Here is a 57,671-nt window from a genome sequence, read left to right on the forward strand (position 1 = left end):
TGCAGTTGCATCATCTGTGAGCAAAACAGCTTGAAGCGGAACTTCAATTTCCACATTTTTAGGAACATACAGGAATACTCCACCGTTCCAGAGAGCCGCATGCAGAGCGGCAAGGGAATGCTCATCTGCCTTCACAGCTGTGTTCAGGTAAGGTTTTACCAGATCGCCATGCTCGCGAACCGCAGTAGCCAGATCCGTGAAAATAACGCCTTTGGCTGCCAAATCAGCAGATACCTTGGAGTATACTGTGCCGGAATTGCGCTGGATAACCAGACTGCCTTCAGCTTGATCCTGAACGAGATCTTTAATCGAAGCAGGTACTTCTTCCAGAGAAGAAATAGCCTCACTTGCTTTATATGTGCCATATTCGCTGACATTCCAGCGTTCTATTTTTTGTTTTTCCAGTTTCGGAAGCGCAAGACCACTTGCAAGCTTAAGGGCTTCAAGCCGCTGCTCGGTCAACCAGCCGGGTTCGTTGTTACTTTCCGACAAGGCGCGAAGCGCTTCAGATTCAACCGGAAGAATTGTTTGTGTAGTCATCGATTATCCTCCTCCGTTTTGTCTTTACGCTTCTTGGCCTACAGTTTCATCCGTGATTCCCAGCTCTTCCTTAACCCAGTCATATCCCTCTGCTTCCAGACGGTGAGCCAGTTCAGGTCCGCCGGATTTCACGATACGACCTTGCATCATAACGTGCACATAATCAGGTGTAATGTAGTTCAACAAACGCTGATAATGAGTGATGATGAGGAATCCACGATCTTCGCTCTTCATTGCATTTACACCATTTGCTACAATTTTCAGAGCGTCGATATCCAGACCGGAGTCAATCTCATCAAGAACTACGATTTTTGGATCAAGCAGCATCATTTGCAGAATTTCGTTACGTTTTTTCTCACCACCGGAGAAACCTTCGTTCAGGTAACGGTGTGCAAACTCTGGATTCATGTCGAGTTCTTTCATTTTGCCTTCCATTTGACGAATGAACTTGATCAGGGAGATCTCATTACCTTCGCCGCGACGTGCGTTAATAGCACTGCGCAGGAAGTCGGAGTTTGTTACGCCTGCGATTTCGCTCGGATATTGCATAGCCAGGAATAGACCTGCACGCGCGCGCTCATCTACTGCCATGTCCAATACATCTTCACCATCAAGGGTTACTGTACCGTCAGTTACTTCATACTTAGGGTGACCCATCAGAGCCGATGCCAATGTGGACTTACCTGTTCCGTTCGGACCCATGATTGCGTGGATTTCTCCACCTTTCATTTCCAGATTGAATCCTTTTAAAATTTCTTTGCCCTCGATTACTGCTTTTAAATCTTTAATTTCCAGTTTTGTTGTCATCTCATTCAATCCCCTCTGTGTGTTCCTTGCACCACTCATGTTTTCAACAGACTTGAATACTATTTATCAACATCCCACTGGTCTTTAGAATACTTGTACAACTTCCTGGATATCTTCGATTTCATCTAAAATAGCACGTTCGATACCAGCTTTTAACGTAATCGTTGAACTCGGGCAACCACTACAAGCACCTAGAAATTTCAATTTAGCAATGCCATCTTCAACTTCTATCAATTCTGCATCACCACCATCACGTTGTAAGTATGGACGCAACTTCTCTAATACCTCTGATACCTCATTGAACAACGCCATGTTATCCTTCATTTAAGCCTCTCCTTCATTATCATTTTGTTTATTTTCTACTATTGGAATGTATGTTAGACCAACTGTGTTGAGCTTATTCGACAGTAGTTCTCTGTATCATTCTTTGCTCCAAGTCCTTAGCCATATCCTTATAGAACCTCTCAATAAAAGATAGCTCATCACTTGAGTAACGATCAAAAAATTGAAAGTATCTTTGTTCTTCCAGGTTATGGAGTCGCTCGTGTAACACATACAATTCTTGACTTTTATCTGTTAATCGAAAGTAGATTTCTTTCAGATTGTCGTTAAGACGTATCCGTTCAATAAATCCCTTTTCTAAGAGTTTAGAACTTATCTTGGTTATGCTCGCCTTAGACAATTGCATGATCTCTGCAATCGCGGTGTTATTAATGGGTTCGTTTTTTCCAATACAATCAATGACATGAATTGCTGTTATGTTCGCGGGATATTCAGAAATCCCCTGTTCTCTTAGCATTTGCAATAAAGCTTTAAACTCTGTACTTTCGTACTGCTCCCTTAAATGTGAAACTTTCCAAAACAGGTCGTAAATATGTTGCAACTCAGAGGTTTGTTTCATAAATACGAAAAGCTCCTTTCACTTATTGTTAACCGGTTAACAATATTATCATACCATTACTGAATATGATTATCAATATCAATTAATTCATTCTTTACACCAATAATAAAACCAAGTAAATGTACTACTTAGAGTACACAAAGTTTTACTCTACATTTGAAAGTCCTTTTTAACCGTTTCTCTTTCCTTAAAAAGATGAATATGATCGTACTTAGTGTTGCGCTGTACAGGAATTTTGCCAGCTTCACGTATTAGGCGCAAAATAAAATTGATGTTTACTTGGTAAGTCGTACCTGCTGCTGAAACGACATTTTCTTCCATCATGGTACTTCCTAAATCATTACATCCATAGTGAAGTGATTTTTTTCCTATCTCAGTTCCCATCGTCACCCACGAAGATTGGAAATTTGGAATATTATCGAGAAAAATACGTGAAATAGCAACATTTTTCAAATATTCACTAGGTTCAACCTTCTTGACTTTTAAATTTGTGTTTTCGGGTTGGAACGTCCATGAAATAAACGCTAGAAAACAATTTGTTTCATCCTGAGCATCACGTACGCGTAATAAATGCAGAGCTCGTTCTTCAAAGGTTTCTCCAAAACCAATTACCATTGTTGCAGTTGAATGTAAACCAACTTTCTTCGCTGTCTTCATAGTCTCTATCCATTCTACCCATGATCCTTTTAAGCGGCTGATCTTTTTTCGGGTACGATCATCTAGTATCTCTGCTCCAGCTCCTGGAAGAGAATCTAACCCTGCTTCTTTAAGCTTCCGTAATACCTCCTCTAAACTCAGACCCGATAATTCAACCATTTTCTGAATTTCTACGGAAGAAAACGAGTGCATTGTAATCTGAGGAAATCGTTGTTTTATATTTTTTAGTAAATTTATATAGTAGGAAAAAGGCAAGTTAGGGTTTGTCCCCCCTTGCATCAATATTTCTGTTCCTCCAACATCAATCGTCTCCTGAATCTTTCGCATGATAACTTCATCTTCCAATACATACCCTCCGCTTTTTCCCGGTGCACGGTAAAATGCACAAAACCGACAAAATGTATCACAAATGTTTGTGTAATTAATATTACGACCAATTACAAAAGTGGTGATTGGATCAGGGTGCCACCTTTTCATAATTGTATTTGCAACTTCACCCATTTTCTCGATTTCATCACTTCTATATAACGCTATTGCATCTTCTACAGTCAGACGTTCTTTATTCAGTGCTTTCTCCAAGATTTTATCTATACTCAATTGTCGCACCTCCATTATTATTTTTTATTTCAATCCATTCAATTTATGCTGTTTGGGAGAATGGATAAAAACTAGTGCTAAAACTGCACCTACAAATGCAACGATTCCACTCCAGAAAAATGCATGTTGATATCCCTCGTTTAAAACTGTTACAGAATTATCCCCAGTATTTAAGGCTGCTGCTATGGAAACCAAGATTGCTAAACCAACTGCTGACCCTACTTGATACGTCGTATTATATAAACCCGAGGCAAGCCCTGATTCTTCTGCTTTAGCCTCCGATATGGCTGCAGTAGTTGCTGGAAGATAAGCAAGACCGTTGCCAAGAGCTGCCAAGATTAAAGGTAAGAACACATCCCCCCAATAATCTCCGTCAACTTTATTTCCTGTTAACAACAACCCAGATACACCAAGTATTAAAAAGCCGATAAACATCGTAACCTTCAACCCTAATTTTGCCATTACCTTTTCAGCGATAGCAATCATAAAAATTGCCAGAAATATCGGGGCAGGGAATATACCCATCGCCGCAACAAAAGGTTCAAATTGAAGAACCTCCTGTAGATAAAGAATAAGGAAATAAAGGAGTGGAAACCATGATGCTGCTAACATTAAGAGTGAGATGTTTCCCGCCGCTAAGTTTGGCGTTTTAAAAATACTTAATGGAACTAGCGCTTCTTTTTTAAAAATTTGAATAAGAATAAAAATGATAAGGAAAGCAGTTCCTATTGATAGAGTTAAAATAGTTAAGAAATTATTCCATCCTTTTTGTTCTGCGGTTACAATACCGTACACAATAAGCATTAATGATGCCGTAACAGAAAATGCACCTGCATAATCGATGCGGATAATATTTTCATTTTTACTCTTCTGTTTGTTTATGAATTTTGGAGTCAATATCAAGACAATAATACTAATTGGCACATAGACCAATAACGTCCATCTCCAGCTTAATAATTGGGTAAGGACACCTCCGAGAACGATACCTATGGAACCGCCAGCTGCTCCAGATAGCCCCCAAAGTGCAAGTGCTTTACCCATCTCCTTTTTATTTGCACTAAATAAAATCATAATTATAGAAAGCGCCGAAGGTGCAATCAACGCAGAACCAGCACCTTGGATGGCCCGTGCAACGTTAAGTGATATTTCGTTCCATGCCAACCCCGCGAATAAAGACGCTAACGCTAGGATTAAAACTCCTAAAATAAAGATGCGCCGCTGACCAAACAAATCGGCTAGTCTTCCTCCCAAAAGCAGAAGTCCTCCAAACATAATCAGAAATGCGTTCATTACCCATTGTAAACTTGTCTCGGTATAGCCTAGTGAATCTTTGATAGTAGGTAAGGCCACCTGAATAATAGCGCTATCCATCATAACCAGGAAATTTGCGAAACCTAATAAAGCAAGAGCTTTCCAACGCTTAGGATCAGATTTTTCGATTGAATGGATTGACATAGTCTTCTTTCTCCTCTCCGTTAGAATTACAATATTAATCAACGACTTTGCTTACTAACCTAAGACTTTATCTCTCATCAGACTGGTTTGAAGCTATTTCTTTATTATGATTAATTGAGTCTCCCTTCTTTCCCAATGAAATATTGTTAACTGGTTAACTATTTATTTACGCAATTAGAGTATTCCTTTTTTTATAATTTGTCAATTAATCTTCATAGATTTGCTCTTAGTGAAGTGTTGTACAAGCGTTCTCATTGTAAAGACGAAGCTAAACAGAACATTCTTTCGTTGTGAACAGAATTAGTACGTATAGTAGTATAATTAATGAGAAACCCCGGAGCTAAACACAGCCAACATAAGGTTCTCGGCTGACTCTCCCAAATGACAATACTTTCTGCTAACAGGATTAGACCATCATAATGTAGTTGTTAATTCGTGAATATAGAAAAAAGCCGGTCATCAAAACCGACTTGTTAATTAATTTACTAATATCAAATTTTATTTAAAGAATTGTGGAAGGTAATCACGATGAGCTTCCAACATTTCATCTAATACAGCTTTTGCTGTATCGCCACTGGTTACCAAAGGATTTAAAATAAATGCCTGCAATGCGGTGGCATAATCCCCTGTAATAGCAGCCTCGACTGTGAGTTCTTCCATAGCCTTCATTATCTGAAGAAGCCCTCTTTGGGCTGGTGGAAATTTCCCAAACTGAACTGGCTCCGCTCCATGTGACGTGATAATACTGGTTACTTCGATAGCACTATCGTAAGGCAGGTCACTGATTGCTCCTCGATTTCGGGTATTGACCACCATTTTTGTCCCTTTATTGTTATAAATTGAGTTGATAATTTCACAGGCAGCGTCACTGTAATAAGCCCCTCCACGCTTCTCAAGTTCTTGAGGCTTGTAATTGAGATTTGGATCTTTATATAATTCAAATAAGCTCTCTTCCAGACGCTTAACAACCTCACCTCGTGTTCCTTCTTTTTGTGCTTCTTCTTGCTCCTCTCTTAACATGCTATCTGTCATGTAATAGTAACGGTGATAAGGGCAAGGAAGCATTTTCAATTGAGCAATTTGTTCTTGCAAGAAACGCATTTCTTTTATGTTCTCAACCAGTTTCTCCGGCTTAGCGTCTGGTCCGTATAGTTTATCTATAAGCACCTCAGTAAGGTCATCCCCAGTTTGTCCATAAACCCTATGCCAGTGGAGATGATTGATACCCGCAAATTTGAAAAATAGGGCTTCTTCGTCCATCTCAAGCACAGCTGCCTCGTTCTTAACTGCTATAATAGGAACATTGCATAATCCAATCACTTTTTCCCATTCCCCATAACGTAGTACAGCTTCCGTAACCATGCCTGCCGGGTTAGTAAAATTGATGAGCCAAGCCTGCGGGCAAAGTTCTTTCATATCTTCTACAATTTCAAGTACAACCGGAATGGTACGAAATGCCTTTAACATGCCACCCGCCCCGTTTGTCTCCTGCCCGATCATGTCATAGCGAAGAGGTATTGTCTCATCTTTAATACGTGCGTCTAGCTGCCCTACCCGGAATTGGGTTGTGACGAAATCTGCGTCAATTAGCGCCTCTCTTCGGTCTAATGTCAGACGGACTTCACAATCTATTCCAGCAGCCCTGATCATCCGCTTTGCCATAGCACCTACAATTTCAAGTTTCTCTTTGCCCACCTCTATATCTACTAGCCAAAGTTCGCTAACCGGAAGCTCATGATGTCTTTTAATAAACCCTTCAATTAATTCCGGTGTATAACTAGAACCACCGCCAATGGTTACTATCTTTACTCCTTTTTTCAATGTGAACGCCTCCCAGAAAGATTTCTTTGCTACACTTCTACCTTAAATTATGTAATGGATTACAGGTCAAGCTTCTTTTATAAATGAAAATTTGACTCTGAGTGTGCTATGCTAATTTAAGAGGTGAAAATCATGGCCAACATACAGGAAATAGCAAGACTCGCAGGTGTATCCACAGCTACGGTCTCGCGTGTTCTTAATCAACATCCTTATGTAAATGAAACCAAGCGCAAAAAAGTTCTTGAGATCATTGAAAATCTTGACTATGTACCTAATTCCAATGCGAAATCACTCAAAAAAGGGATGACTCGTATTATTGGTGTAATGACAGGAATTCACACAAATTTGTCTACATCATTTATTCAAGCTTTTAACATTAGTGCACAAAAACATGGTTTTCATGTAATGATGTTTTTCACAAACGGAGACTGCCAACAAGAACTTATCGCACTTGAAATGCTGCGAAGTAAGCAGCTCGACGCCTTAGTCTGTCTTTTTCGGACCAACGAATGGAAAGTGATTGAATCTTATGCTAAATACGGCCCTATTGTAACTTGGCAGCGACTTGTTAGCGACTCCATACCTTCAGTTTTTATGGATCAATATCAAGGCTATATGCTAGGCCTCGAGTATCTTTTTTCCAAAGGTTATCGCAAGATTGCCAATGTCTATTCATCAAAAGGTTTAAATACGCCTGAGCGCATAAGAGCCTACAAAGATTTTGTTGCCAAGCATCATTTAGAAGCAAATGAATTTCCAGATTTTCATGATAAGCTAACGATCTATGATGGTGAGGAGATTGCAAGATGGTGGATGAATCAAACAATAAGACCGGATGCCATCGCCTGTTCAAATGATTCTGTGGCAGCTGGTCTTCTCACTGAGCTGCGGCGAGCAGGTTACTCCAGTCCAACTGACATTGGCATTTTGGGATTTGACAACACCGAATTTGCCCACTTACTAGATCTTACGACAGTTCATTATCCAGCTAATAAACAAGCAGAAAATGCCCTCTTTATCATATTGGAAATGTTAGGTCAATCATCACCTAAATCTCATTCTTTAGCATTTGAATTAATTGAGAGACGTTCAACATAAACATTGATTTCCTTATTAGTTTCTCTTTCGGGAACAAGTATAAGAGGGCCTTACAAAAAACGACTGGGTGGCGGAGATCATAATCTTCTGTGGGAGCTAATAAAAGGAAAAAATTATAAATGAGGACGATTCATGTCCTGAATAAGGCCTTGTTCTAGTGCATAGCGAGTCAGTTGTACCCGATTCTGCAACTGTAACTTCTGTAATATATTTTTCATGTGATTCTTAACCGTGTATTCCGAAATCTCATATTGACTAGCAATCTCTTTATTTGTCCAACCGGACGCTACGCCGTACAGAATGTCCAACTCTCTTGTTGTCAGTTTAACTTCTGTTTGCTTATATTCTTTTACATTGACTTCTTTAAGGATTTGGTATGCTACATCACGAGATAGTGGTGCCTCTTCATTAATAATGGAATGTAAGTACTCCAGCCAAGTGGAAGGCTCCAAGTTCTTAAGCAAGTAACCTTGAGCGCCACGCTTAATAGCCTCCAGTAAATGTAGCATGTCGTCTGAAACTGTGATCATAACAATTTTGACATAAGGAAATATCTGCTTGATCCTACTTGTAGCCTCAAGTCCGTTCATGACCGGCATCTGAATATCCATTAAGATTAAGTCAGGTAACCACTTATCCATGAAATCAATAGCTTCTTGCCCGTTGGTGACGACCCCAATGACTTCGAAGCTTACATCCATACTTAATATTACTTCAATGGCTTCCCGAGCATGTTCATGATCATCTACAATAAGTACTCTAGTTTTGGTTACATTCATTTATAGACCTCCTTACAAATTTCGATAATTGTATGTTCTTCTTGTTGACTAATGTTCAACATCCATCCCATTTCTTTACAACGTTCCTTCATGATTTGAAGTCCAAACTTGTTCTTCTTTACAAATGGATCGCCCGTAAACCCTTTACCGTTATCTTTAATAACAACCTTCCAAGTATGGGTGCCTGTTCCGACGGCGAATATAGATCCTGCTGTTGCAGCAGCATGTTTATCCATATTCATAAGCGTCTCGCGTACACAGGCAAGCAGTTCTATCTTTTCTTTATCATCCAGCTGCTGATCATTCAACTCCCATTTAATTTCCATAGGAGTACGTATGTCTCGAGCCATAAAGTGAATTTGGTTTATCAAGGAAGAATCGTTCGTTTTCACCATAGAGATCTCCTCTTGCTCCAACCTTAAATTAGTAATCGCCTGTCTTACATAGCGGTTCACTTCATGTATCGTTTTTCGCAGAGAAAGCACGTTTTGCAGATGCTGTTCTGATGTATTGTCGCTATTTAGTTTTTCTGCTTTAACCGACAAGAGGAAAAGAGATTGCGCAATACCATCATGCAATTCTCGAGCCAAATTCTCTCGCGCTTCAAGAGTGACTTTAGCAGAACGCTCATGTTGCAATTCCTTCTGTATTCTTTCTAACATGCGAAACAATTTGGTCAATAACGTAATACTGACGAGATATACGAGGACGGGTGTAAGCCAATTTCCCAAGTTCATAGAGATATAGGGCAATAAAAACTGGTGCCTTACGTATTCCCACAAAGCAACTGTGATTGTTGGAATAAGCAAAATCATCCATTTTATTTGTTTATATGTCATATTCTATTCCTCACCATTCTCATTAAACTGAATTGCTCTTTAATTAAGGATTGCGAAACACGTAACCGTTTTACATGCGCATCCACCGTACGATGATTGTGTATCTCTGCCTGAGAATTATTCCATACTTTTGCAAGCAGCTCTTTTCTTGAAAATGCCTTCCCTTGATGTTTAGCCAGAAAATGAAATAAATCATATTCCTTCGGTGTTAGATGGATTTCTTTTTGCTTGACGTATACTTTATGAGTTGCAAATCGAATCAATATGTCAGAGATCAGTAGTTCACTACCAGGCCGCGCTTTGAAGTCAAAAGGAGCACTTTCTGTTACTCTGCGTAGTATGCTTTGAATACGAAGCACAAACTCTCTTGGGCTGAAAGGTTTTGTAACATAATCGTCTGCCCCTGCCTGAAATCCTTCAATAAGTCCTTTTTCTCCAGACTCCTCAGATAATATGATGACTGGGATCACATATTTGTTCTTCACACGCTTACATATTTCAATACCGTTGATGTCGGGCAGTATTCGATTTAGAATTAATACATCATATTTATGGTTTTTTTCTAATTTCCAAAGAACTTGCATTCCAGAGGTAGCTTCTTCAACAGTAAAATTTTCTTTTTCTAAAAATTCTTTAAATAGTATACGGATGCGGTCTTCACCATCCAGCAACAGTATTCGTTTCTGAAGTACACTATGCATTAGGATACCTCCACCTTACATTTAAGAAAATCAAATGATATGATTTATTCTCGAAAGCATAACTCTTATGATAAAAATAAAAAATGGCTCTGTAGGGCTATCCATAAAAGCAAAGTCTTTCAAATGTAAACAAATGATGAACACACTAAGTACCTCGCCAGCCTAATAGAATGCAACTAAAAGACCGCCATGTGAATGGCGGTCAATGGATTATGTGGTATTTGATAACTCCCTGTTACAATGCATTCAGCCACTTAGTTATAGACAACTCATCACTGAGTTCTCCCCATAGTATTCGATTGAAGTCGCCTTCCCGATCGATAATCATGGTTGCAGGAAGACCAGTCACATTATACATATTTGAAAGCTTGCCAGTGGCATCAACAACGATATCAAAGTCGAAATGATGCTCTTCTAGAAATTCCCGGATAGTTCCCTTAGATTCTCCTACATTGATGAAAATGGCTTGGACATCCTTGGCATACGTATGCGATATGTCGTTTAATAATGGCATTTCCCTCACGCACGGTGTACACCATGATGCCCAGAAATTAAGAAGAACGACTTTCCCCCTATACTGGTTGAGCGATACGGGATTACCTGTTAAATCTGTGGCATTAAACTCCGGTGCCAACCTTCCCTCTTCAATCTTCGTTCCCCGCTTTTGCTGAGGATCTGCTGATTGATGAAGGATGACTCCAATGCTTACCACGATCGCGGTGATAGCAATGAGTGCGGTAAGCCACTGCCGTAAGGTCAACTTCTGGAATGACATGTAAACGAAAACCTCACTTTATTCCCAAACTATAATGAAATGCATGGTACAAACTTCCGAATTGCTCCCTGAACTTTGCAGTCGGTCCAGTTCCTACATTCACTCCTTCATTCATGAACACAACTTCGTCAGCAATTTCCTCTGCAATTTCCAACTGATGCGTCGAAAATATGATCATTTGCCCATCACGTTTGAACTCTTTTAGAAGTTGAACGAGTTCACGCATCCAAAATGGATCAAGTCCATTGGTTGGTTCGTCCAGAACAAGTAAAGCAGGCTTGGCCAGCAGGGATTGTGCAAGAAGCAATCGTTGCCGCATGCCTTTAGAGAAGGTCGTGACGCGTTGTTTTCTATTGGTATCGAGCCCCACCGTGGCAAGAACGTCATCCACTCTACTAGATGATACTCTTTTCAGATCGGCCCAGAATTGTAGGGTTTCTTGTGCGGATAATCCCTGATTGAATTGGAAATCGTCCGGCATATAACCGATCTGTTCTGCAAATGTTCTTCGGTGGGTCCAGGTGCGAAGATCATTAACCACGATGTCTCCCGAAGTGGGACGCATAATGCCAACGATCATGCGAAGAACGGTACTTTTACCAGCACCGTTTCCTCCACATAAAGCGACAGTTTGCCCCGAGTGAATCTGAAAGGAGATGTCTTTAACAAGTTGTTTCCCCTTTATGGTTTTGGATACATCTGTCACTAGCGCAAACCCTGCTCTACAGTTCTCATCCACGATAACGCCTCCTTTCCCATATCCAGTGAATTACCAACAGGAATACGGTGATCCAAACGATGATAAGCGCCATTAAAATCCAAGTACCGACGGGCTGCTGAATCCATTGCACCCAGCGATAGTACTCTGGCCCAAGAACAGATCCGCCCCCGAGTTTAATAATGACGAATAACCGAACAATTTCTGCCGGATTCAACAATGTGAATATGGACACCATCGGCTGAATCCATGTGTAGGGAACAAAACTCAAGCCTGCAATTAGTAGAGTTGGCCAAGCAATGACTGAAAAAAACCAAACCGAAACTGAAATTGTGAGCGCTTGCCAGCGGTTTTTGCATACGGATCCTATGAATAAGGCAATGGTCAAGAACATGAACACAAGACCACATGAAAATAGAATAAACAGTCCATATGTCAACAAGCTAAACGAATTACCCATAAATCCACTAATAAGGCCCATCAGCCCGTACCCAAACGAGACAATCACAATCAAGACACACGATAATCCTAAGTATTTCCCGAGTATAAACGAGGATGTAGCCAGCGGGTATGTAGATAATAACTGCCAACTCCCATCCTCTTTCTCGGATGTCAGTGAGAATGAACCAATGAATAATGTCATTAGCGGCAATAGATATAAGATTAAATTGACCAGCGAACTTGTCGTTCCAGAATAGCCTTCAACCACATTGAGTGAATTAATGACTAGAAGACTTAAGCTAAATACGCAAAACAAAATCAGGAACGAATAAGACCACGGATTGCGAAATCCCAACTTCACTTCACGATTGGCTACATCGATCACATGGGGGATCATGTCATTTCACCAACTTCTGTATTAATGATGGCCTGTATGTCCCTGTATATTCTCAGACCCATGCGACTCTGCAGCGTCCTGTTCATGTTTATGACTGTGCCCCTCTTCCCCCATCATATCCATCCCCTCGGTATTCTGCTTCCAATCATGGGATTTCAGATCTGCGGCAGTCATAATTTCACCTACGCCCTGTTCCTGAATGAAGTTTTCGGCAGACTCTTTGTCTTTGAAGCTGACAAGTCCATAGGCCATTGGCGTCCGAATAGAGGCATCGTACACAAAAGTGGCTTTATTGAATTCGATCCATTCTTTGTCGTTATAGTCACGAACAAAATCCATACCGATCTGCTCGGTCCCATTTTTCTCTTTCCACTCGTTCATACATCCAATATCATCGAATTTGAAGGTTTGTCCATCTTTCGTAGTCAATTGTGTAGCATACGCATCATCCTTAACTTGCATGTTACAGATGACGCAAACATCAACGTCCTCATTAATAGGTATCGCTGTATATTTTGGTCCACACCCTTGCAATAGAAAGATCGACCAAAGCGTAATTAAGGCCATTTTCCAGTGTTTCATTTTTGTTTTCCTCCTAAATGGATCATACTGCAGGCAGATACAAGCATCAGCAAAGCACCCAACCACGGCACGATTCGATGGCTTGTTGACTTTCTTTCCATCATATTTGAATCTGAATCCAGCTTCATTAGAGGTGAGATGTCTGTTGTCCAGTCAGCTCGTCCTTCAGTATGCAACTCACTTAAAAACATCATGCCTGGTGATTTAAAAAAGAGCTGAAATGGTGCCCTTCGTCTAACCAGGTCTTGATAAAAAGGGTTTATAGTGTAAGCCATTTCACTTGCCCCATCCCGGTTCAGATCAAGGCCTTGAAAGGAATCCCAATAATTATTCTTGATGATGTTATATTGACTTTCAACTGCTTGTGCTTCAATTACGTTGGACACAAAATGGTTAGAATGTATCTCGTTTCGTTCTGCAGCGAGCAATTGCACGCCAATATAGTTCCGAACTACATCATTTAGGATAATTTCATTCTGAGACGATTCTTGAATATACAAACCCACACGGTTTCCTTCTAATGCATTATTTATAATTATTGAATCTTGGACATCATACATCGATATTCCTTGCGAGTGTACATTGTTATTTTGCATACGGAAGGAATTGTTCGAAACAGTAGCTTCTCGAACACCCATAATCATGGCACCGGTAATGTTAAGCTCACCTATGTTGTTAATAACCTTAGTACGGAGTAAATACATACAGTGAATAGCATATCGCGAACGCGTTATCGTATTATTTATAACTTCGGTATCCCAACTATTCTCCAAATAAATACCGTCTCGCATGCCACTGATCAGATTGTTTGTTATGCTTATATTTTGTGATGCATATAAATCAATTCCATTTCCTTTCTGAGCAATGGAAATCGTTTCGGTTCCTATCCAAACTACTTTATTATTTTGAATGATGACATCTAAAGCTTTTCTTAATATTATGCCGTAACCTTTAGTTTGAATGTTAAGATCGGTTATAGTAACTTTACTCCCTGAAACTTGAATTGCACCAAGTTCGTCCACAGACTTCTGCTCTACATTGAACCCCTTTAAGAAAACATTATCTGCATTGACTGAGATAGCGGGGGCTACCTCCTTATTGATTAACTTTGTCTCTAAATTTCCTTTGATAGTTATGCTTTTGTTAATCGTAACGGGACCTCGATATGTACCAGGTGGAAGAATAATAACTTCACCTTCCTGTGCCTGGTCAATTAAAGGCTGCAAGAGAACCAGAGAATTGTTTGGTTCAGAATAAGCATTATTATTAATAAAAAATAGGCTTAGAATACCGATACCGCAGAGACAAGTAATTAATTTCCATACAAACCGATCAAGTTCAGATTTATGAGTGTATTCATTCAAAATTCCAATACTATCCCCTCCTTTTCACAGATAGATTTTAATTTGATATGAAGCGTGACGATAGAAATTGTGATCCCACCTGATACTAGTGTACAAACATTCTAAAAAATTCTATATAGCTCAACCTGGCTAGAGGAGGAAGGGAGTTTGTCAAATTTGTGATGTGTTTCAATGAATTGCATCCTTTTTATAAGTTCCAGCTAAGCTTAACTACATTTATGAAATGTGATAAAATTCTTTTGAAATTCAATGATCATATGGTAGTTTAAACCGACATCTCCGTGGACCGAATGACAGGCGTCCTTAATGTTTAGGGAGAGCGTTTTTGTTCACTTACGATTAAATAGATAGTAAGGTGTATAAAAAAGGCAGTCGATCACGTCGATCAACTGCTTCTTTATACAATCATCATTCTCTTTAGATCAGCCCATTTAGAGTTTAGAGATTTTTATGTAGAGATCCTACTCACCTTATTCTCTTTAAAAGAGGAGAAGGTGAGTAGGATTACAGTGGCATGTGTTGATTCACTTTTTGTCTTCTAATAATTTTTGAACCAGTAGCAATTGCAATTAACCTGATCTATTATAGTCAGAAAATAAATAGTATTGCATATGCAGTTAAACAGAAAATGACTAGACAGAAACCTACCAGAATATATTGCTATATGGAGGGAAAATTAATTGCACTATATAAAGTACGATTGTATTTCAATCTATCTATTTGGTCGCAACCAGAATATTAATGGAACAAGCAGTAGCGCGAGAATACCACTTGTGTAAGATAAAACTGCGTAACTTGAGTTAGCAACAACCAATCCTGACAAAACGCCAGCTGATGCTCCTGCCAAAGCGATAAGTACGTCTACTGAACCCTGCATTTTTGCACGATTAGAGGCAGTTGTCGAATCAATTATTAATGCCGTTCCGCTTATTAATCCTAAGTTCCATCCTAATCCCAACAGTGAAAGCGCAATGACTAACATGACCATTGAGTCCTCCGGAGCAAGAGCAGCAACAACACCAGCTAATAGAAGTGTAATATTTGAAGCTATCGCCATAAAAATCCGTCCTAACTTATCCACTAATAATCCTGTGAACAGCGAAGGCAGATACATGGCGCCAATATGAAAGCCGATGACCAAACCGACTTCTCCTAGTCCATGGCCGTGATGCTTCATGTGTACGGGAGTCATGGTCATAATTGCCACCATTACAATTTGAGTTACAACCATAACTAGTGCTCCAAGTGTTATCCCCCTTTTCCCAGAAAGACCTACGTTACCCATTGTTGATTGAATATTTAATTTTTCTCTATGTTTTGCGATGGCATGGGCAACCAATAAAGGATCCGGACGTAAAAACAATAAAAGGACAATCCCAGCCGCTATGTATGCAGCTGCAGCCAGTAAAAACGGACCTGCCAAACTCGGAATGCCTATGATTAGAGCTACATTACCCATCACACCTACCAAGTTGGGTCCCGCAACAGCTCCAATGGTAGTAAAAACCATAGCCATACTTGCTGCAGTGGCTCTTTGCTTAGGGGTAGCTAAATCTGTGGCTGCATAACGCGCCTGCAAATTTGTTGCAGTACCTGCGCCATAAACTAAGAGTGCTATTAACAGTAACGTAATGCTATCTACTACAGAAGCTGCAATAATTCCTAGCGCGCCTATTCCTCCAATGATAAATCCGAATCCGAGTCCTATTCTTCTTCCTAGATTTTGTGAATATCTACCAATTAGGAGAGCGGCAAGGGCAGAACCGAGTGTAAATAATGCGGTAGGTACTCCACTGTACTTATCAGATCCCATCATATCCTGCGCAATTAATCCCCCTACTGTAATCCCAGCAGCAAGACCTGCTCCACCAAAGATCTGTGAGATGATCACTATACTGATTGTACGTCGATATAAATCTCTTTGTTTCTCAGGAGAATCAACATATGATTGTATATTCTCTTGCTTCTTCGAAGCAGCACTTAATAAAGACATGTTATTTTTCATCCTTCCAGTAAATGTGAACGCCTTTAACTATTTATCGGTCGGATCAAAAGCCGGTCCTTTATTAGCTAACTTTATTCTCCTATTCCTGACAAACATTTCAGACCGTCTTAACTTTTGAGAATTGATTCCATTCATGAACACTTTTATTCAAATAACTCGCCTGAAAACCGTTTGCCTTTAGCAGTTCAGTTGCTTGTATAGCTGACAGACAGTATTCCCCTCTGCAGTAGGCTACTATCATCGTGTTAACTGGCAATAGATTCAACTGTTCTGCCAGTTCCTCAATTGGAATGGAAATTGCACCCTGGATATGTCCTGAATCAAATTCATCAGATGGACGTACATCTAATAGAGTAACCTCCCTGCGTTCGATGCGTCCTGCCAATTCCTCCATTGTTACAGCTTCAATTCCCTTAAATTGTCCCGTAAACTGTTGTTTAATATGTTGAATTTCAATCAATTTTTTTTCAGACAACCCATATAATGAATCTAGAAATTCAAGTACCGCAGGATCAGAAAGTTGATAGACAACAAAATTCCCTCGCTTTTCATATTGAACTAACTTAGACTGATACAAAATTTGCAAATGTTGCGACACATTAGCAACTGACATCGATGTGATTTTAGCAAGATATTCTACGGATTTAGGTCCCTGTGTCAACACATCTAAAATCTCCAACCTCTTTGGACTTGACATGCTTTTTCCTATTCGAGCAAATTCATTGAACAGTTCTAGTCTGTAACGATGTTTTTCCATTTCCCACCCCAACTAGTCAATAGATTTATTGAATGCTTTAATGGTAAAGGTACCTTGGTATCTTGTCAATCATTTTGCTCAAGTGACTATCTGTTTTTACGAATACCACGCGATCCAAAACTCTAAGTATGCAACAATTCAATATAAGAGCAATTAACTTTATATATTTCCAGTTGTTATTCATCATTGAAATCCAGATTGACTGAATCTATTGCTTTAAACTTTGCTATAGAAAGAAAACTAACCTTGATTCACCTGAAATTCTAGTACTTTATGACAAAAAAAAAACTTGTCTCATGACAGGTTTTTTTAATAATATCTAGAGTTACCATTTCTCTTTTAGCTGGGTTAATACCGTAAATGGTAGCCACGCTCTAGGAAAGTTAGAGAAGCACAGTAAACCACGTAGACCTAACAGACAATACACCCAAGTTTCTTTCGATTAGTCTATGCTGACGCCATATATCGGAAAATGGTGAATCGAAATATCCATAGGTTTTTCATGTAAAGCAAGATATTTACCCTTCTCAAATCCCTTTAATCAATTGTTTTTAAGCTCCGTACTTTTTCCGGGGTTACATCATTTCCAAGTCGATCCATCACCTTTAATCCGAGAAATGTATTAAGGACTTGACCTCGTATTTGATTTAAATAATCTTCTCGGAGCAATTGCTGTTCGATTTTTTCTTCAACTGATAATCCTTTTTCACGCTGCTTTCTTGCTAACTCATTAATTCGCTGTAAAGAATTAATCATTAAATCCCGCCGTTCAGTTTAATATTGTCGTGTTATCTATTATTTTCAGTATTAAACGTCTCGTATATGACTTATCACTATACAGTGCTTTTTGTTGAAGCGGCTTTTGTATACTTCATACCAAGCTAGTAGCAGAATTTCAGCCATTTTGGATTTTGTATAAATACTAATAAGGATAGCTAAGCAATTAATCTTGCTCCTCTTAATATTTTGACCAAAACACTATATAGTCATATATCCAAATAATAATTCTATCCATGCATGAGTTCATTACTTTTAAGTAATAGGTTCTTTGCAAAGCCCACAAGTCGAACTGCCTCTTTTGTCCGGAGGAAACTAACTTCCAAAGCATCTTCACCTAGACGAAAACGATCCAATGCGTCTGCATCTTTGAAAATCTGATATAGCAAATCGACCCCTTCATTTGAACCGAAAGACATGTTAATCTCAGACAAACCAAGCGAATCATCTTGATCGTGGTAATAACTGACGTTATAAACTCGCTTATCAAAAGACAAGTTGTGCTTCAAACAAAATTCTTTGTAATACTCTGCTGCACGTCTACCATGTCCTTTATCAATTCCATCATCAAGACGCCGGGAATCATGAAAAACAGACACCATTTGTAGCACGCTCAGTTCTTCCTCACTGAGACCTTTTTGATATCCAATGAAGAGCGCTAGCAACATCACTCTTGCACAATGGGATTTCGTATGCCATTCGCTATCTGGGAGCCAAAAAACTATTTTTTCGTTCATAAATGTATATCCTTGTTCGTACAACTCTTGAATTGGTTGATACATAGAATCACTCAGAATACTCGGCAGGTTTATCATACAGATTCTCCTTCCTGCATTAACTCAAATGATCATTTCATTAAGACTAGTTGCTGTAAAATATCCGATATATCTCCGTCAATTCCAATAGATTTAGAAGAAATTGTATCAGGTATAAAGAGCTCGGTACCTTTATTAAAAGTAATATACGTTGCCTTTTCATGTAAAATTGTTAAATTCATTAATGGAGCTTTAATCAATTTATTTCTAGCACCTACGCCTAATTCCAGTAAGACCAGTTCATCTCCTTGAACATTATCAATAAAATTCTGATATCCCTGATAGCTTTCTTGCCAGGATTGACCTCTTAAGAAATTTCGATCGACTTCGACATGGACTTGCATTGGTCCACTACACACAGGACAGCAAGGAATAAGATCAAGTGGGACTTTTCCGTCTTCTTGGTGTTGGTTCATTTTGCTCAGTATTTCGTCGCCCGGATAAATTTGGTCATGGCAACTATTAGAGCATTGTAAGTTTGAGCAATTACCTTCAATTTCGAAAAGACGTTCTTTTGCAAATCCTGCTTGTCTAAAATGATCGTCTATGTTGGAAGTAATCACGAAGTAGTTTTTAACTTTAATCAGTTCATATAAATTTTTCATAACGGAACTAACTTGCTTATTGTATAAAAAGTAATTATACAAGCGACTGAAAAATGCCCACTTTTCTGGCTCGCTAGGAAATGGGTAAAAACATCCCTCTATAATGCTATGAAATCCATACTTTACACTTAAATCTCCAAAGTTTGTTTGAAAGTCTTTGTTATTTGCAAATATATGAACACCTTCTGAAATTGAAAGGCCATTACTAGCTCCAATGATAATTCCTTTAGCATCCTGTATCTTATTTATGATCTTTTGATATTTCTCATTCATATAATTCCACATCCTTATCCTTATTGAACTCGAATATAAAATAAAATATTCCGCATTCACAACTGTGGATCCAGCATAATGTTATACCGCATCTTGTTTTCTTTTTCGTTGTTCGTTCAATACATCCTGTAACACAGGAGCTATATTCTCATGCACTGCAAGACCCTTATCCTTCAGTTGATGCGGCAACAAAGCGTCCTTTGGATTAATAGTGATGTAATATGCATCTGACCAACTATAGGTCATGTTCCAGAAAGGCTCTTTAATAAACATGGGTGTCATTTGACCTACACCTAATTCCAAGAAAAGAACTTTCTTTTCGTGATTTTCCAGAAGAAACTCACGATATTTTCGATGTTCATCTCTAAATTTACTTCCTTCCAAAAATACAAAAGAGCGTACCCATAATTCCATTTTGCCACCACACACTGGACACTTTGGAACCAGGTTAGATGGGATCTTTGTACCTACTATATGGTTACATAAATCTTTTGCCTGTTCTGCATAAGGATAAATATCATCATGACAAGGACTCCCACACTGTAAATAAGTCCAGTTACCTTGTATTGCGCTGACTTTCTCTTCAGGGAACATTTGAAGGAATTGAGTGTCTTGATTTGTAGTGAGGATATAGTAATTCTTATCGTGTATAATTTCATACAGATCCTTATACGGCTGACCTATCGGAACATCAGCTACAAAGTTAATTAAAGTTGCAAGATATGCCCATCGTTCTTCTTCAGTACGGAATTTGTAATAAAAACCTCCAAAAATACTGTCAATTCCATATTCCTCAGCAAATGCACTAAAATACTTTTGGAAATTTGCATCATTTAGGTACCAGTTATACCCCGCGGCAGCTGACATCCCAGCAGCACCACCAACTATTATTGCATCAGCCTCTTCAATTTTTTGTAGTATATTGTCTATATTATCTAGATATTGTTCTGTTAACATATTGATCTGTCCTCCTAATTAATTGTCATTGTATTGAGAATCATTCACTGTTTATAACTCCCCTAGAGATGCATAACTTTTGTATCCTTAGGTGCCAATGTATTATATAGCCGGTATAAATAAACCGACAAGTATGCACTTTTTAGACATATACTATCCTGTAGGATAGTGTTAGCCTTTGAATATCCAATTTGTGTACAAAAAACTTGTTCAGCATAGTTCTGTTCTAAACGATCGCCTACTTCAATCATATCCTCGTAAGTACGATATTCATTGGTAGAATCACCCTAAACATTCAACGCTGAATTGCGTGAGTAGATCGCGATCGCCTCGTTTCCAAATCCGTCTGTATCGGAATTCCTTAGGATGCACCGTAATATTTAGGTCGATATCAATAGTAACCACAAGTTTCATAAGAGCTTGGTCAGTCGCTGTTAATTTAGCTTTTAAAAAAAGAATTCATCTGGATATTACATGGTTAACTTTTCATCATTTTGTTATGTATTCTTTTCAAATGAATGCAAACGTACTATATTCACAGGAGAATTGAAAATTAATTACTATCTAATTGCATCTTTTGGACTCTACTTTACTTGAGTCAGACTGTATTATATAGTTAGTATATAAATATAAAGAAGTATGGATATTAAAGTTTATACTATCTAGGAGGATAGTGTGGTTATGAAAACATCTAAAGTAAATATCGCTGACAACGAAGAGACTTTTTTTGGCTACACGCTTTCTATCATCAATGGTAAATGGAAATTGCTTGTTATTTATTATTTATCAAAAAATGGCTCAGTACGTTATAATGAACTTCAACGAATGATAGGTAAAATTAGTTTTAGAACTCTTAGTTCAACTTTAAAGGAAATGGAGATAGATGGCTTAGTTCATCGTGAGGAATATCCGCAAATCCCCCCGAAGGTTGAATATAGCTTAACAATTAAAGGTCAAACTCTATGGCCACTTATTCAAGAGATGTGCCAATGGGGGGAACTTAATAATGAAAAGTAAGTACAAATTCCTACTCGAAAAAAGGTATAAATCCTCATACTGAGGATTTATACCTTTTTTATCTATTCAACCCAAACTAATTATAAGCATTTCTTCTCATGTAGCATTCACAGGATTCTGCTGTTTAATCTTCTGTATAGAGAGATGTACAGTATAGTTTCCATACTCAAGAATCTTATCCAGAAAAAGATTTAACTTTTCCTGAGATTCCACTATAATTTTCATATGGTAACAACCTTCTCCTGATACGCGATGAACCTCTATTACCTCATTGCGCTCATTCATTAAACGTATAAAAGATTCATGATTTGCTGTTTTCATATAAATGATGATAAAAGCCGTATAGGTAAGACCTAATTTCATCTCATTCACAACTAGCGAATACTCTCTAATCACACCACTTTCTTCAAGTTTCTTTATACGATTTCCTACAGCTTGTCCCGTCATATGAATTTGTTCACCAATGTCTTTCCATTGAAACCGTGAATTCTTAGATAATAACCGAAGAATCTGAATATCAGTGTTGTCTAGTTCCATATTAATTCCTTTCACCATGAAATTTTTTATGATATAAGTGTTTCGTCAACTGATCGATAAAAATCAATATACGATTTATGATAATAGTGTAACAAAAAAACTTAAACGAGGTGGAGAATAATGAGCACAGCTCTGATTATTGTAGATATTCAAAACGACTATTTCCCAAATGGAAAGATGGAATTAAGCAAACCTGAAGAAGCAGCTTCTAATGCTGCAAAAGTGCTTGACTGGTTCAGAAAAAACAACAATGATAACATCTTCCATGTCCAACATATCGCAAGTGATCCAGCGTTAGGTTTCTTTCTTCCGGATACGGAGGGCGCAGAGATTCATAAAGCTGTGCTACCATTGGAAAATGAAATTATCATAAAAAAACACTTCCCTAACAGCTTTCTACAAACTGAGTTACAAAGTAAACTCAAAGAGAAAGAAGTAACCAAAGTAGTGGTTGTAGGCATGATGACACATATGTGTATTGATGCAACTGTTAGAGCTGCAGTGGACCTAGGGTATGATACAACACTTATTGAAGATGCTTGTGCAACAAGAGAAATGTCTTATCACAATGCAGTTGTACCAGCTGAACAAGTTCATTATGCGTTTGTTGCAGCACTTGAAAGCATGTATTGTAAAGTAACATCAACAGCAAATTTCCTAAATCATTCAAATTAAAAAGACTCTAAGTTACTCGTTCTATAAAGTAGGCGTATAAGTAGAATAATAACGATCACTCTCCATTCTCAATAAACTGATGGAGAGTGATCGTTATTTATTTAAAGCAAAATCATCATCGGAAACCAATAGGTTAAAAAACCTCTGTTGAATGCATAATTTCTATAACATATTTACTCCCTTTCCATTCTGCTACATCAACATAAATTTTATTCCTAGTACAAACCATTAATTTAGTCAGATAAAAAATATTACGAACGCTCTTCAAAGTAATCCGTTTACAAAATTGATAAGGTGCCCGTTTCCGGGCACCTTCAATTGAGTGCTATCTGTAGTTATTTAAAACCAAACACAACTTCTTATATTATGCAAAACAAACATAGATTATTTCGTCTAACACAGAAATTATATGCACTAGCTATTCTAAATTCTCTCCGTTTGATTCAATGACACTTTTATACCAATAGAATGAGTCTTTTCTAACTCTTTTGAATGTACCCTCCCCTTGGTCATCTACATCTACGTAAACCAATCCATATCTTTTCTTCATTTCACCTGTACTAGCCGATATAATATCGATTGGTGACCACATTGTGTACCCCATTACAGGGACCCCATCAAGTTCAATTGCCTTACTCATTTCCTTTAGATGTTCTTTTAAATACTCAATGCGGTATGGATCGTGAATACTTCCGTCTGTTTCAACGATATCAGCCGCACCTATTCCGTTTTCAACAACCATTAAAGGTATCTGATAGCGATCATAAAGAAGATTTAATGAATAGCGAAGTCCCATTGGGTTAATTGCCCAGCCCCAAGCTGTAATAGGAAGGTACGGATTGGAATAGCCGGTTTTCACACCGTTGAGTCCGACAAATTTATCAGGCGTATTTTTCCCAACTACATGCGTAAAGTAATAGCTATATGATAAAAAGTCTACCTTTCCTTTCAGCAAGTCGTCCTGATCCCCGTCTTGTATAGGGAGTACAATTCCTTTACGTTCAAATTCCTTTAATTTATATGCGGGATAATAACCTCTACATTGTACATCACAGTAGAACAACATAGACTGCATAAAGTCAGCATTTGCCTGAACGTCTTCTGGATCACAGCTATTGGGGTATGCAAAATGTCCTGCATACATCATTCCAACTTTATTCTCCGAATCAATTTCATGTGCCATTTGTACAGCTTTGGCGCTGGCTAAAAACTGATGATAAGCCGCAGTCATCCTGATTTGCTCATCATCCGTTTGAATACCACCAGCCATCCAAGGTTTAGTAGACATGACATTAATTTCATTGAATGTAATCCAGTATTTTACTTTTCCTTTATATCGATTGAATATCGTTCTGCAGTAATGCAAATAAAAGTCTACAACTTTTCTATTTTCCCATGATCCATATGCTAATAGCCCTAAGGGTGTTTCGAAGTGTGAGATCGTGACTAGAGGTTCAATACCATAAGATCTGCAGGTATCAAATACTTCTTCATAATACTGCAACCCTGCTTCATTTGGTTGGTCTTCATCTCCGTTCGGAAAAATCCGTGTCCAGTTGATCGACAAACGGTAACATCTAAATCCCATTTCCGCAAATAAAGCTATATCTTCTTTAAATTTATTATAATGATCAATAGCCACATGGCTTGGATAATATACATTCTTATTTATATTCTCCGTTATTATTCTAGGGACATCTAAATTGCCTGCAGTCATGACATCAGCTGTACTTAGACCTTTACCATTGTTCTGATATGCGCCTTCGCATTGATTAGCTGCAGTCGCTCCTCCCCACAAAAAATCCTCAGGAAATTTATTACTCATTACGTTTCCCTCCATTTATTAGCTTCTTGTCGCCGTTACGAACATTAGTGTGCCTTGATGATCTTTGCGTGCTGAATCTGCGAATTTGACAGCGTCTTTATCTTGATTAGTCACCACCGCCACAGTTACAGGGTCATAACCCGCTTCAATAATTTTCGGAAGATCGAACTTGACGAGTAAATCTCCTGCCTTCACCTCATCACCAATCTTAACTTGTGCTTCAAAATGTTGCCCACGAAGTTTGACAGTATCGATACCGATGTGAAATAGTAATTCAACTCCATTTTTGGTCTCCATAGCTATGGCATGTTGCGTTCGAAACACCATTTTAATTGTGCCATCTGCTGGTGCATACAACTCTCCTGAGGAAGGCACTACAGCAATACCCTCGCCCATCGATTTGGTAGAAAAAACTTCATCTTTCACCTCAGCAAGTGGGATGACCTTTCCCGGTACTGGTTGATTTATACCGACTTCTCCACTTATATTTTTTTCTGAGGCTTCAGTCATAACGTCCTTAGCTTTGCTTTGTTCAGCAACTGCTTTTTCTTCTTTCCATAAAAACATTGTAATAATAAAGGAAGAGATATATGAGATAACAAGTCCTACTATAGCGTAAATAAGATTTTTAACATTAGTTGGATCTATAAACATTGAAAAACTCGCAAGGCTTGGACTAACCCAAGTATTACTTGATACTCCTAACAAACCTAGGCTCAAGCCACCAATAAGACATGAGATGATAACGCTTGTTAGAATGCGCTTTCTCTGTAAGGTAACCCCGTATAAAGCTGGTTCCGAAATACCAAACAGTGCTGATATTCCTGAAGAGATGGCTACGGATTTAAGACGTGTATCTTTTGTACGGACCGCTACAGCAAAACAAGCAGCACTCTGAGACATGTTATGTGCAAGAAAGGCTGGTAAAAGTAAGGTCTCTCTTCCTGTAGCAGCTAGTGCAGATATTCCATATGGAGTCAAAGCTTTATGCATACCTGTTGCAATCATGAATGGAAGTAGTGCTGCCAAAATTCCCACTGCTATCCAACCAACTGTATGAAATATAAATAAAATCCCAGCTGTCAGTAACTTACCTAAAAGAAATCCGAAGGGTCCTAGTAATAACAATGTGACTGGAACTGTAAACAACATAGACATCATGGGAACAAAAAACACTCGAATTGGTTTTGGAGATAATTTAAAGAAAGTCTTCTCCATAAAAGCATAAAACAGTACGCCCAGCATGGATGGGAACACCTGTGAAGCATAGTTAACGGTAGTTAACGGTAAATACATAAAACTTCCACCATTTCCTATGAGTGTTATCATATCTGGGAATAACAGTACACTCATTGCTGCTGCTGCAACCAGATAGTTAACCTTTAGTTTAGTTGCTGTAGTAATGGCAACCAATATAGGCAAGAAGTAAAATACAGATCCACTGATATATGTCAAAATAAGATAAGTTGGTCCAGTCTCATCAATTAAATTTACTACTGAAAGTAGGAGCAAGATAGATTTTAGAATTCCTGCCCCAGCCATTGCCGGTACTAATGGTTGAAATACACTAACAAAAAAATCTAAAATTATTGCCCCAATTTTCTTTCTCTCTCGCGGTGCCCCATCTGGGGTTGATTTTGACTCTTCGTCTTCTGAATCCCCAAATTTCCCAAGTTTTATTAACTCATCATATACTTCCATTACACTATGACCAATAACAACCTGAAATTGGGCTTTGTTAACTACATCTAGAACACCACTCACTTTTTTGAGTTCTTCAGTATCAGCCTTGCGGTTATCAGCAAGGGTGAATCGTAACCTGGTGGCACAGTGTCCTAGATGAACTACATTATTCTTCCCGCCAACAAAATGGAGAATTTCTTTCGCTGTTTTGTTGTAATCCATTACTATGTCCCCTTTTAGACTAATATAATACGCTTACATTTTGGCCCAAATATAAGCTAACAAAAAAGGCAGAATCCTAAAACGACACGATCTTCCTACTGAGATCATAACGCTTTATGGATCCTGCCTGCATTACCAGTGACATGTCCGGGTTTTATTTTGTTAGTTTAATAATAAAATAACTAATACAAAAAAGCAACAGGTTATATTTCCCATATGTAAACCTATTATTATATTCATATAAACAGTTACAGTTCTTTGGTGAATAAGTGAGATGAAGTGGATTTATTCCTCTCAACACTTATATATTTTTCCTTCTGATATTTATGAACGAACTCACTTCCCTCTCCAAAATAATAATTTGGTATACTATGGTATATATAATTAATATAAATAGGAAGTGGACGGGAAATGTTTGATCCGATTGCGTTTTCACTAGGCCCGGTGGATGTCCATTGGTATGGCATCATCATCGGTTTAGGTGCTATTTTGGGCCTTCTACTGGCAATTTCTGAAGGAAAGAAATTTGGTATTCCTAAAGATCTCTTTATGGATTTGGTTCTAATAGGAATTCCATCAGCTATAGTTGGAGCTAGAATCTATTATGTGGCTTTTGAATGGGACAACTATAAAAACAACTTAGTTGATATATTTAAGATTTGGAATGGTGGTATTGCAATCTACGGTGCATTAATAGGCGCAATAATCGCTGCAATATTTTATACAAGGCGTAAAGGATATAGTTTTTGGAGGATTGCTGATATATGTGCTCCTGGTTTAATTACAGGCCAAATGATTGGTCGATGGGGAAACTTCGTTAATCAAGAAGCACACGGTGGTCCTGTTTCGGAGAATTTCTTAGAAAACACCCTGCACCTTCCTCATTTTATTATTAATCGTATGTACATTGATGGACAGTTTTACCATCCAACATTCTTATATGAATCGGTTTGGAGTTTAATTGGACTTTTACTGTTATTTATTCTTCGTCGGAGACCTTTTTTAAGGTCAGGAGAATTGTTTATGAGCTACTTTATATGGTATTCACTTGGTCGATTTTATGTGGAAGGAGTTCGTACTGATAGTTTATCTTTTGCTGGGCCTCAGTGGATGTCAGACTTATTGAAAACGATGTGGAGTCCAGTGGAATTTTTAGGCTGGGGAATGATGCAGGCAGGAGAAAATATTCGTACTTCTCAGTTACTAGCAAACATAATTATCATAGTAGCCATTGTATTTATAATAGTTCGACGGGTCCGGGGAGAAGTGGTTAGGTATTCTGATCCCGTAGAAGTAAGGAAAATATAGTACAGGTTTCGCATGTTAATCAAGATAAACCGCTCTAAATATTACAGTGGTATATAAAATTATAATTATTATGTATTAAAAGAGAAGGCCGTTGGGAAAAACCCCAACAGCCTGTAGTTAAAAAATCAACCAATCTGATTATAATTTATTAGTCTATGCAGATGCACAGCAAGGTATGCTAATTCTTCATTCGGGACTTTTTTCCCGTAAACCTGTTCGATATATTCTCGAATTTTAAATGCTCCTGACATTGCTTCAGGATGCAAACTGGCAATGTGTTCAAATAGAACATGGCTTTCATCATTTAACATTTGATTAGAATAAAATCGTTCCACAAAGAATTTGATATGGGTTATGAACCGACTGTAATGGACATTATCATCATCCATTTCAATATTAAATGTATACTTGGCAAGATTAACAATACTTCCGATCATTTTGGCAAATTTCATACCATTTGATGAATCTTTATGCTCTCCTTGAGCATTAATTAAGTGAAATGCAATATTAGCTGCCTCTTCAACAGGCAGATCCACCTGTAGAGTTTTGTTCATCAGTTGAAGCGCAAATACTCCAATTTTATATTCTTCAGGATAATAAGTTTTAATCTCCCAGTACACACGGTTAGTAATATTAATGTTTTTCTTATGCCTCTCAACCGCAAAACTTAAATGATCCATCAGCATAAAATAAACACTCGCATTTAGTTTGACGGAAAGCTCTTTCTCAGCATACGATACAATCTTTTGAGTCAGTTCTACAAACTCTGGAGCAAGCGTATCAAGTAAACCTAAAAACTCTTTAACTTTGATATTTTCAACAGGTATAAAAATTTGATCAGCCTTATGCTCCTCAATTTTATTCCCTACTTTCCCCCCATACCCAATGCCTTTCCCCAGAAGTATATATTCATTTTTTTGCGGATCCTCTGCTAGAACCACATTTGAATTCAATACTTTTTTTATCTTCTTCATTATCTCACCTTCTCTAGTAAACTAAACATATTATTATATAAGCTATTCGCTAATCCATCTGATATAAATGGAGACAAAACAGACAGGTATCCTTAAAAACTAAACATACTTAAAGTATCATTTAGTTCTTATGGATCCTGCCTGCATTACCAGTGACATGTCCGTTTATTATTCTAAATTATTATTTGTATTATAACTGCTCGATAAATAAAATGCAATCGATTTCATTTTACGAAAAGAACAGATATTAGGGATAAAGAAACTATATCTAGTAACATAAGATGCCTCCTGCAACAACATATTAAAGCTCTTCGTCGTGCCCGGTTTGAATCACCCAATTAAATTCTCGGCTTTAGCTTTTTCTTGAAAAATAAACATTATGAAATGCGATACTTTGTGTTTATGTTTTTGGCTAATCTCAATATAATAACCACTTGAGTACTTAAGGTACATTTTTTGTGCTTTAGGAAAAGTTGTTTTGTTTTATTGATTTTCTAGTTGAACATTTAAACCATCAACTTTGCAATAGAGGATTGAACTTTTATCAATTTAGCTCTCATTACATAAAGACTCGCTATCCCATCGTAGTACTTTACTACTCTTCAAGATAACCTAAATAAAATAAACCCCTTCATTGCGAAGGGGTTTTTGAAAAAATAAACTTACCAATCAAGACCATAATTTTCTACATATTCACTGATTAAGTCTTCCTCAGGAATTATGGATACATAACCTTCAATCTCAATTTTAACGTTAGATTTTTTCAGCAAGTTTCCGACCTCACATTTTTTGTCTGCATCGACAAAAGCCTTGCGAACTAACTCAATTTGTTCATCTGTTGCTTCATTAGATAAATATACTTTTGGGTAATGTGTGATACTCATACCCTCTCGCGTTAAATCTGTTGATTCCGAATCCATGGTAAAACCGGCAATCGGGACTTTAATCGTCTCCAACATATACACAAGAGTCATTAAATAACATGCAGCTGCAGAGGAGACTAATAATGCTTTTGGATCCGCGCCAGTACCGCTGCCCCCAAGAGCTTCTGGGATAGCAATATTAGTTTTTAGGTGATTGGCTTTAAGTCTTCCGTCTCCCTTTGAACCGTTGTACCAAATAGCATTCAATTTCATATTCCATCTCTCCAATTTTTGTATTTTATATTGTTAGTTACGTAATGCTTCTTCAATGTTAGCTTTGAGATCTTGCTTTGACTGTAGACCAACTAACTTTTTCACAGGATTTCCATTTTTATAAAGAATAAGGGTCGGTATTCCCGAAATACCTAACTCCCTTGCTAAAACTAATTCTTCATCCACATTAACTTTGGCAATAACAGCTTTCCCCTTCATTTCGTTGCCAAGCTCCTCAACAATGGGTAGCTGCATCTTACATGGTCCGCACCAAGGGGCCCAAAAATCAACTAAAGTCACGCCAGCTTGTGTATGTTCTTTGAATGAGTTTTTATTAAGTGAAATAGCTGACAAAATCAATCCCTCCAATAACTCGATAATTTTTAATTATTCAGTTGTACAGTTAACTGATCAACTGGTTATTTAGACTATAATCTTTTTTATCTGTTTCGTCAACTTAACTTCACCAAGTCAGCAAAAATAGATACTTATCTAGGCATTCACTTGCTTTTATCTGTACATTAGATTAAGCTGAAAAATAACCAGAAAACTAGTTAATTAAGAAAGTTGGAAGTTGAAAATGAACTCTACAAATTTGTTTTTTAAGATTGATACATCTTCTTCCCTCCCCATAAATGTACAGATCAAAGAGCAAATAAAATGGTTAATTGGGAAGGACCTTCTAAAGCCAAATGCACCTCTTCCATCGACCAATCAATTGGCCGATGAATTGGCTATAAACAGAAACACAATTCAATGGGTATACTCACAGTTAAAAGAGGAAGGTCTTTTGGTCATGCAAAAGGGACGTGGAACCCAAGTTGCCGAAGAAGAAAACATTTTAAAATTTAAACAACAAAATCCATATTACTCTTTTGTAGAACAGACAATAAATCAGGCTTATGAATCCGGTTATAATGTTCAGGATGTTCTTTTATCCGGATTTGCCTATGTCCAGTTATTTGGGCAACCATTAGAGAAGAAGTTAAAATATCTTTTTATCGAGTGCAAGACCATTTCTTGTGTATTCTATCTTGATGAGATAAGAAGAGTTTCTCCTGCCGATATTCAAACTATTGATATCTCATCCACAGAGGAAAACCTTAGACAAGCTATCCTCGATGCTGATGTAGTCATCACTGTAAATGATTTAGCACCACAAATTAACCAATTTGTTGAAGCATCTAATAAATCAGTCATCACTGTGGGCTCTTCATGCGACGTGCAGTTGTTGTTAAATATGCTTATTCAGTAATAGATTACAAAAAAGCCTCGCATTTACACCAAATGCAAGGCTTTTTTCAGACAAAATGCCAATTAAAACAAAACAATTCCGAATGCTGCAGAGAGTAATATGACGGCAAAAGGGTGCATCTTATATTTAGTGACTGCAGCGAGGCTGCCAGCACAGACAATGAGCATCCCAAAAGTTGACCAGCTGATTAAAGGTTCCTGGCTCCCTCCAATTCCAAAGTGAATCGCTGCATATACAATAAGCCCTGTAATAATTGGACGTAACCCGTAAAATGAGGAACGGATCCAATAATTGTTCTGCAAGCGAAGAAAAAAGGCAGTTCCGATGATGACAAGAAAAAGAGAAGGTAAAATAATCCCAATTGTAGATATAATTCCGCCTATAACCCCCATCTGAGAATAGCCAATTAGGGTTGCCATATTCGTGGCAATTGAACCCGGAGACATCCCAGCTAGAGCAACGAGTTCTTGAAACCGTTCTGGTGTTATCCACCCTTTTTCAGTTACTTCACGTTGAATAGATGCTATAACTGTGTATCCCCCACCGAAAGAAATAGCTCCAGTTTTAAAGAATAAGAAAAACAATTCCCACAACATGTGATCAGCACCTTTAGATGTAGTATTCAGGATAGTTTAAATCAGGTTGGTTGTTTCTTTCTTCCTTTTCTGTTTTATCTGAATAACCTAGAACTCGTTTAATTGAAATAATAGTCATACCTATAATTGGGCCTCCAATAATCAAATATAATGATTGAATCGATGTAAAAAGTAGCAGGAATACACAGAGACCCGCCATCACCATTGTGGATGCATCCATTATAGATGTTCTCCCTACCTTAAGAGCCGCTACTATGATAAGTGCTACTACAGCGGCATGAACACCCTTTAGAGCTGCTTCTACCTTAGGGACATCTTGAAACATTATACCTAGGCTATTAAGAATAAAGACAATGGCAAAGGTCGGTAACGTTATCGCTATAACGGCTATAACCGCACCGATTATCCCGGCTAGTCTATATCCCACGTATGCAGCTGAATTCACTGCTACTCCTCCAGGTATTGATCCTGCAACAGATACCATATTCTCTACCTCGTTCTGCTTCATCCATGCTTTTTTGTCTACAACCTCTCGCTCAATAGCTGTAATCAATGCATAACCTCCACCAAATGTTGATGGCCCTAATTTAAAAAAAACAACAAAAAGTTCTAATAGCATATAAGTGTATTTTTTTTGTTTCACATTCATATATGGCATCCCCATTCAAAAATCAGTGTACATATAAATTACTGATATTGTACCACATTAATTCCATTTTGGATTAAAGTTTAAGTATACCGGCAGATTTCGGCTATATTTTTAAATGATTTGATTATTATCTTATGAAAGGCAAGACCACTTGATTAGATAAAACCATTTTGGTATAAACTTTGTTATTCCAATAACATCAACTGGATAATAAATTCTACATAAGCTATACTCAAGATATCCCGACTTATTCACTTGGAAATGGAGTAGAAAATCGATGTTAAATCATTCCCATTTTTCAGTTAAAAAGCAGATTTATGATCGAATTGCTTATCTTGGTGTGGTTTCTAAAGCAGACTTAATAAAACATTTCTCAATTGCTAGTAGCAGTATGACTCGTTTACTTGAGGACATGCTAGAGCAAAAATTAATACTTATTTCCGGGCATGGTACGTCCACGGGGGGACGTAAGCCTATTCTCTTTCAAACAAATCCTCACTATCGTTACTTATTAGGCTTGGAAATCTCTCGTATTAGTTCCTCACTTGGCTTGTTTGACATGCATCTCAACCAATTATCTGTTGTTAAATGGGAAATGGATCGTCAACTCTCGCCAGAACGTCTTGTTGAATTCGTACTAACCGAAACAAAAAAAATGCTACATAGGCACCAAATTTCTCATAAACAAATTCTTGGGTTGGGAATCGGTGCAGTTGGACCCCTAGATACAAAAAAAGGTATCATATTACACCCAGAGTACTTTCCATCCTACTCATGGAGTAATGTTCCAATATGCGCAATGCTTGAAAAGGAACTTAACATACCAACAAAACTAGATAATGGTGCGAATACAGCCTTACTTGCAGAGCATTGGGCACTTCGAAAAGAAACTTGTGAACATATGTTGTATGTCCATGCCGGTGTGAATATACGATCATCAATCATGTCTGGAGGTCAAATCTTACGTGGTGTTGCTGATACTGAAGGAGCGATCGGACAAATGATCATTCAACTAGGGGGAAGAAAACTAAAAGATAAGGGAAATTACGGTTCCTTAGAAGCCTATGTATCAGTGCCTTCACTCGTAGAGCGTGTACAATCACAACTCAAGATAGGCCGAGATAGCACACTTTCGGGTTTCCCACCTGAAAGTATCAACTTTACTTCTCTTGTTATAGCTTTAAAACAGAACGATACATTGGTACGAGAAGTTTTTCTTGAGACAGCATCCTATCTGGGAGTTGGACTTGCCAATTTAATTAATACTGTCCATCCTGAATATGTCATTATCAGTGGAGCAATTGTTAATGCTGATTCTGTAGTATATGATACGGCGATACAAGTCGCTCGTAAAAATATATATCATTATCCTAGTTGTTACGACCCTATATTTACTCCAGGTGTTCTTCGAGAAGAGGGAGTCCTTACAGGAGCTGCACTTCAGATTCTTCAGGCTTGGGAAGAGTAAGAGAGTTACTAGAAAAATAAAAACTCTGTTTAAACCGACTAAACGGTTGAAAACAGAGTTTTTTTACTGACAGTAATTAGACTTATAGTTCTGTTGTTTTTCCGACGTGTCACTAACAGACATTGAAAGATAACAACCTTTAATGGCGTACAAACTTCGAAACCCTCTACGTGCTAAAATTCTAGCCGCTTTCCTACTTTGAATCCAACTACGAGAAAATATAATTACTTCATCACTTGGTGTAATGTGTTTACCCCATAGAAGTGGTAATCTACCAATAGATACATTTATTGAGCCTGGTATATGCCCAGCCTCATATTCACTTGCATCTCTGACATCTAGGATTTTTGCATATACCCAGCGTTCCTTCAGTGGCTCCCACTCTTCAACAGGAATGTAAGTAAGTGACCTCAGGGGCCATAATTGAATCAATAACCATGAACCAAGAAGTCCAACTAAAATATAGAATAGTATAATCATGCTATTCCTCTCTTCTTCGTGATCGCAATTCCCCAAATGGATCTTATCGTCATTTTAAAAAATTTATGAGACTATCTTCATAGATTGCTTTAGCTATCTTACCGAATATTAGAATTAACAATTGGCATTGTCATAAATCTAGATATTTCATCAAATTGATAGCTCACCGTAAAAAAATCAAGTGAGTCTTATTACATTACAGATTCTTTTGAACGTGCTATATACTGATTTCCAAGGGAAGTCTTTTAGTATTCATGATCATTATACCCCCTCACCCTATATGAAATCAATAAAAAAAGGCCCACTGGCCTGTTGTTGAATTAAATTACGGTTCATCTTTATTTTACTTCATTAACTTGTTAACTGTGATTAGTAATTCCTCTATAACTTCATACTCTTCTGCTTGAATTCGTTCAACCACACAACTTCTCATATGGCCCTCAAGAAGAAGTTTTCCAACCCCATTTAGTGCAGACTGAATCGATGCTATTTGGTTAAGGACATCATCACAATAGGTATCCTTCTCAATCATACCCTTTACACCTCGGATTTGTCCTTCAATTCTATTTAGGCGAGATATTAAGTTACTTTTTAATTTGTCGGAGTGATGACTTTTACGAATGGCATTGGAATTGCCTTGATTATTATGACTTACCGTTGATTCTATTTGCTCCATAGAGACCACCTCACATTACCAAATTACAATACTCCCCTATAGTATGTCAATATAGAATATTACTTATCACAAACAGAAAGAAATAATTTACCTGGGGAACCAAAGTATTAACGTATGAAATTGTCTTCAAAGAGATAGAGGTACTAGATAGATTGGATCATCAAGTTAGTTTTAAAACCTACCACTTAATTTGTTGAATGCCTGAATACAAGGAATTGATATCACTACCTCTTCAATACTCTTTAATAAATGTCGATATACTATAGAGGGGTATAGTACTTTTGTATTTTTAAGGAGTGAAAAACATGATTAACACACGAAGAAACGTGGCGGGGAGAATGAAGTTAACTATTCGTATGAAATTGCTGACAGGATTTTTAATTGTGTTAGCACTTCTTTCCTCAGTAAGCACCTATGCTTTAGTTCAGATTTATGGCATGTCAGAAACTGCCGAAGAAATTGATCAGAAGTGGATGCCGAGTGTCAGGCTTCTGGGCATCATGAATGGTGATGTCTCAAAAGTAGATCGTCTGGTTCTTGCCATCATCGTGGAGACAGAGAAAAATGAAATTACAAGAATGAATAAGTCTTTGGTTCAACTTCAAACTAAAATTGATGATGAGCGTAATCAATTATTTTCTCTAATTCATGATAATGACAAAGCATTGGTGCTCTATGATACATTTAGCAAGAACTATGAGGCCTATTTGAAGAAAATACCGTCAGTTATCGATGTAGGATTAACTGATAACTTTGTGGAAGCTAGCAATCTACATGCAGAAGCTTATCCATTGTGGTCTACAGCTAATGATTCAATTTCACAACTGATTACTTTGGTCGATGCATTATCTGGGCAAGCTACAAATAAATCACTGGTCGATGCTAATGATGCTTTCCTTATTATTTTATTGATCACATTGGCATCTTTCCTGATCGCTTTAATTATTGCCTTCTTTATTGCAAATATTATATCGAAACCAATTCAGAAAATGAATGCTTCAGCAATGCTCATTGCCGACGGTGATTTATCTGGCGAAATGATTATACTACAAAACAAAGACGAGCTCGGGACGCTTTCTGCTTCCTTTAATACGATGACGGAAAACCTTCGTTCAATGGTTCAGTCTGTTTCTACAACTTCCGAACAGGTCGCTGCCTCATCAGAAGAGCTACTCGCGAGCGCCGAGCAAAATACGAAAGCTTCCGAGCAAGTTACTGAAGCAGTTGAGCAATTAGTTAGTTGTACTTCTGATCAAGTGAATATGGTATCACATTCATCCCAAGCAATGAGTGAGATGACCACCGGATCAGAACAAATCGGGCAGTTTGCGAAGAATATATCCCTATCTGCTGAGAATGCTGCAATTCAATCTACTAAAGGTAACACAATCATTCAGCATGCTTTGAAGCAAATGGGAACGGTTCACTCTTCTATATCTGCTTTGACAGAGCTAGTAACTGGGTTAGGAAAACATTCTGCTGAAATAGGGAGCATTACGGAACTAATTAACAATATTGCTCGTCAAACCAATCTGCTAGCTTTAAATGCAGCAATTGAGGCTGCACGTGCAGGTGAGCATGGCCAAGGTTTCGCCGTAGTCGCCGGTGAGGTACGTAAACTGGCAGAAGAAACCTCAAAATCAGCTAGCAAAATAACAAATCTTGTTCAACTCATTCAAAATGATACTGATCATGCAATACAAGCGGTAAAAATGAATAGCCACGAAACAGAAGCGGGAATTAAGATAGTTACTTCAGCGGGACAAGCGTTTGAACAGATTTTAAATGCCGTGGACAAGGTCGCTATTGAAGTTCAAGAAGCTTCAGTAGGAGCAGATCAAATGTCTACTAGCACGGATAAAGTAGCCAAGTATGTAGAAAGGATCTCCAATATCGCGGAGGAAGTAACTGGTGAGGTACACAATGTATCTACCGCTACAAAGGAACAGCTCTCTTCAATGGAAGAGATTGCTTCATCAGTCGCCTCTCTATCCAAAATGGCAGAAGAACTCCAGGAACAGATTAACAAATTTAAAGTGTGATGTAACTTGGAGAAAAGAAATCATAATTCATTAAAATAAATAGCCTTTAGCATGTTACCAGTAAATAAACCACTGCTGAAATTAGCAGTGGTTTTTCACATGCCTTTTTTACCGTTCAATGTTAAATAAAGAAAAATTACCAGGTACCTTATAGTGTTATAATTAGATCTTTGATGTAACACCTTTACGTTGTGGTCAATGGTCAGTATCAGATACTAATAGATATAAATGGATTAAACCAAAATCGTAATACCTCCTTGTTTTTCACTCTGAACAAATATCTTTGACAATAGAATTTTTTAATACTTGTACATTCTGAACTAAATATATAGATTTAGAAATAATGCAACTATTATTCTAATAATAAGGATACTTGAGGAACAAATCCTTTATTGATGAGATCATCAATTCCTTTACCAAGTGAGATATCCCACATAGCGAGACTTAATTTCATATTCGTATTGGCGGAAAAATACTCTGCACAAAGTTCTAATGCTCGCTGCACTTCTGGTGTTTTCACGCTATCTGCATCAAATGCAATGACAACATGCTTACACCCTAGCTTCTTCAGCGGTTCCAAGATGAGTGGATAAGAACCAACGCCGGGAAGGCCAAATACTGGCTTTAGAAGGCCATCAGCGGCCTTATCTGCCTTCAAGGCACCTTCTGTCACCCAAACTTCGCTGCAGTCGATTAACGATGCAGGATCGTTATCAGACTTCCAGTAACTCAAACAAGGCGAAGGTAGAGCCAAGTGATATGGAATTGGTCCTCCTATAGAAGCCCCATTGGTTTTTGATCCACTACTCCACCACCAGTAACGCTGTGCTTGCTTCAACTCCACACTGAATATGAGTTGATCATCCTGCATGCAAACTTTTTTATCTTTTACAGTTAACTGGACCTCAATCTCTTTTCCTCCCACGGTTAATTCACAGAGCGCTCGGCGGTTACCTATATGGTCTTTTTCAATCTCCTTTTTGATGGTGCCTTTCACTGCTCCTTTCAAATCCAACTCTAATGGAGGGGAGTCTACTCGAATTTGCCAGCCCGTAATTTCATTTTGGATAGAACGAAACGGGACCATTAATCCACTGGAACCGGACATTGTCCAATACGAGCCATATTTGCCTTCTTGAACAAAGAATCCTGGTACTCCAAGCAGATCAGAATCTGAATTTAGTCGTTTGCCTACTTCTTTAGCAATCGTCCAACGCTCACTTTCTGGCATGGTTCGATACTCTCGAACACAAATCGTATCATCTGACATCTTCCGTTCTTCTCTCAAATGATTCTCATGTGCTACCGAAATACACAGTTCGTTGGTCAATGCTCGGTATACGCGATTCAAATGTGCATTGTTTTTTTTATCAACGGCATTGACTTGCTCAATTTCAATTTTTTCATGGCTTGGAATGGAGCCAAGAACCAATTCGTGACGAAATTGCCTTCCCATATTGGATTCAAAGTATTGGTCCGATGGAACTCTCATGCAATGCACAATTGTTTGTTCCTTGTTGATCGCACACCATCCCTTGTGACCACAAATCGGGCATATAGACATGACCTCATACCATCCATCCATGTTTCTAAGTCTGCGAAGTTTCATCCTATACCTCCAAATTAGTTATGTACTCTCCTAGATAAGAAGTGAAAAACAAAAAAGACACATTCCATTGTTAGAATGTGTCTCCTTGGCATATCCGATGATAGAAGTACAGTCCTGTCGTGGGACCTTGTTATCATCCGAATAAGATTTTTGAAAAATGCAGTCAAGCATAACCCCGTCTTCGCAAACTATATATGTGCGAAGAAAATTAACCGATTATTCGTATATTCACTACATTATATCATTGCTAAAAAATCGGGTAAAGAACTATCATTCTCTTCATCCAAAACTAGTCTAGTCTGTTTGGTATGAAGCGATCTAATGATTCAATATAAAAAGAAGCGACATATTAACTATCGTCGCTTCTTTTGTTTGGTTCTTATGGTTGCTTAGTTACTTGAATGTAATCGAAATCAGGGACCAACGCACCAGCGATATCCGACATCTGTTGCTGATCTTCTTGATTCACTTTCACATACTTCACTTGAATATCGCTACCTTGATCTACTGCTTGTTTAAACTTCTAAGCATATGGGTCATTAAGGTCGATATAGGTCTGATTTTTACTATTCCAGTTAAGAGATAACAGATAACCACGCAGGGCATATTCTACTCCATCCACCTTTAATGTTAAGCCAGCAGCTGTAGTGGAGGAATTGTTTAATTGGAAACCATTCGCAAAAGAGAGAAGAACTTTTCCACTTGATTGGGAATAGCTTGCCGTTGGTGTTCCTGAATCCGGAAGTTGCGAAATAGATTCAAATATGATCTCCGATGAACATGAGTCATTAGCCCAATCCACTACCCAATTCGAATTAAATTTTATCTTTGCAACTCCCTGTGGAAGCGGCGTATCAAATTTGAGCGTATAAGATATATACGATGTGCTATAACTGTATCTTATCGTGTTTGGCTGGTAATCCACATTGGCAATTTGCATCGCAAAGCGCGCCCTAGAAGCATCATCCGTGTTGAAACTAGGATTTACATATGGATCCCAACCCGGTTCGATCTTCGCCAAAACGGTGCGTCGATCTGAACTCAGCGTAACCTCAGTAAACTTTGGACTTAGAGATAATATTTCAGCATTAGAATAGCTTTGAGCTTTATTTTTAGTATCACTGATATCCTGAATCGCCGTACCGTTATAGCTAACCTTTAACGTAGCCAAATCGTTTTCTGTAATGCCGTTAACCATTAGCTTAACGTATAAAGGTTGCGACCCTGATGTTTTACCCGTGTTAAACATGCTTACGGACTGTACTTGACCTGCACTTAAGTTAAAATCTGTGCAGAAGGCATACTACTAAGATCAAGTTTCTCGTTGTAATAGATATAAATGGAATCTAGGGCATCGTTAAATTTCTTGTTTAGTAATGCTAGACAGAACTTTTAATAGCAAACTAGAATATTAATGAAACTTGGCTACGTGGTAGAATTCAATCTATTAATTCATAATAATAAACCCAAATATCACGGTCGTTACTGCTCCTCCATAACAAGTATAAGCTAAAGAACGCCAGAGGGGACCTCTGGATCCAGCTCTAAATCCTAGTACCGCAAAAGCTAAAGTGAAACCCCAAAAAACTAAAGGTGCAAATCGTGAATGTGATATGGATACTCCCAGTACAGATCCGAGTACCAAAGATAACGGAAGAGCCCATAATAATTTTCTCTTTAACATTTAGTTAACCCCCGATAAGTTATTATAATGCAGATTGGATGATTCTTAATTATAATAAGCACAGTAGTTTATTCAAAGGATTGAGGGTCTCCAGGTTTTTCATCGCCTATATACATAAGTCACTTCAATGATTATCAGTAAATAACGGTACAATATGTTTTTCAATCAATTCTATTCTATTCTTCGCACTTGGCATAAAACGAGAGGCGATAGCAACCACCATATTCTGCTTTGTAGATACAAAAATTACGTTTCCACCATCGCCCAAAGCTGCATAACAACCATCCTCCTTATTGCCAACAATCCACCATAGATATCCGTATGGCAACTCTCCCCATCGACTGTTTTCTTGGGTACTGTCTTTAATCCATTGAGAGGATAGAAGTTTCTTGCCGTTCCAATTTCTTGCGCTTAAGTATAGCTGACCGATTTTTGCCATATCCCGTGGTGTTAAGGTAAGTCCCCAACCAGCAGTATTCGTGCCTTTGGGATCAACCACCCAACCTTGAACGTACCTATCCTTAAGAAGCGCAAAATACTCTTCTTTGCAATTTACATTCGTATTGTGAGGTGCTTTTATTCCAAGTGGCTTAAACAGATTCTCTATGGCAAAATCAAGCACCGGTTGGCCTGTTGCATTTGTGAGTATTCCTGATAAAATCTGAATGCCTATGGTGGAATATTTAAACACTCCAATAGCGTTTTTACCGCCTAAGAAGTCCAGTGCAGCTTTTGTCCAATCCTCGCTTGTATAAACCTTTGTGTATGGCTCCGACTTGTACTTGTATGGTGCTGTCATTGTGAGAATGTGTTTTATTGTGACATGCTGTATCGTTTTTTCACCGCGCTTGATCTTGTAATTAGAAAAAAATTCCAAATACTTTTTGGTCTATGCTTTCGATATAACCTTTATCTATGGCAATACCAATCAGTGTAGAAACAACACTCTTTGTCACGGATGCACAATATGAATAGTATCTTCAGCGGTGTGGCCGTCGAAATAACCTTCATATACCTTTTCTCCGGACTGCATTACGACTATACCAGCGATATTATCATAGCCTGCTTTGATAATACTTTCGAAATCTGTAATTCCTACATTCATAATTTTTCTCCTCTCAAATAATACATCCATGTATAAGAAGAACATATTATGAACTAAAATTTATTGCGATAGTCGCATCATCAATATTAAGAAGAAATTCACTAATTCTATAAATCTAGGACCGGATGAACGAAATTCTTGACTCTTCGTGCATTATTTATTTCAGCAACGTTCAGTTAAGCCACAAAGAAAAGAGGACCAGAACTAGATGGCCCTCTATAATAAGGTAAGAATATATCGTTCTCCAATAATAAGAATTCCACACAGTCTACTAATCTGAAGAACCCAAGAAGCAAACTCCTTTCCAAAAAAACTAGATGACTACACTAAGTTAATGGCATCGTTACAACAACTTGAGTTACACACCCCTACTGGAAAGGATCAGATATTTTTTCCCATTGGCCTGTAAATACGTCAACTTTGATCATAAATTTAAGATTGGATCGTATAACCTCTCCCAATACGTATCCATCACCTAGAAAGCCAGTAATCCAATCTTTGCTTGCTGGCTTCAAGCCAGCGGCCTCAAGTATAGGCTTTCCCAGTCTGTAGAGTTCGGCCATATACTTTGTACCGTTGCTAATCTGAAAAAGGTCGGGTGCATCTACGTTAGCAAGACTTTTAAGCGGACTACCCGAAGTCGTATCATGTACCGTGCCTGTCATCGGGTTTATACTTATCATCATGGACTCGCCGTCACTCGAATGATTGGGATAACTAGTGACATATTGATTATCTTTACGTTCAACAATCCAGTCTCCTTCGGGTAACCAGTGATCCAGCATAGATTTCACATCCTCTTCGCTGAACTGAGGCTGCAGAAATCCGCTATAAAATAAAGTGAAGTTTTCAATTGTGAGATCACTATTATAATCGACTACAACCTTCACTGGAAATTCGCTCATCGAAGCCTGACCAGCTAGATTTGCTCTCAAACGTCCATTCTGAATCTCATAAGATACGATAGATCCGAAACTAACCCGCTCTCCCCATGATCCGATATCGTAGTCATACATTTTACTGAGATGCTTACCGTCCAATTCCGTATCTATATAAGTCTTACCCGTTTGGTGCTTTATGGATGAGTTTAGTTTGTTGTTTAACCTTTGCACTGGATCCTCGACATTCAGTTCCTCAAGAGAGTTTGGATCCAAGATGTGGACCTCATTGATAGCAACCCCGATACCCGTTCCAGCATTCATATGGATAACAATTTCTTTGGTACCATTTGCATTCACATCAATTTCATCAATAATAGGAGGACGTGAAGTATCCATCACGGTATTCCATAGAAACGATTTCTTTAATTTCCCTCGCATGTCTACGGTAATATTTCTTAGCAATTTGTCTTCTTTTATTGATGAGATAGATATAACAATCCCATTTTTCTCGTTGAGTATTAAGCTCTTACTATCTTTGTTCTGTTTTTTGTTTGCATTCTGACTAATCCCTGACTCTTCTCTGTTAGGAGCGTCATTCGGTTTAGCGTTAGACAATATACAACCGCTACATAGCAATGTAAAAGCGACTCCTAGTATTGTTGCTTTTACTATATTTTGTTTTATGATCATCAACTCCTCGTATAGATGCTGTAGGCACTATCTTCAATATTATCTATAGTACAGAACGCAATAGGAAACATAATGGTTGTTGAGTTTTTCTTAGTAGATCAAATAAGAAACGATCTATACATATGTAATAGGGCTTAAGAAGTCCTCTATTAGGACAACAAGCTAAGTCGGGTATTTAAAGTTTCTGTTCTGATATTAAATTGAGGTTCATATCTTCTAGGTGATGGAGTTGTTTTAAAACATGTTAAAACCTTTTCTAAACACCATCAATTAAGACCATAATTTAATATCTTTCTTTAACAGTATAGGTCAAAACCTTTAGTTAATACCTTTTTAGGACTCTCCAAAAACCCCTTAAAACCCTTGTTACATAAGGATTCTTGCATAAACATAATTTTGCTAAAAGATAAGAAATCCATTGTTACACTCGACTCAAACTTAAACCCACGACCGAGTATGATCTATCAACGACTGCTTAAACTGTATCCCTAGGCTAGTAAACGCTATACCCCTTTGGCTATACCATATAAACATAAAGTATCTATTTATCCATACTAAAAAACACGTTATCCACAGACATTTTAGGGAGTTAATCTTAAATCAGATGAAATTTTAGGGATGGACTAATATACAAATTAAAATTTCTACATGGGTTTTCAACCTGCTTTCATTTTATGGCATAGCAAATAGCAGTCACTCTACTGTCTGTAGTAGTCACTGCATCAAAAGTTAGATGAGTAGAATAAAAAGCAATTCAAAGAAGCCTAACTTATCTTTAAAATTAGACAGCTTTACTCTTTTGATTCAAAATATATTTTTCAATTTCAAGTTTAATCTCTAGAATAGGCGCTGGTAATGTTTTTATTTGATAATGACGTTCAACAAACCATTCTGGATTTTGTCTAAAACGAATGAGCCAGCAGTGATGTATGCGACGAAGCTTATCCCAAATCTGGCGCTGTTGTTCCTCAGCTGCCTCTATCAGTTCTTGATTGATCTCCAAGAGCACATCATTAGCAAACAGCTGGGTTTCTGCCATTTGTTTCTTCTGGTGTACCACTTCAAGATCCATTGATAACTGTACCGCATAATTTAGCTCGGCTGATTCCATTACTGATCGGAAATAAGCACTGATTTCATCTAATTCATTTTTCTCATCTGTAACGATATACTCTGAATCCTCTCGGTAAATCATATTCAAGAAGGCTTGAGAGCGCATTTTATTGAGTTGAATGTTAAACAGAGCGGTATCAAAGATTTCAGTAGCATATTCATAGCCAAATTTCGCATAGTAGTCTTCCATCACTTTGGCGATCTGCCACACGGCTTTACGTGACAAAAATTCACAACAAAAACGATGCTTTTTCAGCTGTTTAAAAACCCACAGCTCTGCACCCTCGGAGTAAATTTCCCCCATATCAATCCATTTTTGATGAACGTGGAGTACTTGAAAGTTTTCGGTATGTATTTTAATGTTCAGATACTTGGAAGCTTTGATAAGAACGTTTCTCGCTTCCTTAGGCGTACGAATATTAAGAAGGCCGGTTGGACCATAAAGATCATTAAGATAACCCCAGCGAAAGTTACCTGGGATGTAGATCAATTCTTTACCGACGTAATGAAGAACAAAACGTTGGACATTACGATCCTCTGCGAGGAATTCATCGCAAGTGAAGAAAGCGAAGTTTTTCGCATAAAGGTTTTCTTTTGAAGCCTCCGCTTGATCTTGAACAAAGACATATTGATTAAAGAACAAAGTTCCAGCAGCATTGTAATGAACAATGCCCTCAAACTCTAATTTTTGGAGTAGAATTCGAATGCGATATGTGGAGGTGCCCATACGCTTGGCAAGTGCAGTTAAGGAAAGTGGAACTTCCCCGCCATATGCACAAACGGTACCGAGCAGCAATTTCAGTTTGAATAACAAACGAGTATCATTATGGAGAGTGCGTGCGTCAAATAAATCAGGATGATGTTTCATGTCTGCCGCTCCTTAAATCCAACCCAAAAATGGCATAGGAAATAAAGGGTTTTGGCTTTTTTTTCTGAAAAAGACATGCTATAATTGAGCCATATCAGTTAAAGAAGCAAGACCAAAACCCGATCTCTCGAATTCTACTAAATGCCAGGTCGCCAAACTTAGCCATTTAGTAGAACCTGTGGTTGGGTTCTTTTTTTGTTTTTATTTCGACAGTAAATATCGAGTTTTCTTTATGTATTACACGGATCTTCTAAGCTTTAAGCCATTATAGCATTGAAAAATTTAATGGTAAATAGAGGTAGGTTGAGCGGAGATTTGGGGGATTTATGAAATATGCTACGAAATATAAGGCCCTACAATAGAGCGGAGATTTGGAGAATAAATTCTAATCCCCTGTTCTGACCGTGTTTTTTCTGGATGATAGGATGGAGAAATTTTTTTGCTCTATTTACAGCGGAAATTTGGGGGAATTAATTTGAATTTCTAATATAGATGATCACATTTATATGCATAATGATAATACTAAGCGGAGATTTGGGGAATTATTAGTGGTTTTTCACTCTGACAACTCATTTTCTTCCCCAAAACTATTAAAAATAAACATAGATTTATGAGATTCTCATAAGTTGAGCGGAGATTTAGTTAAGAAATTTTAATCCAGCGGAGATATGGGGAATTCTCTCGATTATAGCGGAGATTTAGAGCACTTTTTGTTCTATTCAAAAAATTCCCCCAAGGTTTGAGCGGAGATTTGGGGGAGAAATTGATAATTAGTTCTGGAGAAGACTATAAATCAACTTTACTATTCAGTCTTGCCCATATAACGAATAGTTTAAGCAGTTTTAGCAATTTTGAAATATCAATTGTTATATTTACCTGCCCGTTGGTGTAACGAGTTATACTCTGACTTGTCGTTAATCCTTAATAAAGTACTCCCTTACTAATACTATCAGGCCAATAATAAACAATATAACACCCACACTGAAAGGGAAACCTAAAGATAAACTTTGTACTACTTCATCTCCATACTGTTTTGTACCGAAGATGGCATACCATAACCTTGATCCACTCCAAGCAGTGATACTTGGGACATATAAAGCAGCTGCCAGTATAATTCCTAAAGATATCAATGATCCCGTTAACATTAATATTCCGCCTATGATTACCTTCTTCATTAAAAGTCCTCCATTCGTATGACTAAAATAGTTTTCTGTCGCTATATTATATAACAATAGAAGTTGAACTAAACTGCCTATTAAAAGAAAGAAGCTGAACTTTTGATCAGCTTCTTTCTTAGTTTTATGGAACCAACTTCCCCGTTAATGTAACAAAATACTTGTGGACTACAATGAGCCTTGCCCATATTCATTCCAATATAGTTTTATATGCTTTTGTAGCGCAAAATCAAGATTAATATTATCATATTTCACTTCAACTTCAGCAGACATTATTGCCGTTCCCAAAGGCCCGCTAAGTCCTCTTGAACCTCCACTCATGCCAAGCTCAGGTAGCAATTCAGCTTGAGAGTACCAGCGTTCTGCATAATCCTTGGTACCTCCTGCATTTCTAACGATATATAGTCGGTGCAGAATGTTCATATCATCCCGATAGCCATAGTAAAAATAACCTTTGTCCTTAAGAGCATCCGTAATATTTATTTCTTCATTGTTGACACTTGCAATGAGCTGGTCCGAGAACTCTTTGACTACCCAATCGCCATCGTTTTCGCTACCCATGACGTCTGTATGGTTATCCGAAATTCTATAGTGTAGTGTGGTTCCATTAGCAAAGATAACTGTCTGTCCTCCTCCTTTGGAAAACTCCGCATAATCCGTAGCGGTCGTATTTTCATATGCATGCCCTTGTTCGCTTGATAATTGCTCATCATCTTTTTTAATAGAACAAGCAACAAGGGTTAGCACTAATATTAAAGGTATCGTTATTTGTAACACTTTTTTTATCATGGCTCGTTACTCTAGCTCCTTTTCTTTTGATTGCCTAATTGATTCACTTAGTCATCGGTACTGTATATCTTTTATGTGCCGGTTAGTTCACCGTAGAACAACCGACCAGTTACTCGGCTGTCTCCTGGAACTCCCACTATGCGCTCAAAGTGAATCTGCTACAAAACTCAAGGTAACACAATAAGAAACAGGTTTCACTTGATTAGAGGTGATACGCAAATTTGATTTTAAATACCGGATTGCTTTAAGAGTAAAGTCATAAAAAAATAGAGTTAGCACACTAACTCTATTGAGTAAAATATTAGAAAGGTAAAGTCAGTTGCTCTGGATCATTCATAAAATGATTGATTTGTTGATTCCCTAGCAAGTCCTCAGCCTCGTAAGGTTTGACTGGAAGAAAAGTAATGTGGAAAACATCTTTTTTGCGCACGTAAGACTCCACGGTGACTCCATGATTAACAAAGTCATTTAAGCACTCTTCAATAAAAGTTAGATTAATATCTTTTCTTTTACTACGAAATTGTATCTTATGAATGAAATATGTGTAATCGAATTCAGCAGTATATCCTGATTGTCGCAAGTAGCATAAGAATCTCTCTTTCTGCAAAGGGAAAATTAAATGCTCCGACATCCGATTCTCGAAATGAATTAACTTATCACTATATGCTCGAACGACCTGGCCCATCATGTAGTTTTGGTGAATATCCTCCGCAATCGTGATCTCTGCCATCTCGCCATCACCAAATTCTGTAATATGAAGCCGGTCAAAAATCCCAAATACCAAGGTTTCATTTTCCGTAAGTACGTTGAATTTAACATTAGCAAGTTTAGTCAAACGACTCTTTACCGAAAGGTAATTACTTTTGTTATCTGAACCGTGCGTCCTTCTTACTAAATCCCCGATCGTTACATATATTTTTCGTTCTTCAAAAAATAGTTTGCGATCTCGCATCGAAAGCACAGCCCTAAACAGTTTGGAATCTGTTTCATCAATGGCACGCAGAATTTGATCTTCATTGATGATTTCTTGATTCACGAGTGTCAGCAAGGAATAATTTTCATCCGGCTGATATTCACTAATATAGTGTAATTTGTTATCAATAACTACACTTTTTTTGGTTAATTTCATTCGTGACCATCCAGGATTTACAGCGGCATGATCCGTATAGACCAAAGGTTGATCAATAATGATTTTGTTAATGTTCCCGTCGAAGTTTTTGATAAGAATATCTGCGATGGTTACAATTGTATCTGATTTTATGGCTTTCTTAATCTGTAAAGGAGTCTTATCTTTGATATATAGGAAGTCGATAAGTCTGGATGTTTTATCATTTGCCCAGGAAGTTACCTCTTCAACACGCTTTGCATTTAACTCCTCTAGTGTATCCACTTCATAAATCTTTTTGAACTGATCCATGCCATACATTTCAATAAGCTCTTTCGCAAGGTCGAGTTCTTTTACAACTTCCACACGCTTGTTTTTTACTTTAGATATATTAGAAAGCTCTTGAAGAGACTTGAGCCAACGTTTCTTGGTTTTTTGTAATTCTTTAAAGGTATTTCTTCTTACTTCATGGATGTTGGCAGGTGTAAGCTCAGAAGAAATGATATCATGTAGGAAATCTCTAATGTTTCCTTCATTTAGTTTATTGTAGAGTTCTTCACATCTCAGGCCTAACTCATCCACAACTTGATTGATAAAATATTGGGGTACATGTTCCTCCATCAAAGCGTTTCACCTCCAGCACTATCATAACATATTGGTGATAAAATAACTCTCTAAAGAAGTTTTGTGAACGTTTCTATCATCAACGTGCGATTTTCTCTTCTTGTTTTTATGCATGAAGAAAAATGAAAAAAAAGTCAGTTTATCGTCTGTATTCGACAATAACTAGTCCTGATCTTGATTTTTCTCGAGGCAAATAGGGAGAAAGTCTCTTTAACTCATATGACAAATCCTCCAAAATATATGATGATATTACTTATAACAAGGAGGATACATATGAAAAGAAAATGGAAAGTGAGCATGATGCTTTTAGCAGGACTACTTCTTCCTACTACAGTTTGGGCAGCAGGAAAACAAATTACTGCTCAGTTGTCTCCGCAAATCATGATGCTCCTAGAGGGACGAGTTATTGGGACGCCTTCTGATGCACCAATTTCGTATAACGGAAAAACCTATGTACCACTTCGGATGGTCGGCGAGTCATTCGGGTATGACGTAAAATGGGATGGTTCAAACAATACCATCTCAATTACCGCTCCAGAAGAAGACTACCCTCTTATTAAAAATGATGCCGTTGAAATCCTGACCACAGAAGGAAACTATGACTATATAACCTCTATGGATAGCAAGTCCTTTCTTGGTGGCATCAACTTGGATTTCACTTATACACTGACCAAAGACGTTTCACGGCCACCGGTCATTGTGATGGAAACACTCACTAAAGACCATACAGTGCTAACAAGCGAAACGAAACTGCTAAAGACTAAAGCAGGCACTTATAAGGATTTTGTGATAGGAGATAAAAATCGTCTCCCTTATAGCGTGAAAATGAAGCGTGAGGATGTAATCAAACAAATGACCGAGGACTACTACTATCGTATTAAGATACAATAATAATGATCAAGAATACATATTGGTTACTCTGAGGTCTATGGCTTCCTAAAACTTTTCTGTTGGCAGGAACAAAGTTACAACAACCTAAAGCAGCCCGAACTATCTGGGCTGCTGTTATCTAATTCTACTTAAAACCCATTTTATGAATATCATCACTACGAATTTAACTCGACTTTATGGAATAGAGAGATCCGTTTTTACAAGGACACGGGTCTATTTTCACCGAAAATAATAGCAATTTGATACCAATTAATTAACTAATATATTATAATACTATTATTATGATTCCACAGAATCTAATGAAGTGAAGCTCTAACTTCTCTTCAATGTTGCCTTTCTAGGCAATAACAAAGGAGATTTTTTATGTATGAGAAAAACCTAAAGGGCTCCCCTCATAAGCTGTTATATTACCGTTACCGCCCCACGGGCGCTGAAGAATCCAAAATCAGGGTGGTGAATGATGAAGAACAAGCTTATATCAAGAAGGAACTCGAGAAGATCTACATACCCGAAGAAGAGATAAAAAAGTTTTCTTTAGACAAGCATGGTCAACCAATTCCACACGTGGATGGTCATATGACCATCATAAGCAATTACATATGGGATTATTGGGGACATTTCTTCAGTGCTGAAGGCGTGGCCTTATATGGACATCTCAAGCGATTCTGTTACGGCGACAAAGATTATTGCTGGCCAGATTTGAAATTGATTTCCCAGAAGATGAACAAGAGTCGAAATACTGTAAAAAAGATACTTGGAGTCTTAGAAAGGTATGGTTTTGTCGTCGTCTTCAACGTCCAAAATGCTGACAAGAACAACTTAGAGGAAAGTCCACTGTATAAAGTACGTAAGAAGGTCCCTTTCCTACCCATTGAGTTATATGAAAAGCTACCAACAGAACTAAGACTGGATCACGATCGATACATGCAGAGGCTTGTTGAGAATTTAGATGAGGTCATACATCTGGATCCTTCAGTCGATTTTACAGAGGTTTATGATAATGTAATCCGCAAAGGAACCATAGTACGAAAAGAAAAAACCATTCAGAGGCTACAGAAAGATACTCAAGCGAAAATCAAATCACTTGAAATGGAAATAACGGATCAGGATCGAAGTGTATGGAATGAAGTTCTTATCATTTTGCAAGCAAAAATGACTAAACCCTCTTTTGATACCTGGTTTAAACATTCATTTTGTATTAAACGTGATCGCACTGTTACTGTCTATTCCCCTACTCATTTTGCTTCGGAATGGCTGAGTAATCGAATGAACACCTTGATTCTTGATGGCTTGCTGCAGGTCGATCCGAATGTAGTACAAATTCAATATGATTATTTACATGAATAGAGCTGAGATAATAAGCGACATGCCTGCAGAGGAATTTTGCAGGCTTTTTTGTATTCTTTTCTTCTTGAGAGGTTTTTCGACCTGGATGGAGAAACGTGCATAGCAATACTATGTATACGAGTACTTCCTCTTTATCAAACAAGAGTAACCTTGAATAACCGGTATAGTATCCGTAAGTCAATTAAAGCTGCTTTTATATCTGTGTCACTCTGTGTCTCTAATTTTGAGAGGCAGCCTATAAAATTATGAAAAGCTACTTCTCAAAGAATAAACAGCTGTCTTTCAAATTTTGAGAGGTGGCACTTCTCATATGTTGATAAGCGGTAATTAAGCAAAAATATTGCCTCTCAAATGTTGAGAGGCTGGGTCTCAAATAAAGATAGCCGGTGAGGTCTCTCAAAAATTGAAGAATCCCTCTATACAATTTGAGACACTATATCTCAAAACTAGAGATACCCCCTCTCAACGTTTGAAGGACCTTCTCTCAAAACCTGAGAACAAATAATAACTATCTTTAATCCTTAGAAATAAGATTTACTAAGAAGTGAAATGGAAGAATAGATTTCATCACAAAAAAAGCGCAGCTGGGTAGCTGCGCTTTTTACTATTTTTTTGAGTTATTAAATTCATTCAGAAGTACATCTAACTCTTGCGAAATTTTCAGTGCTTCTTCAGACTGCAAACCATAGCGTATGCTTGCTCTGTGCAGTTCTGCTCGCTTCAGTTCTATTTTCACTTGAATAGCGGTATCCTTATCCACAATTGAACCCCCCCATTGAATATGCTGTATCGGTTGTTCCGATCCATCGTTATCTATTCCAATGTTGGTCATCATGAAGAATGCCTGAACGATGTAGTGTCTGCCACCAGTTACGGAAAGCATCATTGATGTTTTGACGTTCTTCGAGTGTTGGATAAGGTCCACCGAATCTTGTACCGGAAACCAGATAGGAATTGGTCAACCCCTTCTCATTCAGTTCATCTTCAATCCAAGATTCAAAGGCTCTGGCAAAAAGTTCATGTTCTCTTCGCCAGTAAGGACCGCGTTCTCTAGCATCAAGCAAAAAGTTACTTTCATCTGTAGGAATACCGAATGTAGTTGGAACCTCCATGCCTCCACGTTTCAACATATTACAATACATTAAGCCGATATCATTCCACATACGAGGTTTTATCCGATAGTTACTCTGTTTAAGGGCCATCATCGTAGCGTCGATATTGTAATTGTGCTGTTTCAGAAGTTCAGCCACTCTAGCTCGGTATCCGTGTTGCTCCCTGGGGAGAGGATATGGAACAACAACTTGTTTCAATCCTTCTCCCTCTTTGATTTCATTCATGAGCTCTTGAAAGGCTCTCCCGACATCATGAGGTAAGTGGGAACCCGGCACATTACCGGAGAGCGAAACCTGTCTTCCATTGGTATACCGATGGGACACGGAGTATAAATTGAAATCCAGTGCATGTGCCCATTCATGGCAAAGCGATCCACCGCCTCTGATTTTGGTAATGTTCATGATGTTGTTGCCCGGCTCGTAATGAGCTGAGGCAGCCCCAGAACCTCGTGCACCGAATGCAAGTCCTAATAATCCATAGAGTGAGGCGGCTTTTATAGGTAAGTCCAGGATCGTTACAAGATCTGTAAGTGCATGGCCACAACACAAGACGTGATATCTTCCAGCGACATCTTGCACCCACTGGCCAAATTGAATTCCACGGAATCCGAATAGCTCTACCAAATCTTCTGGGCGTCTAACACCAGATTCTTGGTCCGATTGCCGGACAACTTCTTCGGGCACAAGTCTTTCCCATTTTACTTTCGTCTCTCTACGCTGTTTCCTATTCTCTCCCCCTGTTTTTAGCCAATTCCAGTCCCTCCCCTGATCGGTATGAAACGCCTTTTGAATGAGAGATATGTATGCAGGACGCGTACTCCGGGTACCAAGGATCCATGTTTTAAACCGATCACCTAAAGCTAACCAGTACCGATAATTATCTAGTTCAGGTTTCTCTTGAATTTGGTGTGCGTAGGTTGCAAGCTTAGCGTGGTACACAGCTTCGGTTATCTGTTTGATGGCTTCCGTAAGTCTTTCCTTATCTCTGGCATCCGATAGAAGGGCTCTTAATGTCTCGACCGCCTTAATGAAGTCTGTACGTTGCCGAGGTGTATCCTCTGGACGCTGGCAGACTTTCGCCCAAATGAGTTTAATGGCGTAAGCAGCCTCGGAACAAAACCCGTCTGATTTGAGATCTTTTACATCCCAATCTTTTAACAATTCATTTTTACTTATTTTTTGGTATGCAATGGTTGGATCTTCTTCGATCGTTGTCCAATCTATACTGGACTGTTGATTCAAATGTTTTTTGGCACCTTTCAATTCTTCTCCAACGTCATGTACATAGATCTTCCTTGAAGTCTTCTTGGCTCCCTTAGGTGTAGAGCCAATAAACCGTTCAGCACCCTCGGGAGTGCCGATACCTTGAGATGTAGAATAGTCGAATAGTGAATACTGAGTCATTAAAATTACCTCCACGTCCTCCCGCACCTGGCGGGAGTATTTTTCTCCGCCAGTGACTGGGCAACATGGTTTTCTCGAGATTACATGATCTCATCCTCCTAGTTTTGAACGCAAAAAAGGAGACTAAACATACGTATCCCGTATGTGTTAAGTCTCCTGAAATGGTCCATGTTAAGCTAATTTCAATTAGCAGCTCCGTCTTTGTCACATGAAGTGACAAAGAAAATGAATGTTCTTCGTAATATGTTCAGTATACCGTAGAGAAGGATGATTGTAAAATTATTGAATCTTTTGTGCTGCCGATAGTGGTAATACATTAAGCATGTATTTTGATACGTTCCTTTACCGTGAACACAATGACTAAACATCGATTCTTCTTGATGCATATGTCACTTCAATAGTCGTATTGGTCAACAATCGCATCCCTTTTAAACCAAAGAATAATATGAATATTTGATCTATTACATTTCTTTACCAAGGACCACATTAAAAGATGCCGTTAGAGGTTTTTGTCCAGAATCATTTGGTATCACTGTAATTTCCACAATTAGATTTATAGAGTCAGGCAGATTAACTTGATCAATATTCTCAAAACCGACAAAGTAATAATGCTGTTCGTTTAATTCTATTAAGCCTCCATCGGTCGAGCCAGAAGTTGAAATTAAATTTCCGTCACTATAAAGCTTCTTTCAGACTGAATCCATTCATTTCATATCCGATCTTTATTTGTCCTTCCGTGTATTCAGCATTTCTTCAATTAATAGTACCCCTATCAACCATTTTTGTTTGAATTTCAATATTTCCTTCGGGCATCTCTGGTTTTTTTAATAAATAACCCGATCTAAAATACCATATAACACCCATTACAACTGCAACAAGTATAACAATAGCAATAATATACTTCTTTTCTTTTTTATCCATAATTCTTGCTCCTTACATCATGCCAAATAAAGATGAGGCCATAGAATAATTCATGAGCCTCATATTAGCATATTAAAGATGGAATGAGACATTTACTTGTTCCTTAGCTAAGGATGGTAGTGAGATAAATGAAGAGAGCAAAGCTCCTGCGAAAAATGTCTTAGTATTTTTTGATCCTATCATTTTATCCTCCATTCTTTCTTAGCTTTGTTACTACTTCATTTTCTTTCTGAAGAAATCGAACTTAATCACATAATCGAAAAGTGACGTAATTACAACAGCTCCTATTGGAATCAATAAATAAACCCATAACGGATTGTTTGGAGCTTCACCAGGAGGGCCATCAGTTAAAAAAACATAAAGAACAACACAATATATTATGGCCACTATAATACCAGTTATGTTTCTATTTTTCATCAATGTTAACACCTCTTGTTCTCATAAATTCAGAGTGTTATATGATAAATATAGAAACATTATAACACACATTTGTAATAATTTGCCTTAATTATTTAATAGTCAATAATATCTTTTCTAAATAACGGATTCTGTCGACCCAGGCCTCCACTCTACATGTCATCAACCACTGCACGGCTTTTGCAGAGTTAAAAAAGCCGATCCATTAAGGAACGACTTTAAATGTGTTATGTATGATGTTGTTGTTACGTCCTAAAAGCATGCACCCGAACGGTCTCCGCAAAAACTCTACGCTCTTTGCTATAAAAGCATAGCTACTTGTAACAATAGAGGACGAACAAGACCATTTTACTGATGTACCCAACGTTGTCCAAGCATTCTCCCTCTACACGCATAAAGTATTTATAAAGCGAGGTGATAAACATGTCTGTTCTATTCCTTGATTCACGTTTGTCCCTTCATAACATTTATAACTCTGGCACCCGAATAGTAATAGCAACCGCTGCTTTCGTAGGGGATATCGGTCTTCAAACAATTGCCGCTGTAGGAACTCCCAATCAAGAAAGCGTACGTGTTCAACTTTGGGGAACAATTGGTGTTTCTGCATCTACTCCAACTATAGTCAATATATATGTTGTCCGCGGAAATACCGGTACCATTCGTTTTGGTACTGTTGTATTTAATTCAAGAATTGACTTATCGGCTGGTACTACACTATTAAGTTTTACTGCAGGTGATTCCCCTTCAGCAAATGTTGTTGCAAATGGTCAGATTCGGTACACGATGCATGTATCAAGTACATTAGAAAAACCGGTAACCCTTGTTGGTCCTGTATCCTTCAATGGTTCAGCTCTTGCAAGGGGTTCATAAAAATGAAATAGGAATAAGGCGAGAAGAGGAACGCCTTGGTCTAATGCTGAAGTGTGCAGCCGTGCGTTTCATTCGGGCCTTTTTCTATGCTCCTATTGTTTCACGTAAAAAGTGCAATGTGGGGTCCGACATGCTCTCATTACAAAGCCAGTACGGATTTATTTTGGGTTCAAAATTTAATGTTTAATTAATACTTTATTAAACAAAACGAGCCCCATAATCTTTTAGGCTCGTTCGACTAGTCAGTCTCTATTCAAAAGTCACATTTTCACTTTTTTTATTCCAGTTGATTTTAAATTCAATTGGATCTTTTGTTTTCTCAGCATCAGTTACCACTCCAGAAATATTGAATGGTGTTTCATGTGACGTATAAGCTTTACCCTCTTGGTTAATATTCGTGCCGCTTACACTATATACGAGATCATCTATTTGTGTCTCATCCCCAATATATGCAAGGCTAAATGACCCTGATGATCTCTCAAACTTAATAACCCAGTGCTCACTTTCAGCCTGCTGTACACCCCCCGTCCCGCAAGCCCCTAATAAAACCAAAAGAAAAGTCAGACAAATAATTAACGACACTTTGCTCCTCATAATAAATCCCTCCCAGTTGTTTATAACCTAAAATGTGTATTTTAATTCAATTATTGAGACTCGAGTTAAGTAAATACCGACGTAATAAAACCCGAATTTTAGGAAGTATAAAACAAAAAAACAGAAAGAAGTTATTTAGTTCCATTTTAGCAACAATAATGTTATTAGGCTCCTTTTCCGTTGCTTACGCTATACCAACCGAAGAACAGTTTCCAAAGGGTTTAACAATTCCAGAAAGAATTGTACTAGCGCTGCAAGTTGTCTACAATTATAGGAAGTTGTTTTAGAGGAATGCTTAAGCTTCTTCCGGATAATCTAAATTCAATAAATCGGATTCTCGTCATTACATCGTATTCACCGAGAATTCCATCCAGCAGTATATAAATTGCGGATTTCATTTCGTCACTATACTGTGGAATAAATAGAGTTATATCCAACATGGTACCTTTTGGAATGGTCTCATAATCAAATGTTACATTGTCAGCTTTAAGAAGATAATTTCCAAAATTCACTTGTATGTCGGTTTCCATCCTAGGTCGGAAAGCCGTTACTTTCCACCCTTCCAGTGGAGGTGCGCTATCTACTAGCCCCTGAACCACGGGTATCATTTCTGTTATGCCTTCTCCACTAAGAACAAATTCTCTTATTCCCATATGTAATGAACTGAATTCAAAAGTCAATTCACCATGTACTCGCATTAGCTGTTCATGTAACTCGTCAAATAATTGTTCTTGTTCAGAAGTTACTAAGTTATGATACTTCTCATTATTTCTACTAAACCAGTCCCAAAAATGTTGTTCGATAGTGTTTTTTTTGAATAGTCTTTTTAGCATTGATTGCTCCTCGATCTCTTTGATTTGGTTGTACATGTGTATTTAGTAGCGTGTATTTGCTTCTATCATGGATCTTTAACGTGTTCAACAAGGTAGGTGATCAACCTGACAAGCTACCGCATGTCCTTATTTAATATATCTAAATCACTTGGTTTGTTTACAGTTGCTTTCCCGACAACATTATTTCTTTTATCTAAAAGCACAACCTCATTATGGGTTGACCATTCCAATTTTCCGAGAAAACGCAAATAAGCCCATTCATTGGGACGATCTCTAAAGGCCTCTACTCGAAGGATTTCTTCGTTATTTTTGTTTGCGACAATTAAAATTCCTTTTATACCCTTTACTTCATGCACTATATACAGACTGGCTTTATATTTTCGATTAGAGCTGACTAAAGGCTTTTTCCAGTACCATTCATTAATCAAGTTTTGG

At 37.9% G+C, this 57,671-nt stretch carries 56 protein-coding genes and 1 pseudogene (1 of these 57 running past the window's edge); 10 read left to right on the forward strand and 47 right to left on the reverse strand.

Translation table 11 applies throughout. The annotated features are described in order from the left end of the window. From MHB82_RS29865 to MHB82_RS29895, 7 genes and pseudogenes are all read right to left on the reverse strand, one after another. Positions 1-540, reverse strand: a pseudogene (locus MHB82_RS29865) (Fe-S cluster assembly protein SufD); the annotation flags it as partial. A 24-nt stretch (positions 541-564) separates the two neighbouring features. Further along, the gene (gene sufC / locus MHB82_RS29870; protein WP_341176727.1) at positions 565-1,347 is read right to left on the reverse strand and encodes a Fe-S cluster assembly ATPase SufC; all 783 of its coding nucleotides are present in this window, start codon (positions 1,345-1,347) and stop codon (positions 565-567) included. A gap of 84 nt (positions 1,348-1,431) precedes the next feature. After that, on the reverse strand, positions 1,432-1,671 hold the full coding sequence (locus MHB82_RS29875; RefSeq protein ID WP_341176728.1) for a NifU family protein: 240 nt from the start codon (positions 1,669-1,671) through the stop codon (positions 1,432-1,434). A gap of 73 nt (positions 1,672-1,744) precedes the next feature. Then, on the reverse strand, positions 1,745-2,248 hold the full coding sequence (locus MHB82_RS29880; protein WP_341176729.1) for a MarR family transcriptional regulator: 504 nt from the start codon (positions 2,246-2,248) through the stop codon (positions 1,745-1,747). Between the two features lie 150 nt (positions 2,249-2,398). After that, entirely contained in the window at positions 2,399-3,502 is a 1,104-nt protein-coding gene (gene mqnC / locus MHB82_RS29885) for a cyclic dehypoxanthinyl futalosine synthase (protein WP_341176730.1), read from the reverse strand. 24 nt (positions 3,503-3,526) lie between these two features. After that, complete coding sequence (locus MHB82_RS29890) at positions 3,527-4,957, reverse strand: MFS transporter (RefSeq protein ID WP_341176731.1); 1,431 nt, start codon at positions 4,955-4,957, stop codon at positions 3,527-3,529. Positions 4,958-5,455: 498 nt separating this feature from the next. Then, complete coding sequence (locus MHB82_RS29895) at positions 5,456-6,778, reverse strand: 6-phospho-beta-glucosidase (RefSeq protein WP_341176732.1); 1,323 nt, start codon at positions 6,776-6,778, stop codon at positions 5,456-5,458. Between the two features lie 132 nt (positions 6,779-6,910). On the opposite strand from MHB82_RS29895, the gene MHB82_RS29900 reads away from it, so the two are divergent. Then, positions 6,911-7,876 (forward strand): LacI family DNA-binding transcriptional regulator, encoded by a 966-nt coding sequence (locus tag MHB82_RS29900; RefSeq protein ID WP_341176733.1) that lies wholly within the window; start codon positions 6,911-6,913, stop codon positions 7,874-7,876. Between the two features lie 113 nt (positions 7,877-7,989). Here the strand turns inward: MHB82_RS29900 and MHB82_RS29905 are convergent, their stop codons facing one another. The 14 genes from MHB82_RS29905 to MHB82_RS29970 all read right to left on the reverse strand — a co-directional run bounded on the left by MHB82_RS29905 (position 7,990) and on the right by MHB82_RS29970 (position 20,661). Beyond that, a complete protein-coding gene (locus tag MHB82_RS29905) occupies positions 7,990-8,655 on the reverse strand; it encodes a response regulator transcription factor (protein WP_341176734.1) in 666 nt (221 codons plus the stop codon). After that, a complete protein-coding gene (locus tag MHB82_RS29910; RefSeq protein WP_341176735.1) occupies positions 8,652-9,494 on the reverse strand; it encodes a sensor histidine kinase in 843 nt (280 codons plus the stop codon). Before MHB82_RS29910 ends, MHB82_RS29905 begins: the two co-directional genes overlap by 4 nt. Then, the gene (locus tag MHB82_RS29915; protein ID WP_341176736.1) at positions 9,491-10,195 is read right to left on the reverse strand and encodes a response regulator transcription factor; all 705 of its coding nucleotides are present in this window, start codon (positions 10,193-10,195) and stop codon (positions 9,491-9,493) included. The genes MHB82_RS29910 and MHB82_RS29915 overlap by 4 nt, the downstream gene beginning before the upstream one ends. Positions 10,196-10,430: 235 nt before the next feature. After that, complete coding sequence (locus tag MHB82_RS29920) at positions 10,431-10,970, reverse strand: TlpA family protein disulfide reductase (protein ID WP_341176737.1); 540 nt, start codon at positions 10,968-10,970, stop codon at positions 10,431-10,433. Positions 10,971-10,983: 13 nt separating this feature from the next. Then, positions 10,984-11,709 carry an ABC transporter ATP-binding protein gene (locus MHB82_RS29925; RefSeq protein ID WP_341176738.1) on the reverse strand — a complete coding sequence of 242 codons (726 nt, stop codon included), beginning with the start codon at positions 11,707-11,709 and terminating at the stop codon, positions 10,984-10,986. Further along, a complete protein-coding gene (locus MHB82_RS29930; protein ID WP_341176739.1) occupies positions 11,702-12,526 on the reverse strand; it encodes an ABC transporter permease in 825 nt (274 codons plus the stop codon). The genes MHB82_RS29925 and MHB82_RS29930 overlap by 8 nt, the downstream gene beginning before the upstream one ends. A gap of 21 nt (positions 12,527-12,547) precedes the next feature. Beyond that, complete coding sequence (locus MHB82_RS29935) at positions 12,548-13,108, reverse strand: nitrous oxide reductase accessory protein NosL (RefSeq protein WP_341176740.1); 561 nt, start codon at positions 13,106-13,108, stop codon at positions 12,548-12,550. Then, positions 13,105-14,472, reverse strand: a complete 1,368-nt coding sequence (locus MHB82_RS29940) for a right-handed parallel beta-helix repeat-containing protein (protein ID WP_341176741.1) — start codon at positions 14,470-14,472, stop codon at positions 13,105-13,107. The genes MHB82_RS29935 and MHB82_RS29940 overlap by 4 nt, the downstream gene beginning before the upstream one ends. A 712-nt stretch (positions 14,473-15,184) precedes the next feature. After that, a complete protein-coding gene (locus MHB82_RS29945) occupies positions 15,185-16,465 on the reverse strand; it encodes an MFS transporter (protein ID WP_341177127.1) in 1,281 nt (426 codons plus the stop codon). 109 nt (positions 16,466-16,574) lie between these two features. Beyond that, the gene (locus MHB82_RS29950; protein ID WP_341176742.1) at positions 16,575-17,234 is read right to left on the reverse strand and encodes a metalloregulator ArsR/SmtB family transcription factor; all 660 of its coding nucleotides are present in this window, start codon (positions 17,232-17,234) and stop codon (positions 16,575-16,577) included. Positions 17,235-17,771: 537 nt separating this feature from the next. Then, on the reverse strand, positions 17,772-17,990 hold the full coding sequence (locus tag MHB82_RS29955; protein WP_341176743.1) for a DUF896 domain-containing protein: 219 nt from the start codon (positions 17,988-17,990) through the stop codon (positions 17,772-17,774). Between the two features lie 251 nt (positions 17,991-18,241). Beyond that, positions 18,242-18,826 (reverse strand): HD domain-containing protein, encoded by a 585-nt coding sequence (locus MHB82_RS29960; RefSeq protein ID WP_341176744.1) that lies wholly within the window; start codon positions 18,824-18,826, stop codon positions 18,242-18,244. A gap of 32 nt (positions 18,827-18,858) precedes the next feature. Continuing rightward, entirely contained in the window at positions 18,859-19,704 is an 846-nt protein-coding gene (locus tag MHB82_RS29965; protein WP_341176745.1) for a Sir2 family NAD-dependent protein deacetylase, read from the reverse strand. Positions 19,705-19,785: 81 nt separating this feature from the next. Further along, a complete protein-coding gene (locus tag MHB82_RS29970; RefSeq protein WP_341176746.1) occupies positions 19,786-20,661 on the reverse strand; it encodes a deacetylase SIR2 in 876 nt (291 codons plus the stop codon). 675 nt (positions 20,662-21,336) lie between these two features. Between MHB82_RS29970 and MHB82_RS29975 the strand changes: the two genes are divergently transcribed. Then, positions 21,337-21,678, forward strand: a complete 342-nt coding sequence (locus tag MHB82_RS29975; RefSeq protein WP_445671279.1) for a winged helix-turn-helix transcriptional regulator — start codon at positions 21,337-21,339, stop codon at positions 21,676-21,678. 96 nt (positions 21,679-21,774) lie between these two features. Here MHB82_RS29975 and MHB82_RS29980 read toward each other — a convergent pair whose 3' ends face one another. Beyond that, positions 21,775-22,230, reverse strand: coding sequence for an Lrp/AsnC family transcriptional regulator (locus MHB82_RS29980; RefSeq protein WP_341177128.1), 456 nt, complete (start codon positions 22,228-22,230; stop codon positions 21,775-21,777). A gap of 105 nt (positions 22,231-22,335) precedes the next feature. On the opposite strand from MHB82_RS29980, the gene MHB82_RS29985 reads away from it, so the two are divergent. Then, on the forward strand, positions 22,336-22,890 hold the full coding sequence (locus tag MHB82_RS29985) for a cysteine hydrolase family protein (protein WP_341176748.1): 555 nt from the start codon (positions 22,336-22,338) through the stop codon (positions 22,888-22,890). 418 nt (positions 22,891-23,308) lie between these two features. Here the strand turns inward: MHB82_RS29985 and MHB82_RS29990 are convergent, their stop codons facing one another. Both MHB82_RS29990 and MHB82_RS29995 read right to left on the reverse strand, forming a co-directional pair. Further along, on the reverse strand, positions 23,309-24,715 hold the full coding sequence (locus MHB82_RS29990; protein WP_341176749.1) for a glycoside hydrolase family 1 protein: 1,407 nt from the start codon (positions 24,713-24,715) through the stop codon (positions 23,309-23,311). 18 nt (positions 24,716-24,733) lie between these two features. Then, a complete protein-coding gene (locus MHB82_RS29995) occupies positions 24,734-26,620 on the reverse strand; it encodes a beta-glucoside-specific PTS transporter subunit IIABC (protein ID WP_341176750.1) in 1,887 nt (628 codons plus the stop codon). A 411-nt stretch (positions 26,621-27,031) separates the two neighbouring features. Here MHB82_RS29995 and lgt point away from each other — a divergent pair, with 411 nt between their 5' ends. Further along, positions 27,032-27,928 carry a prolipoprotein diacylglyceryl transferase gene (gene lgt, locus MHB82_RS30000; protein WP_341176751.1) on the forward strand — a complete coding sequence of 299 codons (897 nt, stop codon included), beginning with the start codon at positions 27,032-27,034 and terminating at the stop codon, positions 27,926-27,928. Between the two features lie 125 nt (positions 27,929-28,053). On the opposite strand, the gene MHB82_RS30005 is transcribed toward lgt, so the two are convergent. The 3 genes from MHB82_RS30005 to trxA form a co-directional block, all read right to left on the reverse strand. Further along, positions 28,054-28,902 (reverse strand): PRD domain-containing protein, encoded by an 849-nt coding sequence (locus tag MHB82_RS30005; RefSeq protein WP_341176752.1) that lies wholly within the window; start codon positions 28,900-28,902, stop codon positions 28,054-28,056. Between the two features lie 662 nt (positions 28,903-29,564). Then, positions 29,565-30,038, reverse strand: a complete 474-nt coding sequence (locus tag MHB82_RS30010; RefSeq protein ID WP_341176753.1) for an OsmC family protein — start codon at positions 30,036-30,038, stop codon at positions 29,565-29,567. Positions 30,039-30,071: 33 nt separating this feature from the next. Further along, positions 30,072-30,392 (reverse strand): thioredoxin, encoded by a 321-nt coding sequence (gene trxA, locus MHB82_RS30015; protein ID WP_341176754.1) that lies wholly within the window; start codon positions 30,390-30,392, stop codon positions 30,072-30,074. A gap of 226 nt (positions 30,393-30,618) precedes the next feature. Here trxA and MHB82_RS30020 point away from each other — a divergent pair, with 226 nt between their 5' ends. After that, positions 30,619-31,293, forward strand: a complete 675-nt coding sequence (locus MHB82_RS30020; RefSeq protein ID WP_341176755.1) for a GntR family transcriptional regulator — start codon at positions 30,619-30,621, stop codon at positions 31,291-31,293. A gap of 62 nt (positions 31,294-31,355) precedes the next feature. Here MHB82_RS30020 and MHB82_RS30025 read toward each other — a convergent pair whose 3' ends face one another. Together MHB82_RS30025 and MHB82_RS30030 are read right to left on the reverse strand one after the other, a co-directional pair. Further along, positions 31,356-31,889 carry a chromate transporter gene (locus MHB82_RS30025; protein ID WP_341176756.1) on the reverse strand — a complete coding sequence of 178 codons (534 nt, stop codon included), beginning with the start codon at positions 31,887-31,889 and terminating at the stop codon, positions 31,356-31,358. A 13-nt stretch (positions 31,890-31,902) separates the two neighbouring features. Beyond that, the gene (locus tag MHB82_RS30030) at positions 31,903-32,538 is read right to left on the reverse strand and encodes a chromate transporter (RefSeq protein ID WP_341176757.1); all 636 of its coding nucleotides are present in this window, start codon (positions 32,536-32,538) and stop codon (positions 31,903-31,905) included. 277 nt (positions 32,539-32,815) lie between these two features. On the opposite strand from MHB82_RS30030, the gene MHB82_RS30035 reads away from it, so the two are divergent. Further along, positions 32,816-34,006 (forward strand): ROK family protein, encoded by a 1,191-nt coding sequence (locus MHB82_RS30035; protein ID WP_341176758.1) that lies wholly within the window; start codon positions 32,816-32,818, stop codon positions 34,004-34,006. Positions 34,007-34,069: 63 nt separating this feature from the next. On the opposite strand, the gene MHB82_RS30040 is transcribed toward MHB82_RS30035, so the two are convergent. Beyond that, a complete protein-coding gene (locus tag MHB82_RS30040; RefSeq protein WP_341176759.1) occupies positions 34,070-34,486 on the reverse strand; it encodes a rhodanese-like domain-containing protein in 417 nt (138 codons plus the stop codon). A 343-nt stretch (positions 34,487-34,829) separates the two neighbouring features. Beyond that, positions 34,830-35,162, reverse strand: a complete 333-nt coding sequence (locus MHB82_RS30045) for a metal-sensitive transcriptional regulator (protein WP_341176760.1) — start codon at positions 35,160-35,162, stop codon at positions 34,830-34,832. A 305-nt stretch (positions 35,163-35,467) separates the two neighbouring features. On the opposite strand from MHB82_RS30045, the gene MHB82_RS30050 reads away from it, so the two are divergent. Then, positions 35,468-37,204 carry a methyl-accepting chemotaxis protein gene (locus tag MHB82_RS30050; RefSeq protein ID WP_341176761.1) on the forward strand — a complete coding sequence of 579 codons (1,737 nt, stop codon included), beginning with the start codon at positions 35,468-35,470 and terminating at the stop codon, positions 37,202-37,204. Positions 37,205-37,556: 352 nt separating this feature from the next. Here MHB82_RS30050 and MHB82_RS30055 read toward each other — a convergent pair whose 3' ends face one another. From MHB82_RS30055 to MHB82_RS30095, 9 genes are all read right to left on the reverse strand, one after another. Beyond that, positions 37,557-38,813 (reverse strand): DUF3854 domain-containing protein, encoded by a 1,257-nt coding sequence (locus MHB82_RS30055; RefSeq protein WP_341176762.1) that lies wholly within the window; start codon positions 38,811-38,813, stop codon positions 37,557-37,559. 523 nt (positions 38,814-39,336) lie between these two features. Continuing rightward, the gene (locus MHB82_RS30060) at positions 39,337-40,062 is read right to left on the reverse strand and encodes a hypothetical protein (protein WP_341176763.1); all 726 of its coding nucleotides are present in this window, start codon (positions 40,060-40,062) and stop codon (positions 39,337-39,339) included. Between the two features lie 559 nt (positions 40,063-40,621). Next, positions 40,622-41,374 carry a serine hydrolase domain-containing protein gene (locus tag MHB82_RS30065; protein ID WP_341176764.1) on the reverse strand — a complete coding sequence of 251 codons (753 nt, stop codon included), beginning with the start codon at positions 41,372-41,374 and terminating at the stop codon, positions 40,622-40,624. Positions 41,375-41,449: 75 nt separating this feature from the next. Next, positions 41,450-41,602 (reverse strand): hypothetical protein, encoded by a 153-nt coding sequence (locus MHB82_RS30070; RefSeq protein WP_341176765.1) that lies wholly within the window; start codon positions 41,600-41,602, stop codon positions 41,450-41,452. A gap of 368 nt (positions 41,603-41,970) precedes the next feature. After that, a complete protein-coding gene (locus MHB82_RS30075; RefSeq protein ID WP_341176766.1) occupies positions 41,971-43,173 on the reverse strand; it encodes a hypothetical protein in 1,203 nt (400 codons plus the stop codon). 781 nt (positions 43,174-43,954) lie between these two features. Beyond that, positions 43,955-45,154, reverse strand: a complete 1,200-nt coding sequence (locus MHB82_RS30080) for a hypothetical protein (RefSeq protein ID WP_341176767.1) — start codon at positions 45,152-45,154, stop codon at positions 43,955-43,957. A 914-nt stretch (positions 45,155-46,068) separates the two neighbouring features. Further along, positions 46,069-46,329 carry a hypothetical protein gene (locus MHB82_RS30085; protein ID WP_341176768.1) on the reverse strand — a complete coding sequence of 87 codons (261 nt, stop codon included), beginning with the start codon at positions 46,327-46,329 and terminating at the stop codon, positions 46,069-46,071. A 168-nt stretch (positions 46,330-46,497) separates the two neighbouring features. After that, positions 46,498-47,118 (reverse strand): hypothetical protein, encoded by a 621-nt coding sequence (locus MHB82_RS30090; RefSeq protein ID WP_341176769.1) that lies wholly within the window; start codon positions 47,116-47,118, stop codon positions 46,498-46,500. Positions 47,119-47,419: 301 nt separating this feature from the next. Beyond that, the gene (locus MHB82_RS30095; protein WP_341176770.1) at positions 47,420-48,844 is read right to left on the reverse strand and encodes a hypothetical protein; all 1,425 of its coding nucleotides are present in this window, start codon (positions 48,842-48,844) and stop codon (positions 47,420-47,422) included. Positions 48,845-49,120: 276 nt separating this feature from the next. Here MHB82_RS30095 and MHB82_RS30100 point away from each other — a divergent pair, with 276 nt between their 5' ends. Next, entirely contained in the window at positions 49,121-49,738 is a 618-nt protein-coding gene (locus tag MHB82_RS30100; RefSeq protein ID WP_341176771.1) for a copper amine oxidase N-terminal domain-containing protein, read from the forward strand. Positions 49,739-50,101: 363 nt separating this feature from the next. Next, positions 50,102-51,085: a DnaA N-terminal domain-containing protein gene (locus MHB82_RS30105; RefSeq protein WP_341176772.1), complete on the forward strand. Its 984-nt coding sequence runs from the start codon at positions 50,102-50,104 to the stop codon at positions 51,083-51,085. A 604-nt stretch (positions 51,086-51,689) separates the two neighbouring features. On the opposite strand, the gene MHB82_RS30110 is transcribed toward MHB82_RS30105, so the two are convergent. The 4 genes from MHB82_RS30110 to MHB82_RS30125 form a co-directional block, all read right to left on the reverse strand. Further along, positions 51,690-51,917, reverse strand: a complete 228-nt coding sequence (locus MHB82_RS30110) for an aspartyl-phosphate phosphatase Spo0E family protein (protein WP_341176773.1) — start codon at positions 51,915-51,917, stop codon at positions 51,690-51,692. Then, a complete protein-coding gene (locus MHB82_RS30115; protein ID WP_341176774.1) occupies positions 51,895-53,601 on the reverse strand; it encodes an LPD1 domain-containing protein in 1,707 nt (568 codons plus the stop codon). The genes MHB82_RS30110 and MHB82_RS30115 overlap by 23 nt, the downstream gene beginning before the upstream one ends. A gap of 753 nt (positions 53,602-54,354) precedes the next feature. Then, positions 54,355-54,522 (reverse strand): hypothetical protein, encoded by a 168-nt coding sequence (locus MHB82_RS30120; protein ID WP_341176775.1) that lies wholly within the window; start codon positions 54,520-54,522, stop codon positions 54,355-54,357. Between the two features lie 213 nt (positions 54,523-54,735). Next, positions 54,736-54,939 (reverse strand): hypothetical protein, encoded by a 204-nt coding sequence (locus tag MHB82_RS30125; protein ID WP_341176776.1) that lies wholly within the window; start codon positions 54,937-54,939, stop codon positions 54,736-54,738. A 423-nt stretch (positions 54,940-55,362) separates the two neighbouring features. On the opposite strand from MHB82_RS30125, the gene MHB82_RS30130 reads away from it, so the two are divergent. Further along, positions 55,363-55,809, forward strand: a complete 447-nt coding sequence (locus MHB82_RS30130; RefSeq protein WP_341176777.1) for a hypothetical protein — start codon at positions 55,363-55,365, stop codon at positions 55,807-55,809. Positions 55,810-56,058: 249 nt separating this feature from the next. Here MHB82_RS30130 and MHB82_RS30135 read toward each other — a convergent pair whose 3' ends face one another. From MHB82_RS30135 to MHB82_RS30145, 3 genes are all read right to left on the reverse strand, one after another. Then, positions 56,059-56,403: a hypothetical protein gene (locus tag MHB82_RS30135; protein ID WP_341176778.1), complete on the reverse strand. Its 345-nt coding sequence runs from the start codon at positions 56,401-56,403 to the stop codon at positions 56,059-56,061. A 245-nt stretch (positions 56,404-56,648) separates the two neighbouring features. Next, positions 56,649-57,236, reverse strand: coding sequence for a hypothetical protein (locus MHB82_RS30140; RefSeq protein ID WP_341176779.1), 588 nt, complete (start codon positions 57,234-57,236; stop codon positions 56,649-56,651). Positions 57,237-57,349: 113 nt separating this feature from the next. Next, positions 57,350-57,671 carry the 3' end of a hypothetical protein gene (locus MHB82_RS30145; protein WP_341176780.1) on the reverse strand. It continues 398 nt past the right edge of the window, so only the last 322 of its 720 coding nucleotides appear in the window; the start codon falls outside the window, past its right edge; its stop codon occupies positions 57,350-57,352.

Source organism: Paenibacillus sp. FSL K6-2862 (assembly GCF_038005125.1).
Taxonomy (GTDB): Bacteria; Bacillota; Bacilli; order Paenibacillales; family Paenibacillaceae; genus Paenibacillus; species Paenibacillus illinoisensis_A.

Coding starts and splice junctions, on each gene's coding strand:
- sufC (WP_341176727.1), bottom strand. CDS start 1,347: ATGACAACAAAACTGGAAATTAAAGATTTAAAAGCAGTAATCGAGGGC.
- MHB82_RS29875 (WP_341176728.1), bottom strand. CDS start 1,671: ATGAAGGATAACATGGCGTTGTTCAATGAGGTATCAGAGGTATTAGAG.
- MHB82_RS29880 (WP_341176729.1), bottom strand. CDS start 2,248: ATGAAACAAACCTCTGAGTTGCAACATATTTACGACCTGTTTTGGAAA.
- MHB82_RS29890 (WP_341176731.1), bottom strand. CDS start 4,957: ATGTCAATCCATTCAATCGAAAAATCTGATCCTAAGCGTTGGAAAGCT.
- MHB82_RS29900 (WP_341176733.1), top strand. CDS start 6,911: ATGGCCAACATACAGGAAATAGCAAGACTCGCAGGTGTATCCACAGCT.
- MHB82_RS29905 (WP_341176734.1), bottom strand. CDS start 8,655: ATGAATGTAACCAAAACTAGAGTACTTATTGTAGATGATCATGAACAT.
- MHB82_RS29910 (WP_341176735.1), bottom strand. CDS start 9,494: ATGACATATAAACAAATAAAATGGATGATTTTGCTTATTCCAACAATC.
- MHB82_RS29915 (WP_341176736.1), bottom strand. CDS start 10,195: ATGCATAGTGTACTTCAGAAACGAATACTGTTGCTGGATGGTGAAGAC.
- MHB82_RS29920 (WP_341176737.1), bottom strand. CDS start 10,970: ATGTCATTCCAGAAGTTGACCTTACGGCAGTGGCTTACCGCACTCATT.
- MHB82_RS29930 (WP_341176739.1), bottom strand. CDS start 12,526: ATGATCCCCCATGTGATCGATGTAGCCAATCGTGAAGTGAAGTTGGGA.
- MHB82_RS29935 (WP_341176740.1), bottom strand. CDS start 13,108: ATGAAACACTGGAAAATGGCCTTAATTACGCTTTGGTCGATCTTTCTA.
- MHB82_RS29945 (WP_341177127.1), bottom strand. CDS start 16,465: ATGTCTTTATTAAGTGCTGCTTCGAAGAAGCAAGAGAATATACAATCA.
- MHB82_RS29950 (WP_341176742.1), bottom strand. CDS start 17,234: ATGGAAAAACATCGTTACAGACTAGAACTGTTCAATGAATTTGCTCGA.
- MHB82_RS29955 (WP_341176743.1), bottom strand. CDS start 17,990: ATGATTAATTCTTTACAGCGAATTAATGAGTTAGCAAGAAAGCAGCGT.
- MHB82_RS29960 (WP_341176744.1), bottom strand. CDS start 18,826: ATGATAAACCTGCCGAGTATTCTGAGTGATTCTATGTATCAACCAATT.
- MHB82_RS29965 (WP_341176745.1), bottom strand. CDS start 19,704: ATGAATGAGAAATATCAAAAGATCATAAATAAGATACAGGATGCTAAA.
- MHB82_RS29970 (WP_341176746.1), bottom strand. CDS start 20,661: ATGTTAACAGAACAATATCTAGATAATATAGACAATATACTACAAAAA.
- MHB82_RS29985 (WP_341176748.1), top strand. CDS start 22,336: ATGAGCACAGCTCTGATTATTGTAGATATTCAAAACGACTATTTCCCA.
- MHB82_RS29990 (WP_341176749.1), bottom strand. CDS start 24,715: ATGAGTAATAAATTTCCTGAGGATTTTTTGTGGGGAGGAGCGACTGCA.
- MHB82_RS29995 (WP_341176750.1), bottom strand. CDS start 26,620: ATGGATTACAACAAAACAGCGAAAGAAATTCTCCATTTTGTTGGCGGG.
- lgt (WP_341176751.1), top strand. CDS start 27,032: ATGTTTGATCCGATTGCGTTTTCACTAGGCCCGGTGGATGTCCATTGG.
- MHB82_RS30005 (WP_341176752.1), bottom strand. CDS start 28,902: ATGAAGAAGATAAAAAAAGTATTGAATTCAAATGTGGTTCTAGCAGAG.
- MHB82_RS30010 (WP_341176753.1), bottom strand. CDS start 30,038: ATGAAATTGAATGCTATTTGGTACAACGGTTCAAAGGGAGACGGAAGA.
- MHB82_RS30020 (WP_341176755.1), top strand. CDS start 30,619: ATGAACTCTACAAATTTGTTTTTTAAGATTGATACATCTTCTTCCCTC.
- MHB82_RS30025 (WP_341176756.1), bottom strand. CDS start 31,889: ATGTTGTGGGAATTGTTTTTCTTATTCTTTAAAACTGGAGCTATTTCT.
- MHB82_RS30030 (WP_341176757.1), bottom strand. CDS start 32,538: ATGAATGTGAAACAAAAAAAATACACTTATATGCTATTAGAACTTTTT.
- MHB82_RS30035 (WP_341176758.1), top strand. CDS start 32,816: ATGTTAAATCATTCCCATTTTTCAGTTAAAAAGCAGATTTATGATCGA.
- MHB82_RS30040 (WP_341176759.1), bottom strand. CDS start 34,486: ATGATTATACTATTCTATATTTTAGTTGGACTTCTTGGTTCATGGTTA.
- MHB82_RS30045 (WP_341176760.1), bottom strand. CDS start 35,162: ATGGAGCAAATAGAATCAACGGTAAGTCATAATAATCAAGGCAATTCC.
- MHB82_RS30050 (WP_341176761.1), top strand. CDS start 35,468: ATGATTAACACACGAAGAAACGTGGCGGGGAGAATGAAGTTAACTATT.
- MHB82_RS30055 (WP_341176762.1), bottom strand. CDS start 38,813: ATGAAACTTCGCAGACTTAGAAACATGGATGGATGGTATGAGGTCATG.
- MHB82_RS30060 (WP_341176763.1), bottom strand. CDS start 40,062: ATGTTTAACACGGGTAAAACATCAGGGTCGCAACCTTTATACGTTAAG.
- MHB82_RS30070 (WP_341176765.1), bottom strand. CDS start 41,602: ATGAATGTAGGAATTACAGATTTCGAAAGTATTATCAAAGCAGGCTAT.
- MHB82_RS30075 (WP_341176766.1), bottom strand. CDS start 43,173: ATGATCATAAAACAAAATATAGTAAAAGCAACAATACTAGGAGTCGCT.
- MHB82_RS30080 (WP_341176767.1), bottom strand. CDS start 45,154: ATGAAACATCATCCTGATTTATTTGACGCACGCACTCTCCATAATGAT.
- MHB82_RS30085 (WP_341176768.1), bottom strand. CDS start 46,329: ATGAAGAAGGTAATCATAGGCGGAATATTAATGTTAACGGGATCATTG.
- MHB82_RS30090 (WP_341176769.1), bottom strand. CDS start 47,118: ATGATAAAAAAAGTGTTACAAATAACGATACCTTTAATATTAGTGCTA.
- MHB82_RS30095 (WP_341176770.1), bottom strand. CDS start 48,844: ATGGAGGAACATGTACCCCAATATTTTATCAATCAAGTTGTGGATGAG.
- MHB82_RS30100 (WP_341176771.1), top strand. CDS start 49,121: ATGAAAAGAAAATGGAAAGTGAGCATGATGCTTTTAGCAGGACTACTT.
- MHB82_RS30105 (WP_341176772.1), top strand. CDS start 50,102: ATGTATGAGAAAAACCTAAAGGGCTCCCCTCATAAGCTGTTATATTAC.
- MHB82_RS30110 (WP_341176773.1), bottom strand. CDS start 51,917: ATGACCAACATTGGAATAGATAACGATGGATCGGAACAACCGATACAG.
- MHB82_RS30115 (WP_341176774.1), bottom strand. CDS start 53,601: ATGACTCAGTATTCACTATTCGACTATTCTACATCTCAAGGTATCGGC.
- MHB82_RS30120 (WP_341176775.1), bottom strand. CDS start 54,522: ATGGATAAAAAAGAAAAGAAGTATATTATTGCTATTGTTATACTTGTT.
- MHB82_RS30125 (WP_341176776.1), bottom strand. CDS start 54,939: ATGAAAAATAGAAACATAACTGGTATTATAGTGGCCATAATATATTGT.
- MHB82_RS30130 (WP_341176777.1), top strand. CDS start 55,363: ATGTCTGTTCTATTCCTTGATTCACGTTTGTCCCTTCATAACATTTAT.
- MHB82_RS30135 (WP_341176778.1), bottom strand. CDS start 56,403: ATGAGGAGCAAAGTGTCGTTAATTATTTGTCTGACTTTTCTTTTGGTT.
- MHB82_RS30140 (WP_341176779.1), bottom strand. CDS start 57,236: ATGCTAAAAAGACTATTCAAAAAAAACACTATCGAACAACATTTTTGG.